The sequence below is a fragment of the Pyxidicoccus fallax genome (genome assembly GCF_012933655.1).
GTDB lineage: Bacteria > Myxococcota > Myxococcia > Myxococcales > Myxococcaceae > Myxococcus > Myxococcus fallax.
Genome location: NZ_JABBJJ010000039.1, coordinates 1 through 55,408, shown reverse-complemented (window position 1 = coordinate 55,408; position 55,408 = coordinate 1). Strand labels below are relative to the sequence as shown.

The 55,408-nt window shown below is 72.2% G+C and carries 45 protein-coding genes and 1 pseudogene; 19 read left to right on the top strand and 27 right to left on the bottom strand.

The window, feature by feature from the left end; translation table 11 throughout:
- Both HG543_RS11385 and HG543_RS11380 read right to left on the bottom strand, forming a co-directional pair.
- Positions 1-820 (bottom strand): FAD-dependent oxidoreductase (locus HG543_RS11385; RefSeq protein ID WP_169344743.1); only part of this gene is annotated, 820 nt, incomplete at its 3' end.
- A gap of 124 nt (positions 821-944) precedes the next feature.
- On the bottom strand, positions 945-3,731 hold the full coding sequence (locus HG543_RS11380; RefSeq protein WP_169344742.1) for a response regulator: 2,787 nt from the start codon (positions 3,729-3,731) through the stop codon (positions 945-947).
- 290 nt (positions 3,732-4,021) lie between these two features.
- Between HG543_RS11380 and HG543_RS11375 the strand changes: the two genes are divergently transcribed.
- The gene (locus tag HG543_RS11375; protein WP_169344741.1) at positions 4,022-5,392 is read left to right on the top strand and encodes a hypothetical protein; all 1,371 of its coding nucleotides are present in this window, start codon (positions 4,022-4,024) and stop codon (positions 5,390-5,392) included.
- Here the strand turns inward: HG543_RS11375 and HG543_RS55195 are convergent.
- The gene (locus HG543_RS55195) at positions 5,389-5,664 is read right to left on the bottom strand and encodes an EF-hand domain-containing protein (protein WP_343073325.1); all 276 of its coding nucleotides are present in this window, start codon (positions 5,662-5,664) and stop codon (positions 5,389-5,391) included. The genes HG543_RS11375 and HG543_RS55195 overlap by 4 nt on opposite strands.
- Between HG543_RS55195 and HG543_RS55190 the strand changes: the two genes are divergently transcribed.
- From HG543_RS55190 to HG543_RS11360, 3 genes are all read left to right on the top strand, one after another.
- Entirely contained in the window at positions 5,642-6,061 is a 420-nt protein-coding gene (locus tag HG543_RS55190; protein WP_246356924.1) for a hypothetical protein, read from the top strand. The two genes, HG543_RS55195 and HG543_RS55190, sit on opposite strands and share 23 nt — an antisense overlap.
- Positions 6,062-6,300: 239 nt before the next feature.
- Entirely contained in the window at positions 6,301-6,870 is a 570-nt protein-coding gene (locus HG543_RS11365; RefSeq protein WP_169344739.1) for a DUF4833 domain-containing protein, read from the top strand.
- A 271-nt stretch (positions 6,871-7,141) separates the two neighbouring features.
- Positions 7,142-9,055 carry an RIO1 family regulatory kinase/ATPase domain-containing protein gene (locus HG543_RS11360; RefSeq protein WP_169344738.1) on the top strand — a complete coding sequence of 638 codons (1,914 nt, stop codon included), beginning with the start codon at positions 7,142-7,144 and terminating at the stop codon, positions 9,053-9,055.
- 27 nt (positions 9,056-9,082) lie between these two features.
- Here the strand turns inward: HG543_RS11360 and HG543_RS11355 are convergent, their stop codons facing one another.
- Together HG543_RS11355 and HG543_RS11350 are read right to left on the bottom strand one after the other, a co-directional pair.
- On the bottom strand, positions 9,083-10,096 hold the full coding sequence (locus HG543_RS11355) for a zinc-dependent alcohol dehydrogenase family protein (RefSeq protein ID WP_169344737.1): 1,014 nt from the start codon (positions 10,094-10,096) through the stop codon (positions 9,083-9,085).
- Between the two features lie 41 nt (positions 10,097-10,137).
- A complete protein-coding gene (locus HG543_RS11350; protein ID WP_169344736.1) occupies positions 10,138-10,614 on the bottom strand; it encodes a PIN domain-containing protein in 477 nt (158 codons plus the stop codon).
- A gap of 44 nt (positions 10,615-10,658) precedes the next feature.
- On the opposite strand from HG543_RS11350, the gene HG543_RS11345 reads away from it, so the two are divergent.
- Positions 10,659-11,681, top strand: coding sequence for a protein kinase family protein (locus tag HG543_RS11345; protein ID WP_169344735.1), 1,023 nt, complete (start codon positions 10,659-10,661; stop codon positions 11,679-11,681).
- On the top strand, positions 11,681-12,658 hold the full coding sequence (locus tag HG543_RS55185) for a vWA domain-containing protein (RefSeq protein WP_246356923.1): 978 nt from the start codon (positions 11,681-11,683) through the stop codon (positions 12,656-12,658). Before HG543_RS11345 ends, HG543_RS55185 begins: the two co-directional genes overlap by 1 nt.
- A 15-nt stretch (positions 12,659-12,673) precedes the next feature.
- Here the strand turns inward: HG543_RS55185 and HG543_RS11335 are convergent, their stop codons facing one another.
- Entirely contained in the window at positions 12,674-13,945 is a 1,272-nt protein-coding gene (locus HG543_RS11335) for a tetratricopeptide repeat protein (protein WP_169344734.1), read from the bottom strand.
- Between the two features lie 140 nt (positions 13,946-14,085).
- Between HG543_RS11335 and HG543_RS55180 the strand changes: the two genes are divergently transcribed.
- The 4 genes from HG543_RS55180 to HG543_RS11315 all read left to right on the top strand — a co-directional run bounded on the left by HG543_RS55180 (position 14,086) and on the right by HG543_RS11315 (position 18,397).
- Positions 14,086-15,582, top strand: a complete 1,497-nt coding sequence (locus HG543_RS55180) for an adenylosuccinate synthetase (protein ID WP_246356922.1) — start codon at positions 14,086-14,088, stop codon at positions 15,580-15,582.
- A gap of 57 nt (positions 15,583-15,639) precedes the next feature.
- Complete coding sequence (locus HG543_RS11325) at positions 15,640-16,545, top strand: VWA domain-containing protein (protein ID WP_169344733.1); 906 nt, start codon at positions 15,640-15,642, stop codon at positions 16,543-16,545.
- A gap of 58 nt (positions 16,546-16,603) precedes the next feature.
- Entirely contained in the window at positions 16,604-17,860 is a 1,257-nt protein-coding gene (locus HG543_RS11320) for a DEAD/DEAH box helicase (RefSeq protein ID WP_169344732.1), read from the top strand.
- 129 nt (positions 17,861-17,989) lie between these two features.
- Entirely contained in the window at positions 17,990-18,397 is a 408-nt protein-coding gene (locus HG543_RS11315) for a hypothetical protein (RefSeq protein ID WP_169344731.1), read from the top strand.
- Positions 18,398-18,433: 36 nt separating this feature from the next.
- On the opposite strand, the gene HG543_RS11310 is transcribed toward HG543_RS11315, so the two are convergent.
- A complete protein-coding gene (locus tag HG543_RS11310) occupies positions 18,434-19,321 on the bottom strand; it encodes an alpha-ketoglutarate-dependent dioxygenase AlkB (protein WP_169344730.1) in 888 nt (295 codons plus the stop codon).
- Between the two features lie 103 nt (positions 19,322-19,424).
- Between HG543_RS11310 and HG543_RS11305 the strand changes: the two genes are divergently transcribed.
- From HG543_RS11305 to HG543_RS11295, 3 genes are read left to right on the top strand one after another with little or no spacing between them, the layout of a single operon-like run.
- Complete coding sequence (locus tag HG543_RS11305; protein WP_169344729.1) at positions 19,425-19,910, top strand: RNA polymerase sigma factor; 486 nt, start codon at positions 19,425-19,427, stop codon at positions 19,908-19,910.
- Complete coding sequence (locus HG543_RS11300) at positions 19,907-20,656, top strand: hypothetical protein (RefSeq protein ID WP_169344728.1); 750 nt, start codon at positions 19,907-19,909, stop codon at positions 20,654-20,656. The genes HG543_RS11305 and HG543_RS11300 overlap by 4 nt, the downstream gene beginning before the upstream one ends.
- Positions 20,653-22,539 carry a caspase family protein gene (locus HG543_RS11295; RefSeq protein WP_169344727.1) on the top strand — a complete coding sequence of 629 codons (1,887 nt, stop codon included), beginning with the start codon at positions 20,653-20,655 and terminating at the stop codon, positions 22,537-22,539. Before HG543_RS11300 ends, HG543_RS11295 begins: the two co-directional genes overlap by 4 nt.
- Positions 22,540-22,670: 131 nt before the next feature.
- On the opposite strand, the gene HG543_RS11290 is transcribed toward HG543_RS11295, so the two are convergent.
- The 3 genes from HG543_RS11290 to HG543_RS11280 all read right to left on the bottom strand — a co-directional run bounded on the left by HG543_RS11290 (position 22,671) and on the right by HG543_RS11280 (position 25,522).
- Positions 22,671-24,098 carry a LysM peptidoglycan-binding domain-containing protein gene (locus tag HG543_RS11290; protein ID WP_343073324.1) on the bottom strand — a complete coding sequence of 476 codons (1,428 nt, stop codon included), beginning with the start codon at positions 24,096-24,098 and terminating at the stop codon, positions 22,671-22,673.
- Between the two features lie 298 nt (positions 24,099-24,396).
- Complete coding sequence (gene deoD, locus HG543_RS11285; protein WP_169344726.1) at positions 24,397-25,128, bottom strand: purine-nucleoside phosphorylase; 732 nt, start codon at positions 25,126-25,128, stop codon at positions 24,397-24,399.
- A 16-nt stretch (positions 25,129-25,144) separates the two neighbouring features.
- Complete coding sequence (locus HG543_RS11280) at positions 25,145-25,522, bottom strand: energy transducer TonB (protein ID WP_343073323.1); 378 nt, start codon at positions 25,520-25,522, stop codon at positions 25,145-25,147.
- A gap of 142 nt (positions 25,523-25,664) precedes the next feature.
- On the opposite strand from HG543_RS11280, the gene HG543_RS11275 reads away from it, so the two are divergent.
- The gene (locus HG543_RS11275) at positions 25,665-27,047 is read left to right on the top strand and encodes a cytochrome P450 (protein WP_169344725.1); all 1,383 of its coding nucleotides are present in this window, start codon (positions 25,665-25,667) and stop codon (positions 27,045-27,047) included.
- Between the two features lie 22 nt (positions 27,048-27,069).
- Here HG543_RS11275 and HG543_RS11270 read toward each other — a convergent pair whose 3' ends face one another.
- Positions 27,070-30,354 carry a carboxypeptidase-like regulatory domain-containing protein gene (locus HG543_RS11270; RefSeq protein WP_169344724.1) on the bottom strand — a complete coding sequence of 1,095 codons (3,285 nt, stop codon included), beginning with the start codon at positions 30,352-30,354 and terminating at the stop codon, positions 27,070-27,072.
- 114 nt (positions 30,355-30,468) lie between these two features.
- Between HG543_RS11270 and HG543_RS11265 the strand changes: the two genes are divergently transcribed.
- The 4 genes from HG543_RS11265 to HG543_RS11250 are packed head-to-tail and all read left to right on the top strand — an operon-like array spanning position 30,469 to position 32,166.
- The gene (locus HG543_RS11265) at positions 30,469-30,792 is read left to right on the top strand and encodes an ArsR/SmtB family transcription factor (RefSeq protein WP_169344723.1); all 324 of its coding nucleotides are present in this window, start codon (positions 30,469-30,471) and stop codon (positions 30,790-30,792) included.
- Positions 30,789-31,259, top strand: a complete 471-nt coding sequence (locus HG543_RS11260) for an SRPBCC family protein (protein WP_169344722.1) — start codon at positions 30,789-30,791, stop codon at positions 31,257-31,259. Before HG543_RS11265 ends, HG543_RS11260 begins: the two co-directional genes overlap by 4 nt.
- A 17-nt stretch (positions 31,260-31,276) precedes the next feature.
- A complete protein-coding gene (locus tag HG543_RS11255; protein WP_169344721.1) occupies positions 31,277-31,663 on the top strand; it encodes a DoxX family protein in 387 nt (128 codons plus the stop codon).
- Between the two features lie 14 nt (positions 31,664-31,677).
- Entirely contained in the window at positions 31,678-32,166 is a 489-nt protein-coding gene (locus HG543_RS11250) for a DUF1801 domain-containing protein (protein WP_169344720.1), read from the top strand.
- A 13-nt stretch (positions 32,167-32,179) separates the two neighbouring features.
- Here the strand turns inward: HG543_RS11250 and HG543_RS11245 are convergent, their stop codons facing one another.
- A complete protein-coding gene (locus HG543_RS11245; RefSeq protein ID WP_169344719.1) occupies positions 32,180-33,253 on the bottom strand; it encodes an alkene reductase in 1,074 nt (357 codons plus the stop codon).
- Between the two features lie 95 nt (positions 33,254-33,348).
- Positions 33,349-33,645, bottom strand: coding sequence for a metalloregulator ArsR/SmtB family transcription factor (locus tag HG543_RS55175; RefSeq protein ID WP_169344718.1), 297 nt, complete (start codon positions 33,643-33,645; stop codon positions 33,349-33,351).
- A gap of 255 nt (positions 33,646-33,900) precedes the next feature.
- On the opposite strand from HG543_RS55175, the gene HG543_RS11235 reads away from it, so the two are divergent.
- Positions 33,901-34,572 (top strand): abortive infection system antitoxin AbiGi family protein, encoded by a 672-nt coding sequence (locus HG543_RS11235; RefSeq protein ID WP_246356920.1) that lies wholly within the window; start codon positions 33,901-33,903, stop codon positions 34,570-34,572.
- A gap of 10 nt (positions 34,573-34,582) precedes the next feature.
- On the opposite strand, the gene HG543_RS11230 is transcribed toward HG543_RS11235, so the two are convergent.
- From HG543_RS11230 to HG543_RS11165, 14 genes and pseudogenes are all read right to left on the bottom strand, one after another.
- On the bottom strand, positions 34,583-35,890 hold the full coding sequence (locus HG543_RS11230; protein ID WP_169344716.1) for a hypothetical protein: 1,308 nt from the start codon (positions 35,888-35,890) through the stop codon (positions 34,583-34,585).
- Between the two features lie 2 nt (positions 35,891-35,892).
- Positions 35,893-38,646: a TonB-dependent receptor domain-containing protein gene (locus HG543_RS11225; protein WP_169344715.1), complete on the bottom strand. Its 2,754-nt coding sequence runs from the start codon at positions 38,644-38,646 to the stop codon at positions 35,893-35,895.
- 192 nt (positions 38,647-38,838) lie between these two features.
- Positions 38,839-39,549: a hypothetical protein gene (locus tag HG543_RS11220; RefSeq protein ID WP_169344714.1), complete on the bottom strand. Its 711-nt coding sequence runs from the start codon at positions 39,547-39,549 to the stop codon at positions 38,839-38,841.
- A 15-nt stretch (positions 39,550-39,564) separates the two neighbouring features.
- Positions 39,565-40,467: a DUF6734 family protein gene (locus HG543_RS11215; RefSeq protein WP_169344713.1), complete on the bottom strand. Its 903-nt coding sequence runs from the start codon at positions 40,465-40,467 to the stop codon at positions 39,565-39,567.
- A complete protein-coding gene (locus HG543_RS11210; RefSeq protein WP_169344712.1) occupies positions 40,464-43,472 on the bottom strand; it encodes a DUF6519 domain-containing protein in 3,009 nt (1,002 codons plus the stop codon). The genes HG543_RS11215 and HG543_RS11210 overlap by 4 nt, the downstream gene beginning before the upstream one ends.
- 31 nt (positions 43,473-43,503) lie before the next feature.
- Positions 43,504-46,893, bottom strand: coding sequence for a hypothetical protein (locus HG543_RS11205; RefSeq protein WP_169344711.1), 3,390 nt, complete (start codon positions 46,891-46,893; stop codon positions 43,504-43,506).
- Positions 46,883-49,441, bottom strand: coding sequence for a baseplate J/gp47 family protein (locus HG543_RS11200; protein ID WP_169344710.1), 2,559 nt, complete (start codon positions 49,439-49,441; stop codon positions 46,883-46,885). Before HG543_RS11200 ends, HG543_RS11205 begins: the two co-directional genes overlap by 11 nt.
- A complete protein-coding gene (locus HG543_RS56765) occupies positions 49,438-51,888 on the bottom strand; it encodes a baseplate J/gp47 family protein (RefSeq protein WP_169344709.1) in 2,451 nt (816 codons plus the stop codon). Before HG543_RS56765 ends, HG543_RS11200 begins: the two co-directional genes overlap by 4 nt.
- Entirely contained in the window at positions 51,885-52,256 is a 372-nt protein-coding gene (locus tag HG543_RS11190; RefSeq protein WP_169344708.1) for a GPW/gp25 family protein, read from the bottom strand. Before HG543_RS11190 ends, HG543_RS56765 begins: the two co-directional genes overlap by 4 nt.
- Positions 52,257-52,272: 16 nt before the next feature.
- Positions 52,273-52,746, bottom strand: coding sequence for a hypothetical protein (locus tag HG543_RS11185; protein WP_169344707.1), 474 nt, complete (start codon positions 52,744-52,746; stop codon positions 52,273-52,275).
- A gap of 3 nt (positions 52,747-52,749) precedes the next feature.
- Positions 52,750-53,433: a phage baseplate assembly protein V gene (locus HG543_RS11180; protein WP_169344706.1), complete on the bottom strand. Its 684-nt coding sequence runs from the start codon at positions 53,431-53,433 to the stop codon at positions 52,750-52,752.
- Positions 53,430-54,578, bottom strand: coding sequence for a contractile injection system protein, VgrG/Pvc8 family (locus HG543_RS11175; protein WP_169344705.1), 1,149 nt, complete (start codon positions 54,576-54,578; stop codon positions 53,430-53,432). The genes HG543_RS11180 and HG543_RS11175 overlap by 4 nt, the downstream gene beginning before the upstream one ends.
- A 31-nt stretch (positions 54,579-54,609) precedes the next feature.
- Complete coding sequence (locus HG543_RS11170) at positions 54,610-54,885, bottom strand: LysM domain-containing protein (protein WP_169344704.1); 276 nt, start codon at positions 54,883-54,885, stop codon at positions 54,610-54,612.
- Positions 54,882-55,408: pseudogene (locus tag HG543_RS11165) on the bottom strand (hypothetical protein); the annotation flags it as partial. The gene HG543_RS11170 and the pseudogene HG543_RS11165, both read right to left, overlap by 4 nt.

Below are 55,408 nucleotides of genomic sequence, written 5' to 3'. Positions count from 1 at the left end.
CCTCCAGCCCCAGCCCGCCCGAGTTCGGCACCCGGCCCGTGGCGTACAGCACCGCGTCCGCCTCAATCGTGTCGCCCCCGCGCGTCAGCAGGCTCACCCCGTCCCCGCGCTTCTCGATGTCGCGGATGAAGGTGTCCGTCTGCAGCTCGATGCCCTTCTTGCGCATCTCCCCCGTGAGGAAGGCGCGCACGTCATCGTCGAAGCCGCCCAGCACCGTGGGGCCGCGGATGATGACCGTCACCTTGGAGCCGAACCCGTGGAAGATGCACGCCAGCTCCACGCCGATGTACCCGCCGCCGACAATCGCCAGCCGCTTGGGCACCTGGGGAAAGGCCAGCGCGTCATCCGAGGTGAGGGCGTGCTCGATGCCCGCCACGTCCGCGGGCAGGTACGGCCGCGAGCCGGTGGCCACCAGGATGCGCTCCGCCGTGTAGTGCTTGCCGTTCACCTCCACCGTGTGCGCGTCCACCAGCCGCCCGCGCCCCTCCACCGCCGTCACCCCCGAGTCGCGCAAGAGGCGCGCGTACACGCCGCGCAGCCGGTCCAGCTCCTGGTCCTTCGCCTCGCGCAGCCGCGCCCAGTCGAAGGTGGGCTCCTGCACCGTCCACCCGTAGCCGGCCGCGTCCTGGAACTCCTCGTGGAAGTGCGAGCCGTACACCAGCAGCTTCTTGGGCACGCAGCCCCGGTGCACGCAGGTGCCGCCCAAATCGCGGTCCTCGCACAGCCCCACCCGCGCCCCGTAGGAGCCCGCCCGGCGGCTCGCCGCCACGCCCCCGGAGCCACCGCCAATCGTGAACAGGTCGAAGTCGTAACGGGCCATGGTCCTCTCTCCTCCCGGGGCGCGAAGCGCGCGTCGTCCCGGCAGAGATAGTCCCTGGCGGGCCCGCGCCGCACCGGAAGTGTCCAGCCCCGGAGCCCGGATTCGCTCCAGCGGACAGTCCGGCTCAGCTCCGTGCCAGGGAGAGGATGCTGTCGCGCAGGCGCCCCAGCAGGCTCCGCGCTCCGTCCAGCTCCGCCCGGCAGCGCTCCAGCCGCTCCGCCATGCCGTCCAGGTTGCCCGTGTCGGCGCGCAGCTCGATATCGCGGCACTGCATTTCCAGCGCCGTGGCCCCGAACCAGGCCGCGTTGGACTTGAGCGTGTGGGCGGCCCGGCCCAGGTCGTCCACCTTCCCCCGGGCCAGCGCGGAGAAGGCATCGTCGAGCAGCGCCGGCATGCTGTGCATGGCGGTCTCGATGAGCTCCGGGAGAATCTGCCCCGACTGCGCCCCCAGCTCCCTCCACAGGCGGGAGAGCGCGGCCGGCTCCAGGCCGGGGATGCGCGCCACCTCCGGCAGGTCGTCCGAGTCCAGGGGGGACGGCGGCGGCACCGGCGCGGGGCCCGGAGGCGGGGCCTTCACGACGTCGGCGCGGCGGGGCTGACAGCGCAGCAGCGAGGAGGACAGCGCCTCCACGCGGATGGGCTTGCCCAGGAAGTCGTCCATGCCCACCGCGAAGCACTGCTCGCGGTCCGAGTCCATGGCGTTGGCCGTCATGGCGATGATCCACGGCTGCGCGTGGGGCGGCAGCTCCGCGCGGATGCGGCGGGTGGCCTCCAGCCCGTCCATCTCCGGCATCTGCAGGTCCATCAGCACGACGTCGAAGCGCTGCTGGGACGCCAGGCGCACCGCCTCGCGCCCGTTGCTGGCCACCTGCGGGCGGTAGCCGAGCCGCTCCAGCACCAGCAGCGCCAGCTTCTGGTTGGTGGGGTTGTCCTCCACCAGGAGGATGTCCAGGGGCAGCCGGTCTCCGGGCCGCTCGCCGGGGAAGGGCCCCGGGCGCGGCGGGAGGCGCTCCACGCGGGCGGCATGCGCCTGCCTCGCCACGTCGTGCGAGAAGCACGACATCAGGGCGTCATGGAGCTGCGAGGCCTTCACCGGGCGGGACAGCACCGCGGAGAACAGTCCCTCCGGGGTGACGCCGCGGCGGCCGGGCGAGGTGAGCAGCAGCAGCGGCAGCGTGCGCATGTCGCCCCACTGGCGGATGCGCGCCGCCAGCGCCGGCCCGTCCAGCCCCGGCATCTGGTGGTCGATGAGGGCCACGTCGAAGCGCGCCCCGGCCTGCAGCCGCGCCAGCGCATCCGGCCCCGACGCCGTCTCCACCGACTCGATGCCCCACTGCTGGAGCTGCCGCCCCAGCAGGCGCCGGTTGATGGCGTTGTCGTCCACGATGAGCACGCGCCGGCCCTGCAACAGGGGCTGCTCCGGGGGCACGTGGATGGCGGGCTGCTGCGCGGCGGCCTGCACGCTGAGCGAGAAACGGAAGGTGGTGCCGATGCCGCCCACGCTCTCGCGCTCCACCCAGATGCGGCCGCCCATGGCCTCCACGAGCCGCTTGCTGATGGCCAGCCCCAACCCCGTGCCTCCGAAGCGCCGGGACACGGACGCGTCGAGCTGGTTGAAGGGCTGGAACAGCCCCGCGCGCATGTCCTCCGGGATGCCCGGCCCGGTGTCCTGCACCGTGAAGGTCAGCTCCCAGGGCGCGCTCTCCGCGCCGCCCCGCATGCCGTCCACCGACACCACGGCGCCGCCGCGCTCGGTGAACTTGAGGGCGTTGCCCACCAGGTTGAGGAGCACCTGGCGCAGGCGCGACGCGTCGCCCACGAGAATCTGCGGCAGGTGCGGCGCGATGTCACACGCCAGGTCCAGCCCCTTCTCGCTGGCGCGCACAGCGAGCAGGTCCAGCACCGACTCCACGCACTGGCGCAGGTCGAAGGGGTGCCGCTCCGTCTCGAAGCGGCCGGCTTCGATCTTGGAGAAGTCCAGCACGTCGTTGAGCAGGGTGAGCAGCGCCTCGCTGCTCTGGCGGATGGTGGAGACGAAGTCGCGCTGCTCCTCCGTCAGGCCGGTGTCCAGCAGGAGCCCCGTCATGCCGATGATGGCGTTCATCGGCGTGCGGATTTCGTGGCTCATCGTGGCCAGGAAGAGGCTCTTGGCCTGGTTGGCGGCCTCGGCCGCCTGGCGGGCCCGCTGCAGGTCGGTGATGTCGTGGTAGATGGCGATGAAGCCGAGCTGCCGCCCGCCCACGGAGACCGGCAGCGCCAGCAGCTCCACGTCCACCACGCTGCCATTCTTGCGCACGCGCCGGGTGACGGAGTGGACGCGGCCCCGCGAGAGGACCTCCTTGCTGGCCTTCTCCGCCTCGGGGAGCACGGTGGGCTCGGTGGCCACGAGCTCGAAGATGTGCCGCCCGAGCGCCTCCTGCGGCGTGTACCCGAAGAGCCGCTCCGCCTCCGGGTTCCACGACAGCACGCGGAACTGGCGGGTGATGGTGACGATGGCCACGGGGCTGTTGCGCACCACCGCCTCGAAGAACTCCTTCTGCTGGCGGATGGAGGCTTCCACCTCCAGCGAGCCCGTCATGTCCTGGAGCTGCAGCACCCAGCCCCCGCTCGCCCCTTCCGTGCCGGGCAGGGTCAGCGTCAGCACGCGCAGGTAGTAGACCTGCCCGCCACCGGGCCGCTGGCCGGCGAGCTCCGTCTCGTGGGGCGTGTCGGAGGAGGCGCGCGGCTCGGGAGGACGCCAGCCGGCGAGCACGTGCGTCACGGGGTGGCCCCGCAGCTCCGCGCGCGGGCCGAAGAACCGCTCCGCGGCGCGGTTGACCTCCTGAATCCGCTGCGCGGGGTCGAGCACGAGCACGGCGTCACGCGCATGCTCGAACACGGCGGAATGTGCGCTGGACGCCAGGTCGGACACCCTTCCCCCTACAACCAGTGTAGGTCAGCTCGGCCCGGCGTCACCTCATGCGACGGACGGCGGGCAACGTGACTGCATCATGCCAGACACCTGCCCGGCGCAGGAGTGCGCGGCCCGGAGGAATGCCGAGGCCGCCCGCCGGAGGGTGATGCTCGGTTCAGGAGGGAGCAGGCTCGGAAGACCCGGGGCCGTCATCCCGCGTCCCGGGCGGGGTCCCCGGAACCCCGGTGGCCCATGCTTCCCCCAGAGGGTCCGACTCCATGAAGATGGGCCCGTCCAGGAGCCACCCCATGCGTTCCATCGCCCTCCTGTTGGGGCTCGCCGCCACGCTCGCGAGCGCCCAGCAGCCGGCCGCCGTTTCCTCTCCGCAGGAGTCGCTCCCGCCGCCGCCCCTGACGTCCTCGCCCTCGGCCCCGGACGAGCCCGAATGGGCCACGCCCTCCTCGTTCAACGCCCCCGCCGGGAACGCGTCGGAGCCGCGGGAGGCGCCGGCGCCCACGGCCCGCCCCGCCGAGCCCGGACTCCAGGAGGTGACGGCGCCCACGGCCCGCCCCGCCGAGCCCGGACTCCAGGAGGTCCCCACCCGCACGGCGGAGCCGGGGTTCCAGGAGCTGCCGGCGCCCACGCCCCGCCCGACGGAGCCGGGGCTCCAGGAGGTCCCTCCCCGCACGGCCGAGCCGAGCTTCCAGGTGCCGCCCCCCACGGCCCGCCCGACGGAGCCGGGGTTCCACGAGGCGCCCACGGTCCAAGGCTCCGAGCCGCGACAGTCACCACCACCCCTGAAGGTGGCCCCGGCGCCGAAGCGCCCGCGGCGCTACAGCCGCCTGTCCGCCGACTCCGGGGGCCCCACGCTCGTGCTCACCCAGGCGGTGGGCGGCATGGTGCTGGGAGGCATGCTCGGCGACACGTACGACGACCCGAACGGCCGGAGCGACAACGCCTACGCGGGCGCGATGCTGGGCGCGCTCACACTCGGCACGGCGAGCACCCTGTACCAGTACTTCGTCCCCGTGAAGCGCAACGAGTCGCTGCTCGCCGCGAGCGCCTCCACGCTGGGCCTCATGGCGGGGGTGAGCGCCGCCAACGGCTGGGATTTGGACAGCCGGCAGCGGGCCCTGCTGGCCCTCACCACCTCACAGGTGGGCGTCGCCAGTGTGCTGTTCCTCACCGCCGGCGGCGAGGACGTCAGCGCCGGAGACACCGGGCTGGTGGGCATGACGACCTTCTACGCCTTCGTCACCACCGGCCTCGTCGAGTACATCGGCTCACGCCAGTCCGGGGAGCGCTTCCGCTACACGCCGCTGCTCATCGCGCCCGCGGCGGGGATGCTCCTGGGTGGGGTGCTGGCCATTCCACTGGAGATTCCGCCCTCCTCCGTCCGGGACGCCACCCTGTTCCCCGCGGGCATGGGCCTGGCGGCGCTGCTCATCGGCTCGCGGCTGGACGTCAGCAACGTCACGGTGGCCAAGACGGTGCTGGGCACCGTGGCCGGCACCTTCGCCATCACCATCCTGCTCACCGCCCTGGCGCCCGAGGGCCCCACCCAGCAGGACGCGCGGGCGGACAGCGCCTTCCAGCCCGTTCCCGTGCCAGTGGTGATGCCCGCCGGCCGGCGCAACGACGCGCTCGCCGCCGGCCCCGGACTGCTCATGCGCTTCTAGCGGCTGGTCCACCACGCCTTGAACTCGCGCCAGGAAATCTTCCCGGTGCGGTCGGTATCCACCGTGTCGAGGGCAATCTCCAGCTCCTCGTCGGTGACGTTCTGCCCGAGCGCCTCCAGCAGCCGGGCGAACTCGGCGCGCTCGATGGAGCCGGTGCGGTTGCGGTCATAGCGCTGGAAGATGTCGAGCAGCTCGTTGCCGGAGCTGGTCAGCTCGTCCACCGCCGCGTGCTCGGGGGCGAGCGGCTGGATGCCGGCGGACGAGGTCTCCACCTGCTCCACGAACGGAGAGCCCGTGGCCGGCCGCGGGCCCACCTCCGGAGCCGCGGGCGCGGTCGGGGTCGGCGCCTCGGTCCGCGGGCGCGCCCCGGTGGGACGCCGGACGGCCCTCTTCGCGGGCTTCCGGGCACCGGCCTTCTTCGCGGGACCTGCCCGCTTCACCGCGGACTTCTTCGTGGCCGCCTTCCTCGCGGACGTCGGCCGGGCACCGGCCTTCTTCACCGCCGCCTTCTTCGCGGGGGCCTTCCTCGTGGCCGTCTTCTTCGCGGCGGGCTTCCGGGTGGCCGCCTTCTTCGTGGCGGGGGTGCGTCGGGATGACTTCTTCACAGCACTGCTCTTGCGTGACTTCGTCGCCATGATGAGCCCCTTCCCTGGGAAGCACGCATCGTAGCGCTGTCGTGGTGCGGGACAGCAGCCCCCTGTCACCCGAGGCCCTCGCGCGGCCCGCGGGCCTCTGGGTGACAGTCCGGTGCCGCCGCGGTGTTCGGGGGAACACGGGTCGTGGACGGAAGGACATCCGCGCCCCCGTGACAGGAGTGGAACTCGCGGGCTGACGCGTTTCAGGCACTCTGCGCCGCGCGCCCCTGGCACCTGGCCCGGTGCCGCTCCACATAACGGGAGGGAGGACGCGTGCGACACGACGAATGGAAGTGGCGGTCCCTCGGGCTGGCCCTGCTGCTGGGCCCGGGGCTGTCGCTCGCCGAGCCGGCGGGGAAGGCCGACACGGTGGGGAAGATTGCGCCGGCCCGGAGCGCGGACTCGGCCTTCTTCATCGCTCGCAGCACCAACCAGAACCAGGTCCACTACGGCGTCCGGGTGGACGAGCACTGCCAACCCCGGGGGCCTCAGCCCGTCCATGCGTACTGGCGGATGTTGGAGAAGGGGGACAAGGCCGTCGAACCGCTGCTCGGCCGGGAGGGCCCGGCCTACGGCCTGGTCGACAGCCAGCAGGTGGAGGCCACGGCGTCCGGCTGGACGGTGCACGTGCGGCTGCGGGCCTGGCCGGACCGGACCATCGACGTGGAGGTCTTCCGGGAGAACGGCCGGTGCGCGGCCCGGGCGTGGACGCGGATGGAGGGCCGAGCGGCGCAAATCGAGCGCATCTTCGTGAAGACGGCCTGGCCCACCGGCGTGGACTACGTGCTCCTCAACGGCACGGGCACCGACGGCCGGTCCGCCCGTGAGGTCATCCGCCGCTGAGCGCCCCGTTCCCGGGCCACCCGCCCGGGGGGAGCCTGCCTGGTCGCCCGGTCAGCAATGACCCAGGCATATAAAGGAAGCCCTGGCTGGCCTGGAACCCCTTCCTGCAAACTGCTAGCAGGCGGCTTGCAGGTCCTCCCGACGGCTTGCCACGGTATGGCGGTAGCAACAGGGGGTTGTGAGATGTTCACATGCCATCCGCGCGGCGAACAGGGCCGCTCGCGCATCACCGAGACTCCTTGCCCGGACCTCACTGGACTTCCGCGTCTGAATGAATGACTCACTAGAGACTCTCCTCGCCGACGGCATCATCGAGGCCGTCATCGGCCAGTTGAAGACCGGCAAGGAGGCGGAGGTGTGGCTGGTCCAGCACGCGGGCGAGGTGGTGGCGGCCAAGCTGTACAAGGAGCGCCACGAGCGCAACTTCCGCAACAACGCGGGCTACCGCGAGGGGCGCGAGGTGCGCAACTCCCGCACCCGTCGCGCCATCGAGAAGGGCAGCCGCTTCGGGCAGAACGCGGCCGAGGACGCGTGGAAGAGCGCGGAGTCGGACTCGCTCTACAAGCTGCACGCCCAGGGTGTGCGCGTGCCCACACCGGTGATGTTCTACGAGGGCATCCTGCTGATGGAGCTGGTGCTGGACCCGGAAGGCCACCCCGCCCCGCGGCTGGTGGAGGCCCCGCCCGCCACGCCCGATGAAGCGCACGCGCTCTACCTGGACCTGCGCGCCCAGGTGGTGAACATGCTCTGCGCCGACCTCATCCACGGCGACCTGTCGCCGTACAACATCCTGATGAGCTGGCAGGGCGCCACCATCATCGACTTCCCGCAGACGGTGGCGGCGGCGCGCAACAACCGCGCGGAGTTCTACTTCCGGCGCGACCTGGACAACGTCCGCAACTTCCTGGCGGGCATCGACCCGCGGCTGTTCGACCTGGAGGGGGACACGGGCGAAATCTGGAATGCCTATGTGCGCCGGGAGCTGACGCCGGACTTCACGCCCCGGGGCAACTTCCGCGAGGCGCCCCGCCGCGGCGGGAATGCGGGCCGTGGCTCCAAGGGTCCGCGCGCGGGTGGAAACGAGTTCCGCCGGGACTTCCGCGCGGAGCCGGCTCCGGTGGCGGAGCCCGTCGTGCCGGCGCCCCAGACGTCGATGACGCCCGAGGAGGCCGCCGAGGCCGAGCTGCGGGAGCTGGAGGCCCTGGTGCTGAAGCAGGGTGGCGGCGAGCGCGGCAAGCCCGCGGCGACGCCTCCCCCGCGTGGGGGCCGCAACCGCTTCGGTGGGAAGCCCGGTGGCAACCGTCCTCCTTCGGGTGGCGGTGGCGGGCCGCGTCCGCCCGGTGGCGAGCAGCGCGGCGCCAATGGCACCCGTCCGGCGCAGAACGGGCAGCAGCCCGGGGCGCGCCCTTCCAATGGCGGCCCTCGCCGCCCCTTCGAGCCGCGCGCCGGAGGCAACGGGCGCGGAGGGAACGCGGGTGCGCCGCCTCCGGGTGCGCAGGTCGCGGGCGGTGGGCGTCCGGGGCGGAGCGAGCAGCGCGGTGGGAACTCCGGCGCTCCTGGCCAGCACGAGCCGCGGGGTGGGAACCCTGACGCCTCCGCGCAGGGCGCGGGCGGTGGGCGTCCCGGCGGGAACGAGCAGCGCCCTGGAGGCAACGGCCGTCCTCCGCGGAACGAGCGGTTCGGCGGCAACGGGCGTCCGCCCCGGGGTGAGCCGCGAGGTGGAGCCCCGGGGCTCACCTCCGCGAGCGAGCCGCGCGATGGCAACGGGCGTCCGCCCCGAGGTGAGCAGCGAGGCGGTGGCCCGAGGTTCGACTCCGCGAGTGAGCCGCGCGATGGCAGCGGGGCGCCTCCCCGGGGTGAGCCGCGCGGCAACGGACATCCTCCGAGGAATGACGGGCGCGGTGGCCCCCCTCCTCGCGGCGAGCGGCGGGGAGGCCCCGGGCGCTCCCAGCCCGTGGTGGAGATGCGTCCCGCGACGGGGGGTGCTCCGTCCGGTCCGCCGGGGCCGAACAACCTCCGGGAGCCCCGTCAGGGAGGCCCTGGCGGCGGCCCTGGAAACCGGCAGCCCCGGCAGGGGCCGAACCGGGGTGGCCCCCGGCCTCCGCGTCAGGCGGGTCCGCAGGTCTCCTACGTCGCCCGTCCGGCCTCGTCGTCCGACCCGGGCCCGCACGAAACGGGCTCCTGAGCGGGTGGAGCCCCTCGCGGGAGGGGCTCACCCCACCCGGATGACCACCTTGCCGAAGTGCGCCCCGCTCTTGAGGTACTCGAAGGCGGCGCGCGCCTCGGCGAAGGGGAACACGCGGTCCACCACGGGGTGCACCCCGTGCAGCGTCAGCGCGCGGTTGAGCGCCTCGAAGCCCTGGCGGTGGCCCACGAGGATGCCCTGCACCCGCAGGTTCTGCATCAGCACGGGCGTGAGCGGCACCGTCCCCGCCCCACCGCTGAGCACCCCGATGACGGACACCGTGCCGCCGATGCGCACCGCGCGCAGCGACTTCTCGAACGTCCCCGCCCCGCCCACCTCCACCACGTGGTCCACGCCCACGCCGCCCGTCAGCGCGCGCGCCGCCTTGTCCCAGTCCGGCGTCGTCACGTAGTTGATGAGCTCGTGCGCGCCCAGCGCCCGCGCCTTCTCCAGCTTGTCGTCCCTGCTCGACGTCAGGATGACGCGCGCTCCCAGCATCCTCGCAATCTGCAGGCCGAAGATGGAGACCCCACCCGTGCCCTGCACCAGCACGGTGTCCCCCGCCTTCACCCCGCCATACGTCACCAGCGCGCTCCACGCGGTGAGCGCCGCGCACGGCAGCGTCGCGGCCTCCTCGTCGGACAGGTACGCGGGCGTCGCGATGACGCCGTCCTCGTGGAGCACCATCGTGTCCGCGAGCGCCCCATCCAGCGGCCCCCCCAGCGTGCTCGTCTGCGCCGCGCGCGAAGGCTCTCCGCCCATCCACGCCTGGGAGAACAACCCCATCACCCGGTCGCCCGGCTTCACGCGCGTGACGCCCGGCCCCACCGCGTCCACCACGCCCGCCCCGTCCGAGTTCGGAATCAACGGCAGCTTCTGCCGCGGGTTGTAGCGCCCCTCCACCATCATCAGGTCGCGCTGGTTGAGGCTCGTGGCCTTCACCCGCACCCGCACCTGGAAGGGGCCGGGCGTGGGGTCCGGCCGCTCACACGACACCAGCTTGTCCAACCCGAATCCGTCGCGAATCTCGTAGGCCTTCATGGCCGCCGTTCTACCGCGCCCTCCTGTCCGGGTGCGCCCTTTCACCCCACTGTGTCGCCCACTGGTCGCGGTGCGCGCAGCCACTCCACCGCCTGCCGGACGGTGAGGATGAGGAAGGGCAGCCCGCCGCGCCCCGCCATGGACAACACCCGCTTGTCCTTGCTCACCAGCCACGCGGCGCCGGCCCGCGCGGCCAGGAGGAGGAACTTCTGGTCGTCCCTGTCTCGGCACCGGGGCAATTCCGGCACGGACGTCCCCTCCCCTTCCGGCACCACCCGCACCAGCGCCCGGTAGCGCTCCAGCGCCACCTGCCGCGCCGCCGCGTCCCACCCGGGCCGGAAGTTCCGGGACGCGAGCACGTACCCCAATTCCGCCAGCGTGTCCGCGTCCGCCCAGGCCACGAGCGTACCCGCGTCGAGCGCCTCCGCCAGCGGGCGCGCGTGCGGGTCGTCGAAGGCGAAGAGGTCCAGCACCACGTTGGTGTCGAGCACCACCGGCAGGGGGAGCGAGGGTGTCATGGGGACAGGTGGGCTATGTTGGCCCGGAGGAACGTGAGGGCGGGATGGAATTGAAGCTCCTGAAGTGTCCTGGCTGCGGCGCGAACTTTCCACTCCCCGCGCCCAACGGCATCGTCGTGTGCGAGTACTGCCGCGCCGTGGTGTCCGCCTCGGGGGCCCCGGTATGGCCCATGCCCGAGAGCCCCGAGGACGACCCGCCCTTCGCGCCGGACCGTCCCCGCGTCACCGTGGCGGGCACGCGCTACGTGCTGCTCGGCCGCCTGGGCCGGGGAGACGGCAGCGATGTGTTCCTCGCGCGGCGCGACGGGCGCATCACCGAGATGGTGGTGCTCAAGGTCGTCCGCGCGCTCTCGGACGCGGACCTCGTCGCGCGCGAGTACGACGTCCTCGAGGCGCTGCACCGCCTGGACACGCAGGGCGCCGAGCACTTCACGCGGCTGCTGCCCCAGCCCGTGGCGCGGGGCGAGGTGAAGGACCCGGTGGGCGTCTCGCGAGCGGCGGCGGTGTACCGCTGGCAGAGCGGCTTCCAGCACTCGCTCACCGATGTACGGGAGGCCTACCCGGACGGAGTGGACCCGCGCGCGGCGGTGTGGATGTGGAAGCGCCTGCTGGAGGTGCTCGGCTTCGTGCACCGCAGCGGCTACATCCACGGCGCCGTGCTGCCGCCGCACGTGCTCGTCCACCCGAGGGACCACGGCGTCATGCTGGTGGGCTGGAGCAGCGCCGTGACTTTCGACGGGGACCGCGGCCGCCTGCCCTCCACCAGCGCATCGCACCGGGCCTTCTATCCCGCCGCGGAGTGGAGGGGCGTCGCGCCCGGTCCCACGACGGACCTCATCATGGCCGCTCGCACCATCGCCTGGGTGCTGGGAGGAGACCCGGCGACGGGCTCCACGCCGACGAGCGTGCCTCCGCCACTGGCGGACCTGCTGCGGCGCCTCTGCGACGAGGACCCGCACCCGTTCACGGGTGACGCGTGGCGAAGCAAGGAGCTCGTGGACGCCGCGGCGCGCGAGTCCTTCGGTCCGCCGAAGTTCATCCCCTTCACCCTGCCGGGGTGGCGCTGATGGGATACGGGAGCTACAGCTACGAGGCCCACGAGTCACTGACGCGAGCGCGGGCGGAGCTGCCGCGCCAGGAGGTCTTCGCGCAGCGGCGCTGCCACCCGCTCATGGAGCCGCACGGGGTGAAGTGGCGCGAGAGCCGCGACAGCGAGGCGCATCCCCAGGCGCTGGGCATCGTCTTCGCACTCGACGTCACCGGCTCCATGGGCCACATCCCGGACCTGCTCGCGCGCCAGCGGCTGCCGGCCTTCATGAAGGCGCTGCTGGACTCGGGCATCCGGGACCCGCAGGTGCTCTTCATGGCCGTGGGCGACGCCGACAGCGACCACGCGCCGCTCCAGGTGGGCCAGTTCGAGTCCGCCGAGCGGCAGATGGACCAGTGGCTCACGTGGAGCTACCTGGAGGGCGGCGGCGGCACGCCCGGCACGGAGTCCTACGAGCTGGCGATGTACTTCGCCGCGCGCCACACGGACCTGGACTGCTGGCGCAAGCGCAAGCACCGCGGCTACTTCTTCATGACGGGCGACGAGCGGCCGTACAGCTACGTGTCCCGCGCGCAGGTGTCGCTGCTCATCGGCGACACGCTGGAGCAGGACCTGCGCGTGCAGCAGGTGGTGGACGCGCTGCAGCACACCTACGAGCCCTTCTTCCTCATCCCCGACCTCGCGCGGCGGCGCGGCTGCGAGCGCGACTGGCGCGAGCTGCTTGGCGACCGCGTCATCTGCATGGAGGACCCGACGGACACGGTGGACGTGGCGGCGGGGCTGGTGGGGCTGTGCGAGGGCGCCGTGCCGGATTTGGACGCGCTCGCGCGACACCTGGACCGGCAGGGCGTGGACCGGCAGGGCCGGGGCCGCGTCATCCGCGCGCTGACGCCCTTCGCGGCGACGCTGGGGCGCGACGGCGTGCCCCCTCCCCGTCTGGAGGACGAGCACCTGCCCACGAATGACGCCAACTCCGGGCACCGGCGCCCGCGCTGACCCCGGAGCACGTCTTCAGCGTCCCCGTTCGAGGTCCTCGATGGTGCGCGGCGCCGGGCGCCGGCCGGACCGCGCCTCGCGGATGCGGCCGAGCAGCGTCTTCGTCACCGGGTCCTCCGGGCTCATGTCGAGCGCCCGTGAGGCCGTGGCCTCCGCTTCGGCCACGCGGCCCCCGAGGAGCTGGGCCAGCGCGACATTGGCCACGAGCCCGGCGTCGGAAGGGTCTGCCTCACACGCGGACCGCGCGACGTCCTCCGCCTCCGCGAAGCGCTGGAGCCGCAGGAGCTGCAGCGCGTACTCGCGCGCGACGTCCGGCTGGTCCCGCTTGAAGGCGTAGGCCCTGCCGAAGATTTCCGCGGCGCCCGCCGGATCCCCGAGCGCCTGCCGTCCCTTGCCGGCAATCCAGAGGGCCTGCCAGCTCTCGGGATTCAGCCGCTGGTACTTCAGGAGGTCCTCCACGGCGACCTCCAGCTGCCGGCGTGCCTTCGCATCCACGGGCCGGGGCGTCTCCGCGTGGATGTGCATGTACGGCTGGATGGCCTCCGTGCCGCGCTCATAGAGGTCCCCGCGATGCCGGACCCACTCGCGCAGTGACCCGAGCGCCTCACGGTCCTCGTCGGTCGCCTTCGGGTAGCTGAGCCCCAGGTCGATGGCCGCCTCGGCCGCGGCGGTGCCATCCAGCGCGAGGTGCGCGGTGACCAGGCGCTTGATGGCCGCGGGCAGGGAGGGAAGCGAGTCGCCGCGCAAAGCATCCCGGATGTGCCGCTCCACGATGTCCGCGTACTGCTTCAGGACGTGCGCACGTCCCGCTCCGAAGACCTCCTCGTTGATGCGCAGCGTATACAGCGTGGCCAGGTCCAGGCGTGCCGGCCCATACCCCGGCCAGCTGCTGCAGATACGCCGGAAGTTCAGCTCCGCCTCGTCGAGCCGCCCCTCCCGCGCGAGACGCGCTCCCTCGCCCCCGAGCGCCGTCACCTCCTCGGGCTCGAGGAAGCGGGGCAGCGTGGACATGCCACACGTCTTGCAGATCCACCCGTCCACCGCGAGCGGGTGCTCTCGCCAGAGCTCGGGGTCTCCCATGGGCCCTCCCGTGGTGAAGAGCACCTCCACGAGCGGCGTGCCGCAGTCCTTGCACGTGGGCGCGCTCCCCCGCCGGGGGCCCTGCGCCTCCAAGGGTGTCTGAGTGGGTATGCGGAGCGCCACCTCGCGCTCACGCAGGGTGATGACTTGGGGCGTCTTCGCCTCCTCACGGGAGCCGAAGATGCGTTTCAACCAACCGAAGGCCATGGGCGGAGCGTAGCCCAGGGCCGTGCCCGGCTCCGCCTGGGAGCTTTTTGGACCCGTCCCGAGACACCTCCGGCGACTCCTGGGAGAATACGGAGTCAGGAATTCACCGGGCCCCGTATGGGCAGCCACGTTTTCTCGCCATGAGCCCTCCCCACGCGGCCCACATCGTCGTCGACCTCGGCTTCGGTGACGCCGGCAAGGGCACGCTCACGGACTGGCTGGTGCGCCGTCATGGCGCGGGGCTCGTGGTGCGCTTCAACGGGGGTGCACAGGCCGGCCACAACGTCGTCACCGATGACGGGCGGCACCACACCTTCTCGCAGTTCGGCGCCGGCACCTTCGTCCCCGGCGTGCGCACGCACCTGGCGCGGACCACCATCGTCCACCCGCTGGCCATGCTGGTGGAGGCCCGCTACCTCGCCGAGCGCGGCGCACCGGACGCGCTGTCACGCACCACGGTGAGCGAGGGCGCGCGCATCATCACTCCGTTCCACCAGGCCGCCGGAAGACTGCGAGAGCTGGCCCGAGGCACGGGACGCCACGGCACCTGCGGCGTCGGCGTGGGCGAGACGGTGCGAGACGCCCTCGCGCACCCGGAGGACGCATTGCACGCTTGCGACCTCACCCGGCCCGCGATGCTGGTGCGCAAGGCCGCCGCCGCGCAGGAGCGGTTGCGCGCGGAGCTGTCGGAGGTACGCCGCGCCGCGAGCGCGCATCCCCAGGCCACCTCCGAGCTGGTGCTGCTGGAGGACCCGGAGGTCCCCTCGCGCTGGGCGGACGCGGTGCGGGCCCTCCGTCCGCGAGAGCGCGTCGTCGGTGACGACTGGCTGGCCCCGCGCCTTCGCGAGGGCACCACCCTCTTCGAGGGCGCGCAGGGCGTGCTGCTCGACGAGTGGCGCGGCTTCCACCCGCACACCACCTGGAGCACGTGCACCTTCGACCTCGCCCTGGAGCTGCTGCGCGACGCGGACTTCGACGGCGCCCTCCACCGGCTCGGTGTGTTGCGCGCGTACGCCACGCGCCACGGCGAGGGCCCCTTCCCCACCGAGGAGCCCGCGCTCGCTCCCGCCGTGCCCGAGCCCCACAACGACGCCGCCGGCTGGCAGGGGGGCTTCCGCGTGGGCGCCTTCGACGCCGTGCTCGCACGTTACGCCCTGGCTGCCTGCGGCGGCGTGGATGCCCTGGCGCTCACCCACCTGGACCGGCTCGCCACCCGGTGGCCCGTGTGCACGGCGTACCGTGCGCCGCCACAGGATGCGGACACCGGCACGCTCCCCCGGATGCACCCGGCCTCCCGCGCGCCGATGGAGGAGGCGGACACCGACACACGCCTCCGGATGCACACGGCATCCCATGCGCCGGCGGAGTACGGAGGCATGTTCACCCGCGACACGGCGGACACGTCACGCGTGACGGCGCTGCGCCTGGGTCCCCACCGCGACCTCGCGTACCAGGAACACCTCACCCGAGCGCTGGCCACGTGCCACCCCCTCCGCGAGGAGCTGGACCTGGGAGGACCACCGGCCGAGCGGACGGAGCGCTTCGTCGCGTGGGTGGAATCCATCCTCGGCGTCAAGGTAGCGGTGACGTCCCACGGCCCGGCGGCCCGGGACAAGCGGGAGCGGGGGCTGACGTGACGCCATCGGCACCTCCGGGCTAGCCTCCCATCCTGATACCAGAGGGGGTTTCGAGACATGGGGTACGGCAGCTACAGCTACGAAGCGCACGAGGCGATGACGAAGGCCCGCAGCGACCTCCCGCAGCAGGAGGTCTTCCGGCAGCGGTCCTGTCACCCGAAGATGGACCCTCGCAACGTGAAGTGCCGCGAGAGCCGTGACAGCGCGGCGCATCCCCACTCGCTCTCCGTGGTCATGGCGCTCGACGTGACGGGCTCCATGGGCAACATCCCCGAAATCCTCGCGCGGCAGACGTTCCCCTCCTTCATGAAGGACCTGATGGACGCCGGCATCGCGGACCCGCAGGTGCTCTTCATGGCCGTGGGCGACGCGTACATGGACGACGCGCCCCTCCAGGTGGGCCAGTTCGAGTCCTCCGAGCAGCAGCTGGACCAGTGGCTCACGTGGATGTTCCTGGAGCGCGGCGGCGGCTCGAACCCGGCGGAGACCTACGAGCTGGGCATGTACTTCGCCGCCGAGCACACCGCGATGGACTGCTTCGAGAAGCGCGGGAAGAAGGGCTACTTCTTCATGACCGGCGACGAGCCCGCCTTCCACTACGTGGCGAAGGAGCACGTCGAGCGACTCCTCGGCACGCGGATGACCCGGGACATCCCCATGGAGGAGGTGGTCAGCCGGCTGGACAAGACCTTCCACCCCTTCTTCCTCATCCCCGACCAGCGCCGCCGGGGCCGCTGCGAGCAGTTCTGGGTCAGCTACCTGGGCGACCGGGTCATCTTCATGGACGACCCGGCGGACACGTGCGACGTGGCCGCGGCCCTCGTGGCCCTCACCGAGCGCGCCGTCCCCGGGGTCGACGCCGTGGCCGAGCGCCTGAGCGCCAGCGGCAAGCCGAAGGAGCGCGTGAAGGCCATCGTCCGGGCCATCGAGCCCTGGGCCAAGGCCTTGCGGCGCGCGGCGTAGGACAAATGCCCGCGAGGCCCTCCCCCACGGGGCCTCGCGCCGTGGTAGTCCGGGGGACGTGAGCGACGCCTTCGACCAGCTCGGCCTCTCGCGGGAGACGCTCGGTGCCTTGCGCCGGGCGCGCTTCACCCGCCCCACCCCCATCCAGGCGCAGGCCATTCCCCCGGCCCTCGCCGGGAAGGACGTCATCGGCTGCGCCGCCACCGGCACCGGCAAGACGGCCGCGTACGTGCTGCCCCTCGTCGAGCGCTTCGCCGGGAAGAAGGGCACGCTCGGGCTGGTGCTCGCCCCCACCCGCGAACTGGTGCAGCAGATCGCCGAGCCCGTGCGCTTCTTCGGTGAGCCGCGCGGCCTCACGCACGCGGTCGTCATCGGCGGCGAGGACATGGGGGCGCAGGTGAAGGAGCTGAAGGAGCGCCCCACCTTCGTGCTCGCCACGCCCGGGCGGCTGGTGGACCTGCTGGAGCACGGCGGCGCCGCCTTCCCGCACCTGGAGGCGCTCGTCCTGGACGAGGCGGACCGGATGCTGGACATGGGCTTCCTGCCGCAGTTGGAGCGCATCTTCGCCGCGCTCCCCCGCCGCCGGCAGACGCTGCTGTTCTCCGCGACGCTGGGTCCGGAGGTGAGCCGCTTCGCGCGCTCGCGCCTCTACAAGCCGGTGCGCGTGGAGGTGACCCGCAGCGGCACTCCCGCCGAGCGCGCGGAGCAGCGGCTCTACTTCGTCCGGCCGGAGGAGAAGACGCCGCTGCTGCTCACGCTGCTGGCGCGCGACGAGGCGACGGCGCTCATCTTCACCCGCGCCCGCGAGCGCGCGGACAAGGTGCACAAGGCGCTCCAGAAGGCGGGCCACAAGTGCGCGGTGCTGCACGCGGACCGCACGCAGAACCAGCGGCGGCAGGCGATGGAGGGCTTCCGCGACGGCACCTACCGCTGCCTCGTGGCCACGGACATCGCCGCGCGCGGGCTGGACGTGGAGGACGTGGGGCACGTCATCAACTACGACCTGCCGCACGCGCCCGAGGACTACGTGCACCGCATCGGCCGCACCGCCCGCGCGGCGGCCAGCGGCGTGGCGTCCACCTTCGCCCTGACGCGCGAGGGGCAGGTCATCACCCGCATCGAGAGCATCATGCGCGCGGAGATTCCCCGCGTCCCGGTGCCGCGCGAGGACCCCGTCTTCAAGGAGCATTGGGAGCGCTTCCTCGCGGCGCAGAAAGACCCGGGTCCGCCGCAGACGGGCGCGAGCGCCCCGAAGCTCGAGCCGGGACAGGCACCCGGCCGCCACGCACGGACGCACAAGAAGCGGAGCCCGTAGACGCGCCTCTGGCTTCTCTCAGCCGGCCCAATCGCTCCCCTGCAGTCCATCACCAGCAACCAGAATTTACAATTCCAGACAGGCACGCCTATGGTGTCGCTCGCATCAATCACTTCTCGGAGAGACTCCATGAAGATGCCGGCTGCATTTCTTTTGGGTGCCAGTGTCATGCTGATGGGTGTTGGCTGTGGCGCCGACAACTCCACGGAGCAGGACAAAGACATCGCGACGCAGGAACAGTCCGCTGTCGCGGGTTGCGTGACCACCGTCACCGAGCCGTATGTGGCTTACTCGAGCAATGGCACTCCCTACGCGGCAGCGAAAGCCGCCGTCACGTGCGCGCTCGTCCAGCCATACATCAATGTCGCGGCGGACATCACCTTGCCGGGTGTCAGGGGCAGCAGGCGCGGCCATGGTTGTGCCAATGCGGTCTACTGCGAGGTCGAAGCCATAGAGGGCTATGTGCCGGGCGTATGGCAGGCGCAGGGCCTGTCGCCCGTGGGTGGGGACACGGCCATCGTCGCCAAGCCCCTCTAGAGAGCGTCGCGATTCAGGCGGGCGGTTCCCATCGGCTCATCCCTGGGGCCGCCCCATCGCCTGTTCCTTCTCCAGCTCCGCCTTGAAGAACGCACTGCCCCGCGCGAGCGTCTCCATGTAGGGCCGCACGTCCTCGCGGGCCTCGGGTGACAGCTTCGCGAAGGGAATCACGTGCTCATCGGGCACGTAGCGGAACGTGAGGTTGATGCGCCGGGTGCGGAAGTCCGGCAGCTCCGGCGGCATGACGTGGCCCGCGCGCGTGTCCACCCGCTGCACGCGGTGGAACGTCTGGTCCTTCCACCGCGCGCCGCCGAAGAGCTGGAGCGAGCCGTCGTCCAGCCACTGCTCCAGCACCACCTCGTCCCGCTCGCCCGGCCGCGTGGAGGTGACGAACTGGATGAGGGCCCGCTCGCCGAAGGACAGCGACGCCACCGGACCCGGCTCGAAGTCCTTGTGCTCCCCCACCCGCGCGGTGTCCGCCCAGCGCCCGTCCTCCAGCCGGCTGCCGTAGAAGTTCACCAGGCACGTGTTGAGGTGCCAGCCCTTCGGCATGTCCGGCCCGCGGAACATCCGCCGCGCCAGCTCTTCAATCTTCGCCACCTGCCGCTGGAGCACCGCGGGGAAGGGCTCGGCCTTCACGCACCGGTTCAGCACGCCCTTCGGCGGCCGGTAGTAGTCGAGGCACGCGAACTGCCAGTTCCCCAACCAGTACACCGGCCGCAACAGCCGCCGCTGCGACTGCCCCGGCGGGGGCGGGAAGTGCTTCGAGTAGCGCTCCTCCCACAGCGGGTGGAGCGTGCCAAGCCACGCCAGGATTTCCGTCCGGTCCGCGGCGGACAGGAAGCTCGCGTTGTAGTGGTGGCCCGGGGTGCGCTGACGGACCTTGTGGGCAAGCGGGCGGCCCCGGTGGGGGGGAAAGGCCATGGGCGCCGTGCTACCACATCCCCCCCGGTGTCCGGGCCTCCGCGCCGCATTTGCGCAATCCGGACGCCTGGGGTGTTGGTAGGGGGCCGGACCCCCGGACACCATGGCCGAAGACCGCATCCACGCGCTGTATCGCACCTACGGGCCCACCCTGTACGCCCGGTGCAGGCAGATTCTGGGCGACGACGCCGCGGCGGCGGACGCGGCCCAGGAGACCTTCCTCCGGCTCCATCGCCACCTGGAGCGGGCACCGGACGCCAGCCAGGCGCTCGCCTACATCTACCGCATCGCCACCAACTACTGCCTCAACCAGATCCGGGACGGCCGCCGCCGCGCCCTGCCCGTGGCCGAGCTCCCCGAGCACCCCGGCACCGACACCGAGCGCCTCTTGGAGGACCGGGACCTCGCCCGCCGCCTCATCGCCTCCGCCCCACCCCAGATGGCCGAGGTCGCCTGGCTCCACCTCGCCGACGGGCTGACCCAGGACGAGGTCGCCCAGGTGCTCGGCATCTCTCGTCGCACGGTCGTCAACCGGCTCGCCGACTTCCACCGGCACGCGCGCACGCTCACCGGGAGCAGCCCCTCATGACTCCTTCCTCCCTCCACCTCTCCAGCCTCCAGCTCGACGCGCTCGCCCTGGACGCGCTCCCCGCCGACGCGCGCTCCGCCGCCCGGGCGCACCTCGACGCCTGCGCCACCTGCCGCGCCCGCGCCGAGGAGCTGGCCTCGCTGCGAAGCCACTTCACCGTCCACGTGCTGCCCCGCACCGCGCCCGCCCTGCGGCGGCCTCCGGCGTGGCACTCCGCCTGGCGCTGGCTCGTCCCCCTGGTGGCGGTGACGGCCGGGGTGCTCGTCATGGCGCGGCCTCCGAAGACCGACACCGAGCCCGAGTACGGCGTGAAGGGCGGCGCCACGCTCCAGCTCTTCGCCCACCGGGGCGAGCGCACCTGGAAGGTGCAGGAGGGCGAGTCGCTGGCCCCCGGTGACCAGGTGCGCTTCCGGCTGGACGGGGGCGGGCTGCCGTACGTCCTGCTCGTCTCCGTGGATGGCGCGGGTCAGGTGAACACCTACCACCCCTTCGGCGGCGCCCGGAGCGCGCCCCTCTCCGAAGGGGCACAGGCCGAGGTCCCCGGCAGTGTGGTCCTCGACACGGCCCCCGGCCCCGAGCGACTCTTCGCCCTCTTCTCCCGCGAGCCCCTGACCTTCGACTCGGTGGCCCCGGCGCTGCGCGAGCTCGCCGCGGGGGGCGCGAACGCCATCCGCCACCAGACGCGCCTGCCCGTCCCGGACGGCGCGCAACAGGCCACCTTCCTCTTCGAGAAGCCCCAGCCGTGACGACCTCCGCCCGCTGCCTCCTGCTCGTCGCCGCGCTCGTCGCGGCCCTGCCCGCCCAGGCGGAAATCCGGCGCCTCGCCATCCTCGTGGGCCACAACGTCGGCGGAGGTGCGCGCCCGCCGCTGCGCTACGCCGAGGCGGACGCCGCCAAGCTCGCGAGCGTGCTCTCGGAGCTGGGCGACGTGGCGTCCAGGGACATCGTCATGCTCCAGGGCCAGGACCTGCCCACGGTGCGCGCCGCGCTGGCGGACGTGGCCAGGAGGGTTGCCGCCCTGCGCGCCACGCCGAACACGCGCGTGGTGCTGCTCTTCTATTTCTCCGGGCACTCGGACGGCGTGGCGCTGGAGCTGGGCACCGAGCGGCTGCCGTACGCGGCCCTGCGCGAGTGGCTGGACTCGACGAAGGCGGACGTGCGGCTGGCCATCGTGGACTCGTGCCGCAGCGGCGCCCTGCTGCGCATCAAGGGCGGACGCCCGGGCCCCTCCTTCGAGCTGCGGCTGACGGACGAGTTGCACAGCAGCGGCCATGCGCTGCTCACCTCCAGCGCGGAGGACGAGCTGGCGCTGGAGTCGCGCGAGGTGGGTGGCTCCCTCTTCACGCACCACCTGGTGTCCGGCCTGCGCGGGGCCGCGGACTCCTCCGGGGACGGGCTGGTGACGCTCGGAGAGGCGTACCAGTACGCGTACGCGCATACGGTGTCGGCCACCGCGGACGTGCTGCTGGGCGGGCAGCACCCGGCCTATGACTACCGGCTGAGCGGCAAGGGCGAGCTGGTGCTCACCCAGCTTCCGAGTCCCGGCACCGCGCTGGAGCTGCCGTCCGACTTCGAGCGGGCGCTGCTGCTGCGCCCCGAGCGCGGGCAGGTGATGGCGGAGCTGGGCCCGGGCGCCGTGCCCCGGCTGGCGGTGCCTCCTGGCGAGTACGAGCTGCGCGCCTGGCGCGCGGGCCGTCAGCACCGTGGATTCCTCCGCGCGCCCGCGGGACAGGTGAAGCGCGTGCGCTGGGAGGACCTCGCGCCCGTCGCCGCGTCGGCTTCCGCCGCCAGCACCAAGGGGTTGGTGGAGGAGACGTCCGCATCGCAGCCCGCGCGCTCCGTCGGGCCGGGCTTCGCCGAGAGCGGCGACGCGCGGCCGCCCACGGCGCCGTCCGTCCCCGCGAGCTCCACATCAGCGTCCCTCGCCGGCTTCTCGCCGTCCGGATCGCCGGGCGACACTGTGCATGGTGAGGCGGAAGCCCCCGCTTCAAAGTCCCCGTCCATGCGCACGGGCCTCGCCGTGCTCGACGAGGTGGAAGCCCTCACGTCAGCACCTCGTTCCTCCTCCTCGCCCACGGGACTCTCCTCCGTGCTCGGTGAGGAGCAGCCCCCCGCGCCAGTGCCTCACTCCTCCTCCGCACCCATGGGCATCTCCATGCACAGCGAGGCGCGGCCCCCCGCCCGCCCGACCCTGGCCGTGCGCGGTGGCGTCCGCCAGTCGGTGGCGAAGGGAATGGGCGCCCTGCAGGCGCTGCGGCTGGAGCTGAGCGGGCTGCCCCTGGAGCGGCTGGTGCTGTCGGTGGAGCTGGGGCGCGGTGCCCGTCCCGTGGGACGCGAGGCCGCGGGCGCCATGGCGCTGGGCTATCGCTGGGCGCTGCGGCGCGGGCCCCTGGAAGCCTCGGCGAGCGCGGAGGCGGGCGTGCAGTTCATCCGTCAGTCCACGAATCGCGGCGTGGCCTGGGCGCTCGCGCCCGGGCTGGGGCCGGCCGCCACGCTGTCCTGGGACGTGACGCCCCGGGTGGCGGTGCAGCTCGGCGCCCATGCGCCCTGCGCCTTCCTGAAGCAGGACGGCCAGCTCTCGCTGCGGCTGCTGCCCGGCGCGGGCCTGGGCATGCGGCTGGGCCTGTAGAAGCGATTTTCCGGTGCGCGGCTTTCCGTGCTCCGGGATTTCCTGCCATGCAAAAGCAAGGGGCTCGCCGTGCCTCGACGCACGTGCGAGCCCCGAAGAAGCTCCGTCAGCGGGAAACGGCTCGCCGCGCTTCAGCGCGCGTGCGAGATGCCCACGGAGGAGCCGCCGCCGATGGACTCCTGAACCCCAGCGGGCGCGGCGGGGACGACGACCGACGCGGCCTCCTTCGCCACGACCTGACCGGCGGCAGCGGCGGCCGACACGGCCTCCTTCGCCACGACCTGCTCGACGGCCGGGGCAGCCTCCTTCGCGGCGACCTGCTCGGCCGCGGCCGGAGCCGGCGCGGGCTTCGCGCAGCCCTCGGCCGTCGGAGCCTCGCTCTTCGCGGCGACCAGCGCGGGAGCCGCCGCCTCGGGCGGGAGCCGGCGCGGGGGCATCACGAAGGGCGGCGGCACCGGGCAGTGCGTGCAGGGCCCGCGCAGCGGCACGGCCAGCCGCTGCCCGGCGCGCAGGAAGTTGTTACGCATCCGGTTGGCCTTCTTGATCATCGACACCGTCGTCCCGTACCGCAGCGCGATGCCGCCCAGCGTGTCGCCGTTGCGGATGCGGTGGGTGACGACGTTGTGCTCCGGCTGGAGCGCCAGCAGCGGCTGCACCCGGCGGCCCAGCTCCTGGGCGCGCGGGTTGTGGAAGCGGACGTGGAAGTGGTCCCGGTGCCGGCGCGCGTGGCGGACGATGCCGTTCGGGCCGTCATTGAAGAAGGAGTCCAGCCACGCCTTGTCCTCGCCGGACGCCAGGGCATGGTCGTAGATGACCTTGCGCACGCGGCGGTCCACGAGAATCAGCTGCACGTCCGTCTTCGTCACCAGCGCGCGGATGAGCGCCCAGTTGAGCGGCACGTTGATGACCTTCTCGCGCTCGCGCTCCCGGATGGGGTCCACCGTCGGGTAGTAGAAGCCGAGGTCCACGTCGCGGCCGTTCTGGTGGCTCTTGTGGGGGCGCAGGTAGCCACCCTCCTTGTTGCTCATGCCGTTGACCCGCAGCGGCGGCGCGTTGGGGAACTTCGCGCGCACCTCGCGGATGGCCTCGGCCAGGTAGCTCACCGTCTCCTCGGTGGCCCACGCCACCTCGGGGGAGACGACAATCCAGTCCTGGCTCTCCGGGAAGCGCTTCGCGTTCACCAGCCGGCCGCTGTGCACGAAGCCCACCGCCATGGACCCGAGCGAGGCAATCTCCGCCTTCCACCGCCGGGTCAGCTCCTCCTCGGTGATGTCCGCCGTGTACACCGGCCCCGTCGGCACCTCGCCGGAGGCCATGGCCTCCGGCGTCTCGCCCACGTCGCCGCCCTCACCCTCGGCCACCTCCGTCGACTCGTCGTCCTCGCCCTCCAGGTCCTCCTCGGAGGCCGCGCAGTCCCCGCTGGCGGCGGAGACCGGACTCACCGCGTCCGCGGAGGCAGCCGCCACCGGGGCGGCGCTCTCGGCGGCGGGGGCCGGAGTCGGGGCCGGAGCTGCCGGCGGCGTCTCGGCGCGAGCCGCGTCCGAGACCTCCGGACGCACGGCGGCGAGAGCCGGCGCAGTGCCAGCGGTGGGAGCCACGCGCGCGGCACAGCCGGCGCAAACGAGCAGGAGCCAGATTGGGTAACGCACTGGGGCGAAGGATGACCCGGAAACCGTCCGACCTCCAAGTACCCGGCTCCAGATTCTGGACGCCCCCCTGCCCTCGGGGGCCCTCCGGACCGGCCCGTCCCGCACTTCCAGCGAGGACGGGCCGCTCCAATGTTCCGCCCGGCTGCTGTCCGGCGAGGCGCGGCGGGGCCGGTTGACGTCCGGCCTCCGCGCCTCGCACCCCTGCGCTTCAGCCCGCCGGAGTGGGAACCGGCTCCGCGAGGGCGACGTCCAGCGCCAGTTCGATCATCTCGTCGAAGGACGTCTGGCGCTCCTGCGGGGTGAGCTTCTCGCCCGTGATGATGTGGTCCGACACGGTGAGCAGCGCCAGCGCGCGGGCGCCCGTCTCCGCGGCGATGCCATAGAGGCCGGCGACCTCCATCTCCACCGCGAGGATGCCCATGCGCGCCAGCGTCTCGTTGAGCGCCGCCTGCGGATGGTAGAAGAGGTCCGACGAGAACACCGGCCCGGCGCGCACCGCCCGGCCCCGCTTCTCCGCCGCTTCCATCGCGCGCCGCGCGAGCGTGAAGTCCGGCACCGCCGGGAAGTCATGGTCCAACAGCCGCATCCGGTTCACCTTGGAGTCGGTGCCGGCGCCCGTGGCCACGATGACGTCGCGCAGCTTCACGTTCCGGTGCAGGGCGCCGCAGCTGCCCACGCGGATGAGCACGCGCGCGCCGTACGTCTGGATGAGCTCGGTGGCGTAGATGGAGAGCGAGGGGATGCCCATGCCATGCCCCATCACCGACACGCGACGGCCCCGGTACGTCCCGGTGAAGCCATACATGTTGCGCACGGAGGTGACCCCGCGGGCCTCCTCGAGGAAGCGCTCGGAGATATGACGGGCCCGCAAGGGGTCACCGGGCATCAGCACCACGTCGGCGAAGTCGCCGGGTGCGGCGGAGATATGAGGGGTAGCCATGGGGGCGCACCATACCCTACGGGCCGGCCACCCAGGACACGTGGAAGTGGGCGTCCAGCGTGGGCAGCGGGTAGCTCTTCGGGAGCGGCGGGAAGGGCGCGGCCTTCTTCACCGCCTCCAGCGCGGCGGCGTCCCACGCCTTGGAGCCGGACTCCGTCGTCACGGAGGCGGACACCAGCTTCCCGTCGCGGCCAATCAGCGCCTGGACCACCGTCTTCTTCCCCAGGGCCGGGGTGCCCTTCGCCCCGGGCTGCCGCCACTTGCCGGCGACGCGGGTGTAGACCTTCTGCTGGTAGTCGGCGCTCTGCAGCGCGGACTGGAAGAACGCCTCCAGCCGGGGGCTGCCGGAAGCGGCCAGGGCGACGGGCGTCACGGCCAGTGCGAGCAGGGCCACGAGGCCCAGGCGGCGGATGCGGAACAGGGAGTCCAGGGGGTGTGCCCTCCATCAGGGAGAAGTGGCGCGAGGGTAACGCCTCCGCCGGAAGGGAGCACGGCCCCCTATCGTCCGTCCGGGCGCGGGTCGAGAATGGGACACCATGTCCACCGCCTCCGCCCCCGCCTCCCGTGCCGCCGACGCCCCGCTTCCGCCCGGACCGCGCGGTGAGCCGCTGCTGGGCTGCGTGCGGGAGCTGCGAAGGAATCCGCTCGACTTCTTCACGAAGCAGGTGCGCGAGTACGGCGACGTGGTGCGCATCCGCGTGGGCCCGGTGTACGTGACGGCGGTGGCCCACCCGGACCCGGTGCGGCACGTGCTCCAGGACAACGCGCGCAACTACAACAAGCAGACGCGCGGCTTCGCGGTCATCCGCGAGCTGCTCGGGCAGGGGCTGCTCACCAGCGAGGGAGACTTCTGGCTGCGGCAGCGCCGGCTGGCCCAGCCCGCCTTCCACCGCCAGCGGCTGGCCGGCTTCGCGCGCACCATGGTGGACACGTCGGTGGACCTCGCCAACGCGCTGGAGTCGCGCATCGCCACCGGCCAGCCCTTCGACGTGGCCGAGGACTTCAACCACCTGACGCTGCGCATCGCCGGCCTCACCCTCTTCGGCACCGACGTGGGCGACGAGTCGCGCGCCATCGGCGAGGCGCTCGGTCGCGCGCAGACCTTCGCCAACGAGCGCCTCACGCAGCTCATCCCCATTCCCCGCGCCCTGCCCCTGCCCTCGCATCGCCAGTTCAACCGGGACGTGGCCACGCTGGACCGCGTGGTGCGCACCATCATCGAGCGCCGGCACCAGCAGGGCGGCGAGCACCACGACCTGTTGCAGATGCTGATGGAGGCGCGCGACGAGGACACCGGCGAGCGGATGAGCGACACCCAGCTCCGCGACGAGGTGCTGACGCTGCTGCTCGCCGGCCACGAGACGACGGCCAGCGCGCTGGCGTGGACGGTGGTGCTGCTGTCGCGAAACCCCGACGCGCGGCGGCGCCTGGAGGAGGAGCTGTCGCGGGAGCTCGGGGGCCGCGCGCCCACGGTGGAGGACCTCCCGAAGCTCGCCTACACCCGCCGCGTGGTGGACGAGTCGCTGCGCCTCTACCCACCCGCCTGGATTTTCTCCCGCGCGGCCATCCAGGACGACGTGGTGGGCGGCTTCCGCGTCCCCCGGGGCACCTTCGTGCTGCTGCTGCCGTGGGTGACGCACCGTCACCCGAAGCTCTGGAACAATCCCGAGGCCTTCGACCCGGACCGCTTCCTCCCGGAGCACGAGCGCGAGCGGCCCCGCTTCGCGTGGTTCCCCTTCGGCGGCGGGCCGCGCCAGTGCATCGGCAACCAGTTCGCGCTGATGGAGCTGGTGCTCGTGCTGGCCACGCTGTGCCAGCGCGTGCGGCTGGAGCTGGCGCCGGGACACCCCTTCGCCCCGGCGCCCGCCATCACCCTGCGCCCGCGCCCCGGCGTCTGGGTGACGGCGGCGCGCCCCTGAAGGCGCTGTCCCCGAAGCAGGCTCAGGGGGCCTCCTCCTCCAGCTGGGAGGCGCCCATCTCGTGCCAGCGAGGCACCAGCTCACGCGTGACCTCCCCCCGCGCGGGGACCACCAGCTCCTCCCGGTGCACGGCGACGCCCCGCTTCGTGCGGTGCGCGACGAACACGGTGTAGGTCCCGGCGGGCATGGCGCGGAACGTCCAGCGCCCCGGGCTCTCCGGGTGCGCGCGGAAGTGCTGGGCGGTGGCGCGCTCCAGCTCACGCGCGGAGGTCACCATGGCCACCTGCCCCGGTACCAGGACCGCGGTGACCTTGTCTTCCGGGGGCTTGGCCATCGTCACGTGCACCGTCGCGCCCCCCGTCCGCGGCTCGAAGTCCACCGTCACGGTGGCGTTGGCGGGAACCTGGATGCGCCTGGGGGCGTACACCGGGATCTCCTCCTTGGACCGCCCCGTATGCACCCGCAGCACGTAGGTGCCCGGGTGCAGGCGGCGCTGCTCGAACGTGCCGTTACGGACGGGGGTGTACTCCCTGAAGGACAGGTCCACCGCTTCGATGGCGACGGACTGGTCGAGCATCCGCCCGCCATTGCGCACCGTCCCCCGGAGGATGGCTCCGGCGTCGAGCGCCACCTCCACCGCGTCCCGACGCGCGTCGAGCGGGATGCGCTTCGGGAGGAAGTCGGGGTGCACCACCACGAGCGAATGCGGCCGCTCCTCCACGTGGGGAAGGGTGAAGGTGCCGTCCATCGCGGTCTTCACAGCGCGCGAGCGCTCGGGAAGGCGGACCGACCCCTCCGCGTCGGCCGGCACGTCCTCCACGTCCACCCGCGCGCCCGCCACGGGAGCGCCCGTCGCCGCGTCCGTCACCCTGCCGCGCACCTCGCGCCCCTGCTTCAGCACCACCATCCCCAGGTCCACATGGACGTCCTCCTCCACCCGCACCGTGCGCGCGGTGCCAGCCAGGCCGTTCGCCGTGAAGGTGAGCGCGACGTCCACCGCCTTGGCGACGGGTTCGAAGAAGGCGCCGTCGGTGTCGGTGATGGAGCGCCCGTTCACCTCGAAGCGCATGACGGGACTGCCGTCCTCACGCACCACGCGGCCCCGGACGGCGGCCGTGCGCCGCATCACCAGGTGCACGTCCGCCGTGCCCGCCGGGACTTCCAGTGACTGCCTGCCCTCATCCGGCGCCCCACCCCGTGACGCGCTCGTATCGAGACGGTAGCCCTCCAGGCTCGCGGACACGGTCCAGGTGCCGGGGTCCAGGTGGAGCACCGCGAAGCGGCCCTCCGCGTCCGACTTCACCCGCGACGGGGAGCGACCGAAGCGCTCACCGGGCTCCCCCGGCTTCCGCGACAGCTGCCGGCGGGCGTCCCTTCCCACCTGGACGGTGACACCGGGAAGGGGCCGTCCCTCGGGGTCCACCACCCCGCCGGACACGCGCTCGCCCTCGGGGTACTGGAGCCGGACGTGAACCGGAGCCGTCCCGCGCACCTCAAGTTCGCGAGAGACCAGGCGATGGTCATGCTGGCTCAGCGAGGAGGCCAGGATGAAGTACGCGCCCTCGTGGATTCCGCGCAGGGTGAAGCGGCCCATCGCGTCGGTGCGCGTCGACTTCTCGTGTGCACGGTCTCGCTTCGCGCTCCGGACCGTCAGGCTCACGCTCGCCCGTCGCATGGGAGCGCCCTGCTCGTCCACGACCTCACCCGAGACCTCGGCCCCCGCTCGCAGCACCAGCCGGATGTCCGACCGGGGCGCGGTCACCATGAGGCCCGTCGCCACATGGTCATCGTGGAAGCCCTTCAGGAACCAGGAGCCCTCGTCGGGGGCCTTCATGACGAAGGTCCCGTCCTCCTTCGACTCCGTCTGACTCCGATACGAACCGTCCGAGCCCATGAAGAACCTGTCGGGGAGGCCCTGGAGGTCGTCCTGTTCCTTCAGGAGCAGCAGGGCCTGCTTCACGGGCCTGCCCTCGGCATCCACCACCTGCCCCTCCAACACCACGGCGGCCTTCAGCACGAAGTCCACGGGCGCGAGGCCATCCACGGCTCGCTCCTGCGCTCCGTCGTCGATGAAGCGCTCCGCGCCGACCTCGAAGGAGTAGCGCCGCGGCGCGACGGGTCCCAGCGTGTACGCGCCCTTCGCGTCCGTCTCCGTGGACTTCCAGTCATGCTCGTACCGCCCGGAGCCGCTGCGCAGGCGCACCTGGGCGCCCGCGATGGGCCGCCCCCGCTCGTCCCGCACCGTGCCGCGCACCCGCACGCCCGTGCCCAGGGACAGCTCCACCTCCGGCGGCGTCACGCCCCGCGCCAGCCGGACCTGCGCCACCGCGTCCTGTCCCCCGTGGCTCGCGGTGAGCGTGAAGGCTCCCAGCGGCAGCCTGTCGAAGGTGAACCGCCCCGTGTCGTCCGTGACGGCGCTCAGCATCCGGCGCTCACCCAGGAGCTGGACGCTCACGCCACCGGACACGGGCTCGCGCGCGCGCACCACGCGCCCGGTGAGCCGCCGGGGCCGGTACATCGTCACGTCCAGGTCCTGCTCGACGTCGCCTCTGGGGACCCAATGGACGGGCAACAGCTCCGAGCGGGAGAAGAGGAGCACGTACTGCCCGGGGGGCAACGGCGCGAGACGGAAGCGGCCGTTCCCCTCCGTCATGCCCTCGAAGTAGCGGCTGTGCTCCAGGTGGAGCGCGGTGACGCGCGCTCCCACCACGGGCGCACCGTCCTCGTCGCGCACGGTGCCCTGGTAGTGGAGGGCCTTCTCCAGCCGCACCTCCACGCCCTCGCGGCCCGCGGCGACCTCCTCCATCCGCCCCGTGCCCGAGACGGCTTCCGCCCACACCGCGTACTCGCCGGGCTCCAGGCCCTCCAGCGCGAAGCGGCCCCGCGCGTCCGTGGTGGTGCGCGCCAGGGGAGGCGCCTCGCCTCGCCGCCGTGCCGCCGCCTCCACGAGCTGCGCTGCCGTCGTTCCGCACTGGATGTGGAGCAGCTTCGTCTCGCGGCCCTCGCCGGAGTCACACGGCAGCTCGGACAGCGACACTTCCGGCCGAGGCGCGGTGGCCACCACCACCGCTCCGGCCACGGGCCCGGACGGCCCCACCACCGTGCCGCGAATGGCTTTGTCGCCACGCGCGGGCGCCACCGGCGCGGTGAGCAGCGCGCTCGCCCGCACGGGCTCGGCGGAGGACTGCTCCGTGCGCGGGCTGTCCGGCATGGGCGTGAGGTCACTCGCGTGTCCGAAGCAGCGCAGGAACCAGACGCTCGCGAGCAGGACCAGCAGTCCCGCGCCCCCTCCCAGTCTTCGCCTCATACGGTGCTCCCTCGGGCCCGCGCTTCATCCAGCGCGACACCCACGACGGGAGGCTACCGGCTTTCTTCAACATCCCTTGACATGTAAGCATCTCCTTACGCATTATCCGCGGCGATGATGCACACGGAGCCAGGGGTATTCGGAGCCATCAGCCATCCGGCGCGGCGCCGCATGCTCGACCTGCTGGTCGACGGCGACCGCCCGGTGAATGCGATTGCCGAGAACTTCGAGATGAGCCGCCCGGCGGTGTCCCAGCACCTGCGCGTGCTGCTCGATGCGGGCCTCGTCACCGAGCAACGGCACGGCAGGGAACGGCGGTACCGCCTCGTGCCGGAGCGACTGGAGCCGGTGCGCGACTGGATCGCTCACTACGAGCGGTTCTGGGACGACAACTTCGCCCGCCTACGGCGGCACCTCGAAAAGAGCACCGAGCAATGACGACGAAGACCATCCGACGGGAGCTGAAGTTTCCCCAGTCACCCGCCGCCGTGTGGCGCGCGCTCGCGACCAGTGAAGCGCTCGCCGACTGGATGTACCCGAACGACTTCGAGCCGCGCGTCGGGCATCGCTTCACGTTCCGCGTGCCTCCGGACCCTCGGGCCAAATTCGATGGACTCACCGTGCACTGTGAGGTGCTCCGGTGCGCTCCTCCGTCCGAGCTCGAGTTCACGTGGGTCGTTGGCGATGGCTGGCTGGACACGCGCGTCCGCTATCGCATCGAGGCCGATGGCGATGGGACGCGCGTGCTCTTCGAGCACTCCGGCTTCAAGGAGGACCAGGCGTTCCACGGCGCCGAGTTCGGCTGGAAGATGATGCACGGAAAGCTCGCCAAGACGCTCGAGAAGGCGTCGGGCGGCGCCGCACTTCCCTCCCCCGTCAGCGACAACCCGGCCCTCAAGGCCTAGTCACCGAGCCACCACATATGAACATCGTCTTCTGGGGTTTTCAGGCCGTCCTCGCGCTGCTGTTCCTCTCGGGCGGGGCGTACAAGGCGTTCTCCTTCCAGCAGCTCGCGAGCCAGTTCAGCGAGGTCCCCCACGGAGCATGGCGGGCGCTCGGCATCCTCGAGATGGCCGGTGGCGTGCTGCTGATTGTTCCGGCGGCGCTGAAGTGGATGCCCCATCTCACCGCGCACGCGGCCGCGGTGCTCGCGTTCGAGACCTTCGCGCTCGCCGCGCTGTACGCGCGTCATTCAACGAAGATGACGCCCGAGAACCCGATGCTCTGGGCGCTCGTGATGGGGGTCATGGTCACCTTCGTGGCGTACGGCCGCTACGTACTCAAGCCGGTGGTGTCCGCCGCCGCGTGACGGAGTGAAGGACGATGCCCGCGAAGTCGCCCTCGAAGCCACGGAAGACCGCCACGAAGTCGGGACGGTCTCGAACCGCCAGCAGCGGCGCTCCGCGCGCCGCGAAGCCGAAGCTCCTGTCCGGAGGCAACCCCCAGATTCCGAAGGGCGAGGGCGACGCGCCGGTGCAGGCCTTCATCGAAGCGATGCCCGAGTGGAAGCGCGACATCGGCCGCCGAATCGACGCCATCATCGTCCGCACCGTCCCGGGCGTGCGGAAGGCGGTGAAGTGGAACACGCCGTTCTTCGGCGTCGGCGAGGAGGGCTACTTCACCGCGTTCCACTGCTTCGACAAGTACGTCAAGGTGACCTTCTTCCGGGGCGCGTCGCTCGAGCCGCGTCCCCCCGGCGCGTCCAGGATGAAGGACGTCCGCTACTACGACATCCACGAGGGGAAGTTCGACGAGGCGCAATTCACCTCGTGGATCCGTCAGGCCGCCGCGCTCCCGGGCGTGGTCTCGTGACCAACAGCACGCCTCACGCCGTCAGCGCCGGGTAGTCCGTGTAGCCACGCGCGTCGCCGCCGTAGAACGTGGCCTTGTCCGGCGTGTTGAGCGGAGCGCCCTGACGCAGCCGCTCGGGCAGGTCCGGGTTGGCCAGGAAGGGCACGCCGAAGGCCACCAGGTCCGCCAGCCCGTCCGAGATGACGGCGTTGGCGCTCTGGAGCGTGTGGCCACCATTGGTCATCAGCGGCCCGCGGAAGCGCTCGCGAATCAGGGGCAGCAGCGTGGGCGTCCGCGGGTCCGCCACCGGCGCCATGACGTGGAGGAAGGCCAGACCCAGCCTGCTCAGCTCGCCGGCCGCGTAGCCGAACGTCTTCTCCGGGTCCGAGTCCGACATGCTGTTGAACGGGTTCGTCGGCGACAGCCGCACGCCCACCCGGTCCGCGCCCAGCACTCCGGCCACGGCCTCCGTCACCTCCAGCAGCAGCCGCGCGCGCTTCTCCACGGTGCCGCCGTACGCGTCCGTGCGGTGGTTGGAGCCGTCGCGCAGGAACTGGTCCAGCAGGTAGCCGTTGGCGCCGTGCACCTCCACGCCGTCGAAGCCCGCCTCCTTCGCCCGCCGCGCCCCTTCCGCGAACTCCCGCACGATGCCTGGAATCTCCGCCAGCTCCAGCGCGCGCGGCGTCACGAAGGCCTTCGGCCCCTCCGTGGTGAACAACGTCCCTTCCGCGGCGATGGCCGACGGCGCCACCGGCAGCGCCCCACCCGGCTGCATCACCGGATGCGAGATACGCCCCACGTGCCACATCTGCACGTAGATGCGCCCGCCGCGCGCGTGCACGGCGTCGGTGACGCGGCGCCAGCCCTCCACCTGCGCGTCCGTGTGGATGCCCGGCGTGTTGGGATAGCCGTAGCCCTGGAGCGACGCCTGCGTCGCCTCGGTGATGATGAGGCCCGCGGAGGCCCGCTGCGCGTAGTACTCCGCCATCAGCGGCGTGGGCACCTGCTCCGGCCCCGCGCGGTTGCGCGTCATGGGCGCCATGACGATGCGCTGCGGGAGCTTCAGGGAGCCAATCGTGAACGGCGTGAACAGGGGCTGCTGCGACATGAAACGCCTCCGCGTGGAAATCGCGTCGATGGCGCATCCAGGTAATGACCCGCGTTCAAACAATCAAATGAATGTTTGAACGTCGTCCCGGGGCCTCAGTCCACGAGGCCGCTGAAGGCCTCGGAGAGCAGGTCGCGGTTGAGGACGCAGTAGGCGTGCTGGCCCTCCTTGCGCTTGGAGATGATGCCGGCCGCTTCCAGCACCTTGCCGTGGTGGGACAGGAGGGCATCACTCACGCCCAGGGTGTCCGCCAGCTCCTTGCCGCACAAATCCCCCTGCTTCGCCAGCAGCTCCACGATGCGGATGCGGCACGGGTCCGCGAGCGCCTTGAAGACCTTGGCCCGGTGCTCGGCGCAGGCCAGGTCGCGGAGGGGGGGAGCAGGAGTCGCCACGAACCAACCCTAACCAGGGGGCCCCAGCAGCCGCAACGCGACGGCGGCCCGCGCGAAGTCGCTGTTTTCAGGCGCCTCTTCGTCCCACGTGCCTGCCCGGCCGCCCCGCATGGGAGCGCCCGCCCTCCTGGAACCGCACCGGCCGGGCGCCGGAGGTCACCGGCAGGTCGGGTTGCAACCCACCCGCACGTCCGGGACATTACCGGCGGGGTAGGGACGATGCTGGGTTACCAAACGAATCCACAGTGGCGCGACATGTCCGACTTCGTGGTGCACTTCACGAAGCCGGGACCGCCCTACCACGACTCCTACCAGAACATGATGAGCATCCTCGGCTCGCGAACGCTCATCCCCGGGGCGGAGGGCTTCGGCATCTCCCGGAAGGAGCCGGCCGTCGCGGAGCGCCACCGCTCGGTGTGCTTCAGCGAGATTCCGCTGGACCAGCTCGGCCGGCTCGTCCAGCGCCGCAGCCTGTACGGCATCGCCTTCAGCAAGAGCTACATCCTGTCCCAGGGCGGCGGGCCCGTCTGGTACGTCCAGTACGGCTCGCCCGCGCACGTCGCGCTGAAGCACCAGGTGCAGCAGGCGCTCGCGGCGAAGGACCCGCAGCGCGAGCCCATCTGGTCCATGACGCCCTTCGTGGACATCCAGGGTGACACCCACAACGCGCCCTACAGCTACCGCTTCGACTGGGAGCGCGAGTGGCGCGTGCCGGGCCTGTTGCGCTTCACGGAGTACGACGTCGCCGCCCTCTTCCTCCCCGAGGAGCTGCACCCCACCGCGCGCGGCTTCTTCGAGTGGGCCGTGAAGGAGAAGGCTGGCCCGGGCTACTTCTGCCCCTGCCTGGACCCGCTGTGGACGGCGGACCAGATTGCCCGCGCGCTGGCGAAGCACGCCGAGGACTCGGCGCGCCTGCGCACCGCGTAGGCATCCCGCGCTACTCGAACAGCGACACCTCGGCCAGCCGGGCGAAGCCCCGGAAGGCCCCATTGTTGTTGTTGGCGAAGTCCACCCCGGTGATGCGCACGTAGCGCACCGGGCCCACGTCCGTCAGGGCCGCCTCACCGAAGTGGGCCTCGTCCCGCTTGTAGAGCGAACCATCGAAGGGGCTGTCCCACCGGGTCGCCTCCTCGAAGCCGAGGTCGCCTCCCACCTGGTTGCCGAGGTTCGAGTCGGACAGCAGGAAGCGCGAGCTGGCCAGCACCGACCACTGCTCGCCATCCAGACTCCCCTCCAGGCGGAAGCCCCCGCCCAAACCGCCGCTCATGCCACGCACCACGGCGTGGCGGAGCACCCGGGCTTCCGGCAGCGTGAGGGTCAGCCATCGACTCTCGCGGGCGGACCACGAGACGGCCACCTGCTCCAGGCGCCCGTCCGTCCACGGGCAGGTGCCCTCCTTGGGCGTGGGGCTGCACGCCACGCCCCGGCTGACTGGACGGAGGTCGCCGGCCGGCAGCGAAAGGGGCGGCGTGCGCCACTCCTGGCGGAACACGAGGTTCGAGTGCTTGGCCCCCAGCGGGTAGAAGTACCAGACGCCCAGTGACATCGCCCGCAGCCGCAATTCGGGGCTGGCGAAGTCCTCCAGCACGTAGGGGCTCGCCGTCCATGGGGAGGTAGCGCCCCACCAGCGGAACGCCATCTGGTCGCCGCTGAAGACCTGGAGCACCACCTCGGGCGTCGTCGGCTTCTGGGGGACCTCCTCGCCCTCCGGCGTGGTGATGGTCAATTCCTCGCCGGTGACGGGGACCTGGGGCACGGGCGGCGCGGGCTCGAAGGACACGACGTGCCCCGCGAGGCCCGGCTCCAGACGCAGCCGCGAGTCCCACGGGCGCAGCGTCGGCAGTTCCACGTCATCCCTGAAGGTGAAGGAGGCGAAGACGCCCGCGCCATCCTCCCGCAGCAGCGACACGCGGAAGCGGTAATCCTGCGTCACCCCGGGGATGGGCGCGTTGGGGTCCGGCGCGTGCACGTCGCCGTAGCGCATCTCCAGGAAGAAATCCCCGGTGGCCTCCGTCGTGGCCGTCCCGTAGGGAGTGAACTGCGGCGGCGCCCAGGGCACGGGCGGCCCGCCGTTGGTGGGCGGCTCCACGATTCTCGCGCGGTCGTAGTGCAGCGTGACGCCCGCCATCGGCGCGCCATCGGGATGCTCGGCACGGCCGTAGGCGAAGATGGGGTCGTCCTGCAGCCGGTCGCACCCGGTGGCGAGCACGGCGAAGAGTCCCAGGGCGTGCAGTGGATGGCGCATCTTCAGTAGCTCCCCTTCAGGCCGAGCAGCGGGACGATGACGGGAATACCCACCGGCTCGCGCCGCAGCTTGCCGGCGCGCCGCGTGTACTCGTAGGCGTACACCTCCTGCTGGAGCGACAGGTTGAGGATGTCGAGGGACGCCTCCAGGGTGAAGTCGTCGGTGGACCAGGACTTCGCGACGCGGGCGTCCACGCGGAAGAAGGGGCGCAGCCGGCCCACCCGGTCCGCGTCCTCGCGCACCCACACGAACTGGTTGCCCTGCATCGATTCCCGCTGCGTCACCGAGGAGATTTCACCGGACTCCGGGCGGCCGGTGTTGAAGTGCAGCACCGTGCCCAGCGTCCAGTTGTTGCGCAGCTTGTAGCTGAGGGCGGCGTTGAAGACGTGCGCCTGCTCGAAGGCGAAGGGCAGGTCCGCCTCGGCCATCTCCCGCACGGACGTGTCGTCGTTGTAGCGGGCGAACTGCTTGCGCCGCTTGCTCTGCAGGAAGCTGTAGGTGACCCAGCCGAACCAGTTGTCGCCCAGCGGGTGACGCGCCATCAGGTCCACGCCGTACGCGTAGCCGCTCGCCGTCGGGTCCCCTCGGAGGATTCCCCGGCGCTGCCGGTTCTCCAGCACCTGCTTCACGTCGAACTCCACCGTGCGCGCCAGCGGGTTGTAGAAGGCGTCCGCGCTCAGCTCCAGCCCCTCTGCGGCCTTCCACTCGGCGCCCACGTCGAACTGCATGCCCTCCTGCAGGCCGTAGCGAAGTCCGGAGACGTCCAGGGCCGGCAGGTGCAGCAGCACCGTGGGCGGCTGGTGGAAGAGGCCGGCGCCCCCCTTGAGGGTGAGCGCCTTCGTGAGGGTGTGGCGCACGCTGAGCCGCGGCTCCACCACGACGTGCTGGATGCCGGGCACCAGGTGGTACGAGTCCACGCGCGCCCCGGGCAGCACCACCCACTTCTCCGACGGCCGCCACGTCACCGCGGCGAACGCGCCGGCGAAGGTGCCCAGCGCGGAGGGCTGCTTCAGCGGGTGTGCCTCGTCCGAGGGCCGCCAGCCCGGGGGCCGCGCGGAGCCGTTGATGGCGGTGGCCACGCGCCGGTGCTCCACGTCGCCGCCCACCTGCACCTCCAGCGCGTCCGACAGGCGCCGCTTCCAGCCCGCGCGGGCGGAGAAGGTGAGCTGGTCCGTCGCGTACTCGCCCGAGTTGACCTGCTCCAGCCCCTGCCCCGGCCGCGGCTCCAGCGTCCGCTGTCCCTGGAGGCCAATCTCGTCCAGGCCCACGGTGAGGCCCAGCTCGCCCTCGCCGCCCGCCAAGGGGTGCGTGCCGCGCAGGTCCACGCGGTGGAAGCGCGAGATGAGGGTGCCGCCCAGGCCACCCTCGTAGTTGCCGGAGTCCTCGCCCGCGGAGTCCGAGCTGCCCAGCGCGAACAGGCGCAGCCGGCCCTCGCCGAGCTTCTGCTCCACGCGGAGCTGGTAGTCCCAGAAGCCGGCGTGGAGGGGGTTCTCCTCCTCGTCGTTGAGGATGGCGTACGCCAGCGGGATGAGCAGCCCGGTGTAGCTGTAGCGGCCGGCCACGGTGACGGAGGTGCCCGTGCTCTCGAACGGGTATTCGATGAAGCCACCGGCGTTGATGAGGTCCGCGTAGACGGTGGCGTGGAGCCGGTCATCGCGGGGCCGCGACAGCCGTCCCTCCACCGCGCCGCCCAGCACGCGCCCGTACTGCACCGGCGGCGAGCCCGGATAGAAGTCGATGGTGTCGATGAAGTCCGGGTGGATGACCGCGGGCCCGAGCAGCAGGTGGTACAGCATGGGGACGCGCACGCCGTCGAGGAAGTACCCGGTGGCCGCGGGCTGGCCGCCGCGCACCACGGGGTAGCCCAGGCCAGAGGCCACGCTGGCCACGCCGGGCATCAGCATGACGACGCGGAACGGGTCGCCCTGCGTGCCGGGCACCTCGCGCAGCTCCTGCTCGTGCAGGGTGATGCGCGTCACCTCGGTGCGCGGCCGGTCGTCGCGCACCACCGTCTCGTAGGGATTCACCACGCCGGGCTGGAGCCGGTAGACGACCTCCAGCGTCTGCCCGGGCACCACCGTCTCCTCGAAGGTGAAGGGCGCGTGGCCCGGGGCGCGCACGAGGATGCGGTGGGTGCCGGCGGGGACCTCCAGGTCGAAGCGGCCCCTGTCGTCCACCAGGGAGGACGGCTCCTGGCTGCCGTCGACGAAGAGGGCGGCGTCCTGCAGGGCGCGGCGCGTGCCCCGGGCGCGCACCTCGCCGCGGATGTGGGCGAGCGAGGTCTGCTGCGCGGCGGGAGGCTCGAAACGGTAGACGTAGTGGATGCGCACTCCCACCGGCTTGCCCTTCAGCAGCGCGGGGGAGAAGCGCAGGCCCGGCGCGGCCTTCAGCGCGGCCTCATCGAGGGGCGCGTAGACGGAAGGCTCCACCACCTTCACCTCGGCGACGGCGCCGTGCTCGTCCACGAGCAGCTCGAGCTTCACCTCGGACGCGGTGCCCAGCAGGCCCTCGGGCCACGCGGCGGGGGCGTCCGCCACCAGCGAGGGGGGCCGCAGCCACACCGCGCCGCCATCCGCGTCCATGCCCAGGCGCGAGGCGTCATCGGACGAGACGGCGGTGCCACCGTCGGAGGCCTGCACGTCCACCTCCACCGCGCGGGGCTCGCTGGTGGCGGTGGGGGGAACCTGGGCCCCTGCGCTCCCCGGCAGGACGGAGAGTGCGAGCACCAGGACTGCGAGGAGGGGGGAAGGCTTCATACGGGTTTCTTGGAGATACGAAGTCACCCGGTTCGGAGGGTTGTGAAACGAGAAACTCTGCCACCACGCCAGGGCGGGCCCTCCGAAGGCCCGGACCTGCATGCGCGAGCGCAACTGTCCAGCCCCCATGGTGGGTGGGGTGCGAGGTGCGCGACATGGCGCGGAGGGCGCAACCCTCCGGGAGCCGGACGCTCAGGGCGCGGCGTGCGCGGGAATCTCCGCCCCGATGTCCGTCGCGGGGTTGGCCGCCACCATGGCCGTGGCCGCCTGGTCCAGGGCCGTCACCAGCGCCTCGAAGCGCGCCGCATGCTCGGCCTGCGCGACCTCCAGGGCGGCCTGCGCGGCCTTCAGCTTCTCCTCCAGCACCCGCCGCTCGGCGTACCAGGTCTCCAGGCTCTTGCCGAGCGCGGCCAGGTCCTCGTTCTGCTTGGCGGTGATGTCCGCCTGGATTTTCGACACCGCGGACTGCTCGGCCGTGAGGTTGATGAAGTGCTTGGCGGCCCCGGCCAGGTTCTGCGCCGCGGGCCCCATGGCCTTGGCCTGGGTGAGCAGCTCCTTGGTGCCCTTGTGCTGGTCGTTGTAGCGCAGCCGCGTGCGCGCCAGGGCCTCCCGGGCGCTCTTCATGGCCTGGTACCGGCTCAGCACCGGGCCGCCAATCTGGTTCAACAGCCAGATGGACACCGACTCGCCCAGCGCCTGCTGCTGCGCGGTGAGGTTGGCGAGCGGCGTCTTCACCAGCGACACCTTCCCCGCGAGCATCAAGTCCCGGAAGCTGTCCGTGCGCAGGAACTTCTCGTCGACGTCGGCCTCGGCGCCCGCGGTGAGCGTCACCTTCTCCGAGTCGTCGGGGAGCTTGATGTCCACCACCGCGTTGCTCTCGTTCTTGACCTTCAGGTTCGCCATGGCGACTCCTCCGTCTCAGCTCGGTCCCGCCGTGCCCTCGCTCCGCGACTGCTCGTACGCGAGGCACCGCTGGTACAGCTCGGGGTAATCCCTCCGAACGACCTCCTCCAGCCGCTCGATGGTCTGCCGGTGCTTCTTCGCGCCCGCGACCAGGTGCGTGTAGCCGACCTCCTCCGCGTTGTCGGGCGCCCCCGTCGGGAAGAGGTACTGGATGTACACGTCGCGGTGGGGCGCGTGCGCCCAGGCGCGCTGGTACTCCGCGCACGCGCACAGCAGGTACTGCTCGACGAGCACGTTGTGGTTCGACAGGTCCTCCACCCGCGCCCATCCCCGCTGGTTGCGCGGGTGGCTCACCACGTCGATGGCCAGGTTCGCGTAGTCCTGGAGGAACGCGACGTCGTTGCCGCCCAGGATGCCGCAGCACGCCGCCATCTGGGACAGCTGCGACTGGTACCAGAGCCACTCCCCCGGCACCTGCCCGCCGTGGGACTCCAGCACCCGGCGGATGCGCTCGGCTTGATACACGCTGTTGCCGGAGACGGGCTCCGGGCTCTGCGCGAAGACGGGCGCGTACTCCACGATGTCCGGCAGCCGCTTCCAGAGGAACACGTCCGCGTCCACGTGGACGAAGGGCTTTTGCTGCGCGCGGTAGGCGTGCAGCTTGCCCAGCGCCCACCAGCGGGAGTCCGCGGCCTCCAGCGCGTCCAGCTCCGTGGAGACCTCGGAGAACTCCAGCCCGAGCTGCTCCACCAGCACGCGGCGGCCCGGCGAGTCCGTGACGAGCGCCACCTCCGGGTAGTGCCTGCGCGCCGTCTGGACGGACAGAATCCACGACAGCCAGTGGGCCCGGTCATACAGCCAGGGAATCCCGCGCCCGCCCCAGTAGGGCTTCGACCAGAAGGACCAGACCGCCCTCATTTGATGAGCCCCGCGCCGATGCCGCTGAAGCCACTGCCGAAGCCGCCGCCGTAGCCGTAGGGGCTGGCCGGGCTGGGCAGCACCCAGAACCACGTCTCGTAGTCCTTGTGGAACGGCAGGCCCTCGGAGGAGGTGCGGCCCAGCCATCTCACGCCGTCACGCTTGAGCGACAGGCGCGCGCGGACGCCCCGCCGCTGCACGGCCGGGAGCAGCGGCTGCGTGCCCTGGAGCCCCGTGCTCTCCAGCCGCCAGAACTCGGCGGGCACCGAGGTGTAGAGCCCCACGCGCTGGCCCTTTAGGTTCGCCTTGACGTCAACAGACCCGCTCTTGAGGGCCGGCTCCTCGGCGCCCGTGTTCTCGAACGAGATGCCGTCCGGGCCGAAGCTCAGCGTGAGCGGATGGGGAGCCGAGGGAGGCATCCCATATCTGCTGACGATGGTGTGACTGTGGCGCGGCTGCACGTATCCGTTCCGGACGTCATGCACGTGGAGCCGGGCGGTGAAGTTCGGGTTGTAGGACCCCGTCCCCGACGGGACGTACATGAGCGCGTGCTCGTAGACCACCAGCGAGAAGTTGGAGCTGTTGCGCCAGTCGAACACGAGCCCCGATGCGATGGTCGAGGGAGAGGTCATCGCGTTGAGCCACTTGGAGCGCAGCACCACCGTCTCATGGGCGGCGAACTGCCGGTTGATGGCCCAGAAGCCCCTCACGAAATTGGCGGTGAAGAGCGGTTGGGAGGTCCCCCGCTGGATGAGCTGCTCCTGGGGACCCTTCTCCCAGCCCCAGCTCGGCCCGGAGCCCTGGCTTCCATAGAGTTCCCACGCATCATCCCGCCGCTGCACCTCGGAGAACTTCGTCAACAGCCAGTTCTGGGAGGACGCCGTGGGCCTCCAGCGCGCGAGGTTCCCTTCCGCGCTGACGGTTCCATGAAGCGTGATGGGCTGATAGCCGACGAGGTCGGTTCCCCACAGCGCCTGGTCCGCCGACGTGAAGGGCAGCGGCAGCTCCAGGGTGAGGGTGCAGTTCGCGTCGGTCGCGTGCCGCAGCCCGAAGCCCTGCGCGGCCGTGAGGATGAGGCCGTCGGCGAGCTGATCCGCCGTGATTTCGGCCCCCTGCGGAATCGGGATGTCCACCCCGCCTCCCGGCCGGTCCAGGAGCACGGTCTGGACGGGCTCCCGCGTGAGCAGCGCCTCGAGCGCCTCCTGGACGGTGGCCTCCCCGATGAAGGAGCGCTCGTCCCCGAAGCGGATGTCATCCGCGTCCAGCTCGCCCAGCCGGGGGTAGCGCTCGTCCAGCCAGGCCTCCAGCACCACCGGCTGCGCCGCCGTCGCGGGCTTGCGCAGCACGGCCAGCGGGACGCAGAACCGCTCGGGCCCGTGCGGCGCGGACTGCCAGGCGCCGTTCGCGTTCTGCGCGCCGCGGCGGGCCTCGTATTGCCAGTACGTCCCCACCTCGAACGTGCCCCGCAGGATGACCGCGAGGCCGTCCTCCAGGCCCACGCGGTTGTGGGGGTCGGCTCCGCCCGCCGCCTGGGTCTGGATGAGGCCGTGCCAGCGCCGCACCTTCTTCACGCGCGAGCCGTCGGCGCCATAGCGCAGGGGGTCGTTCGGCACGACGTCCTGCGTGGGGTTGTTCACCGACACCAGCCGGAAGCGGGCCTGTCCCTGCTCGTCCGAGGACTGGGCCACCAGCTTCGCGAGGACGCCCACCATCCGCCTCGACAAGGTGAGCTTCCCGGCGCCGAGGGAGGCGGGCGCGGCATCCCCCAGGTCGATGACCTCGCTCAGCACCTCCACGAGGTCGCCGTCCCGCAGGTCCGAGCCCAGCGCCATGGTGACGGTGCTGCCGGAAATCTGCGTCACCCCGTAGAGCTCGGCGGCGTTGTCGCGGGACCACTTGAGGACGGCGGTGCCCAGCCCTCCGCCCTCGTGAACCTCCATCCAGTAGAGCCGGTTGTCGCGGCCCGTGTAGCCGCCCGTCATCGGCAGGGCGCAGGGGTCCGCCTCGGGCTCCACCTCCTGCACGTCCACGTCGAGGGTGGCGGTCGCCTGGGGGCCCCCCAGGAAGGCGAAGCGCACGTCCTCCGGCGTCAGGCTTCCGATGGGAGCGAGCTTGACCTGGCCCACCGCCTGGGTCCGCACGGTGGTGTCCTGCCCGCCGCCCAGCGCCTCCTCGCGCACGCCGCGGTCCTCGATATGGGTGATGCCCCGCTCCCAGGCCTCCAGATAAGCCACGAGGCGCGTGTTGGGCGCGAGGCTCTCGAACCACGCGTCGCTGGCCGGGAAGCCGGCGGACGCGGGGAACGACACCCCGGGCCAGGCCTGGTACGCGGGGTTCTCCACCGTCAGCCCGCGCACGTGGTACTGCCCATACGCCGCCCACAGGTAGGGGGCGGGGCCGGAGTTCTCGTTCCCCTCGATGAGGCCCACGCGGAACGCGGGGGTTCCCGCTGGCAGGCGGAGCAGCAGCTCGCCGGACTGGGCACTGCTCGCCGTCAGGTTCACCACGACGCGCGCGAAGCCCTCCGAGGCCGGGATGGAGACGGAGACGAAGCTGGCGTTGCCTCCGGAGACCTCGATGTTCAGCGTCGTCTCGGACCAGGTCCAGAGGACCAGCGAGTACGCTCCGGAGGACAGCTTGCCCTTGAGGGGAACATTCAGCTGCCCGGCCGACGTGGCCGTGTTGCGCACGCACAGCGACGGGAAGCGCCCCAGGTACCGCCGGTCATGGTCCCGGTAGTAGTCGACGCCCTCCTGGGCATGGACGCCGGCCAGGCTGTCGAAGAGGGCGTGGAGCTTTCCCGGCGTGAGGAGGAAGCCCAGGTCCGGGCTGCCCGACTCGCCGCTCAGCCCGGTGACGGTGTCGCGCGCGAGCTGGTCCCCGGCGTCCACCATCGCCGCCAGGTCGCTGTCGAGCAGCAGCCGCCGCTGTTGCAGGAGGACGCGGCGGTAGGACCTGCCTCGCTGGCGGTCCGGGTGGATTCCTCTGGAAAAGTCGCCCTTCATCTCGTCTCCATGACAGTCGTGGCGATGGCGCTCAATCCACGCGAATGACCCCGGTCACCAGACCGGCGGGGGTGAACTCGTCCAGCCGGCGCAGCAGCGCTTCCCGGCGCCGCGCCGTCTGCACCCCCTGGAACACACCGATTTCCGAGCCGTCCGCCGCGCCGGACAGGATGGCCCCGTCGCAGTGCTCGGCCAGCCGCACGTGCGCCGGGTCGTCCCGGCTCACGCTGACGAAGCGCGCCGCCCTCCCCTGCACCACCTGATGGCGCCGGGGCAGGACACAGCCCTCGGGGACGCTGCTGAAGCGGATGCAGCCGCGGAACTGGTCGGTGACCTCGACGACGTCCGTGAACAGCACCTCGCTCGCCTCCAGCTCGCGCACCCGAACGGTGCCCGTCACCGTGGCGCGGTCCGCGAAGAGGCGGCCGTCCGCCGCGTGAATCGCCACCGGGCGCGGGAGCACGCCGGCTCCGGCGTCCACCACGGAGTCCACGAGGATGAGGTCCACCACGCCCACCAGGTGCACGCCCGCGAGGATGGAGCGAATCACCGTCACCCGGGCGAACTGCTCCCCGGGCGCGGAGAAGCGCAGTGTCGCGCCCGCGTCCGCCACCGAGCAGTACTGCACGTCCACCCGGTACGCGCGCGGCAGCTTCACGTCCGGCCCCGAGAAGACGAGGCCCCGCAGGGTGAGCACGTCATAGGGAGGGCCGCCGACAATCGTCCCGGAGGCGTCGGTGGGCGCCGGTCCGCCCCCCGTCCCGCTCTGCGCGGACCACCCGCTCACGCGCAGGACGGGCCGGTAGCGCTCCGCGGCCTGCAACGTCAGTTGCTTCACGCCGGCGGGCCACACGGGCGCCTCGTCCGGGTAGGTGGCGCTGTCCTGGAACTCGATGACCTCCTTCTCGGCCGGGGCGATGGCGATGGCGGCCAGCGCCTCGGTCAGGCTCCGGTAGCAGGGCACGAGCCCCAGCGAGGTGGGCGCGCCCCGGCGCAGCGTCCCACCGCGGGACACGATGCGGGTGGGCGTCTCCTGCAGGAGGTTGAGCTCGGGCTCGCGCGTGGTCGCCCGCGCGCCCACGTGGGCGGTGTAGCCCTCCTGGTAGTCCACGGTGACGTTGGGAGGCCGGGGCGCGCCGCGAGGCCCGAGCGGCATCAACTGCGGCGCGTCGCTGTTCGCGAAGGCGAAGAGGCCGTGTCCCACGTCCACGTCGAGGAAGCCCGTCCGCGTCCCCGCGTGCTTGAGGCCCGCCGCGGCCTCGCGGCTCCACTGGCACAGCGAGCGCCAGCGCACCCGCCGCCGCAGGTGCATGACGGGCCGGGAGAGCGGCGCCACGCCGCGGTAGCAGGGCTGGCCAGGAGGGCCGGACGTCGCCATGCGCGCGTTGCCTCCCGCCTCCCACCAGGTCGACCCATCCACCGCCACGGCCACCGCGTCGCTCATCGCGGTGTACGGGGCCTGCGTCTTCCAGGTGACCGGGCCCCCGCCGGAGACCGTCGTCAGCTCGGGCAGGTGGATGAGCAGCGCCTCCCCTTCCCGGTTCGTCCACGCCACCTCGCAGGGCGGCAGGATGACGCCGGCGGCGCTGGCCTCCAGCCGCACCGCGAGACGGAGACGGGGAGGACGGTCGCCATCGCGCCACGCGGCCAGCGCGGCCAGGCGCGCGTCCGACGCGGTGCCCACGTCCGCGCCGTCGTCATCGAGCGCGCGCCAGCTCGCGCTCGCCGCCTCCGGCCCCGTCCACCGCAGCCGCACCATGGGCCGGTAGCGCACCACCCCGGCGTCGACGAAGCCCGCCGAGAACACCATGGAGACCTCGGTGGTGTTGGCCACCCCCTGGGTGACGCCAGCGGCCTCACGCAGCGCGCGGCCCCCGTGCAGGATGACGGGGCCGCTGCCCTGCGACGGCGGCAACCAGTCCGTCAGGTCCACCTCCGCGGTCAGCGGCAGCGGCGGCCACACGGGCCCGGGGCCCACGTGCGTCACCGCGTTCGAGTCCAGCCGCGGCCCGTCGCTGGTGGAGACGAGCGGCACATTCACGGGGCCCTGCGGCTGCGTCTGCGCCTGCACGACGCTGCCATCCGCGCCCACGTACAGCCACCGCTCCCCCATCACCCAGCCCGCGGGCAGCTTCACCACCAGCGCGCCGCGCAGGAAGCCGGACCGCTGCATCCCGAGCACGGGGTGGGCCCGCCGCGCCTCCTCGGTGCCGCCCGTGAGGAGGACGGTGGCCCCCGGGAAGTAGGCGCCCGGCGAGCCCACGGGCTTGAGCCGCAGCATGACGACGGCCCCCGGCACGAGCGCCGGAGGCGACCCGCCCGGAATGGGGTGGGCGGGCCCGCTCGCGTGAAGCTGGACCACCGCGCGCACGCTCGCGCCCGCCGTGTCGGGGAGCAGCGCGCCGGTGAGTGGCACCGAGCACAGCGCCAGCTCCACGGGCGTCGTCAGGCGCTGCGTCTCGTGCTCGAGCACCTGGAGGGTGGCCGCGCCGTCCGCCACCGCGGGGTGCGCCAGGAGCGTCTGGGGCTCACGGACGTCCGTCGAGGGCTCGGCGACTCCGGCCAGCAGCCCGGCGACGCGGATGGCGAAGCGCCCCTCCTTGCCGAACCAGTCACCGGGCGCGGCGTCGAAGTGCATGGGGGGCACGCGGTCGGTGGGGATGTCGTCCCGCGTGCTCGCGCGCCGCACGCGCAGCGCCTGCGAGCGCCCCAGCGGATGGACGGCATAGCGCCAGTCCGGGTCCATCCCGCCGGGGTTGTTGGAGGCGGTGGGGTCGCCATGGTCGCCGACATAGGCGGCGGTGCCCCGCTCCACGGGGAACATGCGCGTCGGGTGGAGCCAGTGGGTGACGTGGCGCGGGTGGTAGCGGCCCGTCGTCCACGACACGGCGCGCACGTCCACCGCGTGGTGCGTGGCGTCCAGCGGGCCCGTGGACGTCTCCGACAGGAGCGGCGAGCGGACGTCCGGGAGGACGCGCTCCGGGCGCAGCAGGTCCAGGTCCTGTGTCACCGCCACGTGCTTCCACCCCTCCATGAGGACGACGAGCTGCTCGGCGAGTTCCTCGGCCATCTCCTGGAGCATGGCCGGCGTGCCCTTGCGCCGGCGCCACGCCACGGTGCCGCGCACGTCCCGGCGGTTGGCGTCCGCGTTGGGGAACAGGAGCCTCGTCCCCACCATGTCCGCCAGCAGCGACAGCGCCTCGTCGCTCGCCGTGTCGATGAAGAGGTCGACGTGCAGCTCCTCGATGTTCTGCCGGACGACGGCCAGGGGCCCGGCCAGCACCTCCAGGAAGCGGCGCAGCTCCTCGCGCCCGCGCGGGGGCTCGTCCTGCACGCGGTACAGCGCGGGCAGCAGCGCGTAGAGGCGCTGGGCAATCAGCGCGCGCGTGCTCTCGTCATAGGGCCAGCGCTCAGACGCCATGGCTGCCTCCCGAGGGCGGCGTGAAGTAGAGGTGGTTGGCCGTCATGCGCAGCCACTGGTGCGAGTTGACACGCAGCACGTCGTGCACGGCGAGCAGGCCCGGCGCGCCGAAGGCGAAGTGGGTGATTTGACAGAACTGCACCCCGGGCACCGCCTGGAGGCGCGCATAGACCTCGCTCAGCGACGCCGCCTGTCCCAGCCAGCGCACCTCCGGCGTGAAGAACCCCGGCGTCGCGCCGGCCTCCCGCCCCATGAGCGCGGCGCGAATCGCCTCCTCGACGTTGCGGCGCAGGAAGGCCGGGTCCGTCTCCAGGTACAGGCCCAGGTGCACGTCCAGCGGCATGGGGTCGATGATGCGCAGGGGCACCGTGGTGTCCCGCCGCGCCGCCAGGAACGACGCCAGCCCCGTCTTGTCGGCGATGCCCTCCCCGTCCGCGGTGGCCACCACCAGCTCCACCACCGCGTCGCGCTGGCGCGCGGACGCGCGGGCCACGCCGGGATAGAGCATGGCCAGGTCCGCATGGTCCTGCACGGACACCGCCCGGTCGAAGGTGCGGATGTGGCGCGTGGCCTGCTCGCGGATGGACTCCGGGCTGGACGGAGGGGTACCGCCGGCCACGGGCACCGGGTTGACGGCGCGAGCGACGAGCGGATGCGCCTTCACCACCCGCGTGACGCGCCCGGCGGGCACGTTGCCGTCGCGGCCGAGCCCCACGCGGTAGGTGGCGTGGATGTGCTTCTTGTCCGCGGGAGGAATGGCGCCTCGGACACCGTCGCCGAAGAGCACGGACGTCACCTGGTCCTGGTCGCGCTCCAGGCGGTAGTGCCGGTCCTCGGGGCCGCTCGCGCCGAAGTCATCCACGCGCGTCCAGGCCACGCCGTGCACGCGCACCTCCAGGTCCGGCTCCCCGCCACCGGGCCCCGGTCGGTGCCCCAGCGGCCCGTCCTTGAGCGTGAAGCGCAGGAACGGGGTGATGCCGTCCGAGCCGCCCAGCACCTGCTCCACCGTCTTGCCGTGCACGATGGGCACGATGTTGCCCAGCACCTTGAGGTCGCCTTGCCGCCAGCGGTGGCCGCGGACGGTGGGCGACGTCCTCGCCTGCCAGGTGACGGTGGTGACGGGGTTGGAGGCGTCCTCGGCCGGCAGGTTGACGGAGACCAGCTCCACCACCTGCACCACCGAGCCATCCAGCGTGCTCAGCGCCACGAGCATGCCCGGCGCCAGCCCCGCCAGCCGTCCCACCAGGGACAGCTCCGCGCCCTCCAGCACCTCGACCTCGCTGGGGACCCGGTCCACGAGCGGGACGCGGGTGCGCCAGCCCGTGAGCCACCGTCCCTGGATGCGCTGCTCCGAGCGAGGCCGGTGCGTCCCGTCCGCGCCCTGGACGCGCAGCCGCGTCACGCTGCCCGACAGCCATACCTCGCGGACCACCGTCTCGGTGACGGGCGTCACCGTCTGGACGCCCCCGGCGCCCGGCGTGGTCTTCACGCCATTGACCTGCGTGTCGGCGTAGGCCTTGAAGAAGGTGACCGTGACGTCCTTCTGGGAGCCGGGCTCGAAGCGCGCGACGTAGGGAGCGTCGTTCCCCCCCGGGAACAGCAGGAAGTCACCGGCGACGGACTCCTCGAGGGGGCGCGACAGGTACCAGTCCGCGGGCTGGTGCGTCGTCCCCGCCACCACGTAGCCGTACTGCGGCTCGCTGGGAGGACTCTGCGGCTTCGTGTAGGCGCCGGCCGGAAGGATGCTGTCGGGCGGGAAGGTCACCGGGGACGCGTCCCAGCCGAAGAGGCGCAGCTCCCGCGCGGGCCCGGCCAGCACTTGATACCCGCTGAGCGGGTGAGCCGGGTCGAACGCGGGCAGCGCGGGCTCGCTCGTGCCAATGCCTCCGGCCAGCGTGACGGTGGTCTGGTCCGCGTCGCGGTCCTCCTCGACGGCCACCACATCCAGCGCCCTCCAGCCCTTGGGGCCGACGAAGGCCATGGGCTCGCCGCGCCGGAGCCCGTGCCCGGTGCCGCGCAGGGTGAGCACCGTGTCGTTGGCCTGGAGCGAGGCGGGAGCATTGGCACCGGAGACCTGGATTTCGTTCCACGCCGCGTCCACGACGCGGCTCTCGGTGGTCTCGAAGTCCTGGGCCTTCGTCTCGCCCACCGGGGTGCTGGCGAGCCGCAGGTCCTTCTGCACCGTGCCGGACAAGCCGGGGCCGAGGGTGAGGTGCACGAAGCCCGTGGCGGACAGGCCCGGGTCGGGCTCGTAGGACAGCCGCCGCGCGTGCTTGACGAGGCTGCGCGGCGTGCGGGCCGTGCGCAGGAACACCTCGCCCGCGTAGAAGTTCTGGTAGGCCGCGAGCACGTGGCCCACCAGCGCGCTCAAGTCGTAGGAGGTGGCGGTGAAGTCGCCCTCTCCTCCCGGGGGCACCTGCTCGGCCAGGGCGCGCTGGAGCTCCAGCAGGTCCGCGTACGCCAGCGGCAGGTACGTGAGCTGGCCGCCGGGCGAGAAGAGCTCGCGCTTCGTCGGGTCGGCCGGATAGGGGCGAGGTGGGCGGCTCATGCTCCCTCACTGGGTGGAACGTCGATGGCGTACTTGTAGGCGGGGCTCTCCAGCAGGCTGTCCAGCCCCTCCACCCGGACGACGAGGCGGCCGTTCTCCGGATAGGACGGGTCCGCGTCCAGCCGGGCCACCTCGGTGGTGTCCAGCCGGATGCGCGCCGCGACCTTGGGCGCATGCGCCGAGCGCAGCGGGCGGAAGGTGAAGGCCTTCACCGACCGGACTCCCGGAAGGCTCTGCACGTGGGCCAGCACCTCGCCCAGCTCCACGGCCTCGGCGAAGCTCAGGTGGTCGGGGTGGAAGTAGCCGGGGCGCTCGCGCGTACCGGGGCGCAGGGCGGCGTAGACGCGCTCCCTCACCTCGTGGCGTGGCCAGCCGGGCTCGGCGCAGATGGCCAGCTCGATGTCGAGCGGCACGTAGATGGGCGCGGCCACCCGCAGCTCGCGGCCCACCATGCGCAGGCCGTCCAGCCGCTCGAACACGGCCTGCTCCAGCGCCGGGTCCAGCTCCTCCTGCCCCTCGGGGTCGATGAGGAGCAGCAGCGTGTTGAAGCTGCCGCCGATGACGCGCACCGTGGCCCGCGCGACGCCCCGCACCTGCTCGGCCACGGCCGCGTAGTCGCGCAGCGTCACCGCGCGCTGAGGCTCGCCCCGGCGCAGCGAGGCGGGAATGGCCTGCCGGGCGGCGTCGAGCGACTCGGGCTCGCGCCCCCCGCTGCCGGGCACCACGTTGGTGGCCCGCACCGAGCCCAGCGAGCCGAAGTCGATGCCCTCGTCGCTGGTCGGGTCCTCGGGCGGGACGACGCGCGTCAGCGTCCCCGGCGCGCAGTTGCCCGCGATGGGCTCGCCAATCCGGTAGCGCAGGACGATGCGGGGCGTGTTGTTGACGGGGTCCACGCGCACCTCGTGGCCCCGCACGCCGTCGCCGAAGTGGAGCCACACGCTCCCATCCTCGGAGGTGGTGGCCACGTAGTGCCGGTCATACGAGCGGGAGCCGTGGAGGTGCTCCTGCGCGTACCAGGGACGGTCGTCGATGGTGACGTCCATCGCAAGCGTGCGCTGGCCCTCCGCGTCCTCGTCGAAGAGGACCGGTCCCTCCGGCACGCGGAGCGCCCGCAGCAGCCGCACGGGGTCCTCTCCCCGCGTCACCGTCGTCACCGTGCTGCCCTGCTCGTCCAGGCGCATCACCACGTCGTGGCGGCGGGGCGTGCTGGTGGGGTTCAGCCAGGCGACGCGGTGCTCGCCGTGCACGGCCTCCGCCAGGTTCCCGTGGATGCGCAGGCGCCGGGCCTCGAACTCGGCGGCGTCGAGGGGCTGTTCGAACTCCCAGGGATACAGGTCGCGCTCCAGCCGGTCCGCGGCGCCCCAGGCAATCTCGGTGACCTGCTTCTCCGCGGGAAGGAGCGGGTCGTTCGGGTCGTCCACCCAGCCCGGCTGCGTCTTCTCGGTGACCTCGGTCAGCGTGACGAGCTGGTGGAACGGGCCCTGGACGAAGGCGATGCGCTGGCCCACGCGCAGCTTGTAGCCGTGGCCCCAGAGGAGCATGCGCGTCTCCCCGGCGGGGATTCGCGCGGTGAGCGCGCCGGGCCAGGCCGCGGGCACCAGCAGGTTGCACTCGGGCTCCACCCGGGTGCGCGCGCGCACGGAGAAGGCCACCGGCGCCTCGCCCGGCCGCTCCTCCATGCGCACCCGGAGCCGGGCGGGCACGTGGCCGGAGGACGAGACCTGGAAGGCCAGGACGGTGGTGGCGGCGACGCCGTCGAACAGCGCGTACCCGAGCAGCACGCCATGCTGCCAGACCGAGTAGCGCTGGGTGGCCGTCTCCAGGAACCCCTCGTTGGCCACGCGGTCCTGGTAGTAGCTCAGCATGTCGCCGTGGTGGGCGAGCAGGTCCACCAGCACGCGCTCGAACGAGGCCGGCGACAGGTCGGCCCAGTGCGGGTTGGTGACGCGGATGCGGTCGGCCAGCAGCGTGAGGAAGCCGGTGTAGTCCTTGGTGACGAGGTCGATGACCGGCGCTGGCGCGACGGGGAGGGCCACCTGGCCGCTCGGAGGCCGGCAGTCGCCCGTCTCGCACTCCATCAGGAACACGAAGTCCGCCGAGGCGAAGAACGGGTGCAGCGACCACGTGCCGCCGCTCAGCAGGCTGACGGTGTAGACGGAGTGGTCGCCAATCACCTCGAAGGTGATGGTGACTTGCGGCAGCCGGTTCCCCGAGCCGTCCACGGGGAACGTCACCGCGTAGCGCGGGTCACGGACGCGATGGCCGCCGGAGACCCGCACGTGGTGCGACGCGAGCCCCGTGGCCGGCTTCTCCAGGTGCACCGTCAGCGTCGCCCCCCGGGGCGAGCCGTCCCCGGGGAGCGGGTCCAACGCCAGGCTCAGGTGATGGATGCCCTGCCAGTCCGCCCCTTCGAGCCGGGCGCCGCGCCAGTCGAGATAGGGCTTCACAGGCGGATCTCCAGGTTGCGAGCCACCCGCTCGGTGCGGCGCCGGTAGGACAGGAACAGGTACAGCTCGCCGTGCGGCGCGGGGCCGGCCTCGATGTCCAGGTCCTCGATTTCGATTTCGTCGCCCAAATCCCTGCGCAGGCCCTGGATGATGCGGAAGCGCAGCGCGCCCAGCAGCAGCGCGTCCATGCCCTCGAAGAGCGTGCGGCTCAGGCCCACGCCGAAGTCGGGGTTGTTGACGCGCTCGCCCGGCGAGGTGAACAGCACGGCCAGCACCTTGTCGCGCAGGTGCTGCTCCGCATCGTCGGTGACCGCGACGCCGCCCTGACGGCCGAGGCGGAAGGGCTGATAGAAGAACCGGTCGGGCATTCTCGCTCCTCCTCGCTCAGCTCACGGGCGCCGGGGGCATCGGGGGTGGGAAGACGACCATCGTGGACACCGCCGCGGTCATGCAGGCCGCCGCCATCCGCTGGGCGCGCGCGCTGACCGGCAGGTCCAGGTCCGCGAACACCGCGCCGAACTCCATGCTCATGACCGAGGCCGCCACCGGAAAGGACGCGACGCCGGCGCCGAAGAGCTGACCGGCCATGTACGAAGCCACCGCGAGCCCGAGCTGCTGGCCCGCCACCTGCGCATTCCTCGCCTGCAGCGCCGCCGCCGCCGCGGACATGAGCTGGGAGCGCCGGACGGAGGCGGTGGAGCATGGGAAGCCCGCCGCCATCGCCATGCCGAACCACGAGGCGACGGCACCGGCGAAGCGGTCCCCGGACTGCATGGCCGAGTCCGGCAGCGAGCCGCCCTCGGTGGCGAGCCACTGCTGTTCCAGCGCGCTGGCGAGCGTCGACGGGGAGAGCGGCATGGTTCACTCGGTGGAGCTGAGCTCCGACAGGTGGTTGGAGCCCAGCGGCTGCGTCGGCGGGCCGGAGGGGCCCACGCCCGTCGGGTGCGTGTGCTGGTTGAAGAGCTGCTTGAAGGCGTTGCCCAGCACCAGCGGCTCCGAGGCGTCGGACCCCAGCTTGATGCGCTCCGCCTTGATGATGACCTCTCCGTTCTGGGTGAGGCGCACCTCGGTCTTGTCGTTGCCGTTGGCGAGGATGGCGAGCTCGCCGTCGTCATCCAGGAAGATGCGGTGCCCGGCGCGCGTGCGCAGCAGCAGCTTCCCCGGTCCGGCCGGTTCGCCCTCGTGCGTGGGCACCTCGGTGCCGGTCTCCTTGCCCAGGTCGTCCTGCCCGCCCGTGCTCGCCGGGGCCCCCCAGAACGTGCCCGTCCAGATGGGCCGGCTCGGGTCGCCTCCCGCGAACTCCATCCAGATGGTGTCACCCACCTCCGGAACCACGAACAGGCCGCGGTCCTTGCCGCCGCCGAACACGGCGCACGGCAGGGCCCAGCCGCTCTGCACCTGCTCGCCCAGCACCGCGGGGACCCGGGCGCGCACGCGGCCGAGCTGCCGGGGGTCGTTGTTGTCCGTCACCACGGCCTCGTACTTGCCGTAGAACCGGCTGAAGACCCGCTCCTCCATCACCCGGTGAAGCTCCTCGAGCGTCATTGCGCCTGCACCTCCTCCGCGACCTGACCGAAGTCCTCGCTGCCGCTCGGGTCCAGCGCGTTGCGCTCGGCGACGAACGTCTGCGTGAGCGCCCCCTCGTCCATGACGGTCCGCACGGAGCGCGCGTACCAGGAGCCCGCGAGCCTGCGGCCCACGCCCTTGATGAGCACCGGCCTGCGCGCGCGCAGCAGGCCCCGGTAGAGCGCCGGGTCCAGCTCTCCGCGCGCCTGCAGGATGAAGCCCGCCGCGTCGTTGGCGGACACGCCCTCCTGGGAGATGGCCGTGTCCGCGGGCACCGGGTCCCTCAACAGGGTGCGCAGCACGTCCGCGCCCGCGCCGCCCAGCCCGCTCTCCACGGCGGCGATGGCGGCCTCCGAGCCCATGGGGGACGCGGCGCCGCGGGTGCCCGTGCGGACCAGCCGCTTGGTGAGGGGGTCGATGGCCGCGCCCACCGCGCCCACCGGGCCCGTCATGGTGTGCTGGAAGTCGATCCACTTGAGATTCGCGCCCTCGCGCAGAATCGTGAGGTCCGCCTGGGGCGGGTCCGTGAGGGCGCGCGGGCGGAAGTAGGCGACGACCTCGCCCGCGTTGTTGGCGTCGGGCTCGAAGTAGCAGCAGAAGCCGTTGCGCCGCGCCAGCCTGCGCAGGAAGCGCCAGTCGGACTCGCGCTGGGTGAGGAGCTGGCCCTCCAGCTGGTGTCGCGCCGGGGTATCGGCCACCTCGCCGCGCAGGCCGTAGCGGTCGAACACGGCGGTGGCGGCCTCCGCGTCGGTGACGTCCTCGTAGGTGGCCACGCGCTCGCCCGCGTCGAGCAGGGCCACCGCGTCCATGGCCAGCACTTCCACGTAGCAGTTGGCCTCGATGCCCTCGAAGTGCGGGCGCAGGTGGGTGACGAAGCCCTCCAGCATCCGCGTCGTCAGGCCGCCGGGCGCGGCCAGGTCCACCGCCACGCGGGTGCCCGGCTGGAAGAAGTCGCCGTCGAGCGGGAAGATTTCGCCGCTCGCCTCCTGGGCGACGCGGAAGCGGAGGATGGCCACCGTCGGCCCGTCGTCGCTCTCGCGCACCTCCACCCGCGACAGGCGTGCGAGCACGCCGCCGTCCAGCGGGGAGCCATCGAGGGCGATGTTGACCTTGCTTTCCGGCACGCCGGGCGCCTCCTGGGGGACGGAGAGGGGTTCAGTCGTTCGGTGGAATCAGCACGGGCACGCCGGGCACCACCACGTCGAAGGGGTCCAGGTGCTCGGAGGCATCGCAGATGCGCCAGAACTTGAGCGGGTCGCGGTAGTAGCGGTGCGCCAGGTGGTCCAGCCGCTCGCCCTCCACGGGCGTGGCGTAGAAGAAGCCACCCGGGGACGGCGTCTCCCGCAGCTCCAGCAGGTGGCGCTCCTGCCCGTCCGGCCCCTCCAGCTCGAAGACGGGCACCTTCGCGTAGCGGGACTTCTTGTCAATCATCGCCCACCTCCCGTCAGGTCGGGGATGCGCGTGCCCTGGGACGCGGCCGTGTCATAGAAGCGCCGGGCCAGCCTGCGGCGCTGGCGGTGGCCGAAGTCGAGCGCGTCGCTGAAGGCCTGGCTGTCGCGCGCGTCCGCCTCCGAGGCGACCTCCAGGCTGACGTTGACCTCGGCGCGCACCGGGTTGAGCTGCGGGTTGTGCAGCGTCTCATTGATGGCCATGGCGGTGACCTTGACGGGGAACACCCGCTCCACGCCCCACACGAGCAGCACCGTCGGCCGCGGCCCGCGAGGCGCCACGGGCTCGCTGCCGTCCGAGTTGTCGTTGGTGTCCGACGGCGCCGGGTAGAGCAGCTCCTCCAGGGCGCACAGCTCCGGGAGGATGCCCAGCGCGTCCGCCTCCGCGTCGCTCTGCTGGCCCGCGCGCCCGCGCGCCTCCTCGCGGTCCGCGAAGTCCATGCGGAGGTTGAGCTGGAAGGACTCCTTCAGCCGGCCCCCCGCCGCGTCCCCCACCTGCTGCTGCC

Excerpts from the sequence above, each read along its gene's own strand:
- HG543_RS11375 (WP_169344741.1), top strand. The coding sequence starts at position 4,022 with ATGCGTTCCATCGCCCTCCTGTTGGGGCTCGCCGCCACGCTCGCGAGC.
- HG543_RS55190 (WP_246356924.1), top strand. The coding sequence starts at position 5,642 with ATGCCGGCGGACGAGGTCTCCACCTGCTCCACGAACGGAGAGCCCGTG.
- HG543_RS11360 (WP_169344738.1), top strand. The coding sequence starts at position 7,142 with ATGAATGACTCACTAGAGACTCTCCTCGCCGACGGCATCATCGAGGCC.
- HG543_RS11355 (WP_169344737.1), bottom strand. The coding sequence starts at position 10,096 with ATGAAGGCCTACGAGATTCGCGACGGATTCGGGTTGGACAAGCTGGTG.
- HG543_RS11350 (WP_169344736.1), bottom strand. The coding sequence starts at position 10,614 with ATGACACCCTCGCTCCCCCTGCCGGTGGTGCTCGACACCAACGTGGTG.
- HG543_RS11345 (WP_169344735.1), top strand. The coding sequence starts at position 10,659 with ATGGAATTGAAGCTCCTGAAGTGTCCTGGCTGCGGCGCGAACTTTCCA.
- HG543_RS55185 (WP_246356923.1), top strand. The coding sequence starts at position 11,681 with ATGGGATACGGGAGCTACAGCTACGAGGCCCACGAGTCACTGACGCGA.
- HG543_RS11335 (WP_169344734.1), bottom strand. The coding sequence starts at position 13,945 with ATGGCCTTCGGTTGGTTGAAACGCATCTTCGGCTCCCGTGAGGAGGCG.
- HG543_RS55180 (WP_246356922.1), top strand. The coding sequence starts at position 14,086 with ATGAGCCCTCCCCACGCGGCCCACATCGTCGTCGACCTCGGCTTCGGT.
- HG543_RS11325 (WP_169344733.1), top strand. The coding sequence starts at position 15,640 with ATGGGGTACGGCAGCTACAGCTACGAAGCGCACGAGGCGATGACGAAG.
- HG543_RS11315 (WP_169344731.1), top strand. The coding sequence starts at position 17,990 with ATGAAGATGCCGGCTGCATTTCTTTTGGGTGCCAGTGTCATGCTGATG.
- HG543_RS11310 (WP_169344730.1), bottom strand. The coding sequence starts at position 19,321 with ATGGCCTTTCCCCCCCACCGGGGCCGCCCGCTTGCCCACAAGGTCCGT.
- HG543_RS11305 (WP_169344729.1), top strand. The coding sequence starts at position 19,425 with ATGGCCGAAGACCGCATCCACGCGCTGTATCGCACCTACGGGCCCACC.
- HG543_RS11300 (WP_169344728.1), top strand. The coding sequence starts at position 19,907 with ATGACTCCTTCCTCCCTCCACCTCTCCAGCCTCCAGCTCGACGCGCTC.
- deoD (WP_169344726.1), bottom strand. The coding sequence starts at position 25,128 with ATGGCTACCCCTCATATCTCCGCCGCACCCGGCGACTTCGCCGACGTG.
- HG543_RS11275 (WP_169344725.1), top strand. The coding sequence starts at position 25,665 with ATGTCCACCGCCTCCGCCCCCGCCTCCCGTGCCGCCGACGCCCCGCTT.
- HG543_RS11270 (WP_169344724.1), bottom strand. The coding sequence starts at position 30,354 with ATGAGGCGAAGACTGGGAGGGGGCGCGGGACTGCTGGTCCTGCTCGCG.
- HG543_RS11265 (WP_169344723.1), top strand. The coding sequence starts at position 30,469 with ATGATGCACACGGAGCCAGGGGTATTCGGAGCCATCAGCCATCCGGCG.
- HG543_RS11260 (WP_169344722.1), top strand. The coding sequence starts at position 30,789 with ATGACGACGAAGACCATCCGACGGGAGCTGAAGTTTCCCCAGTCACCC.
- HG543_RS11255 (WP_169344721.1), top strand. The coding sequence starts at position 31,277 with ATGAACATCGTCTTCTGGGGTTTTCAGGCCGTCCTCGCGCTGCTGTTC.
- HG543_RS11250 (WP_169344720.1), top strand. The coding sequence starts at position 31,678 with ATGCCCGCGAAGTCGCCCTCGAAGCCACGGAAGACCGCCACGAAGTCG.
- HG543_RS11245 (WP_169344719.1), bottom strand. The coding sequence starts at position 33,253 with ATGTCGCAGCAGCCCCTGTTCACGCCGTTCACGATTGGCTCCCTGAAG.
- HG543_RS11235 (WP_246356920.1), top strand. The coding sequence starts at position 33,901 with ATGTCCGACTTCGTGGTGCACTTCACGAAGCCGGGACCGCCCTACCAC.
- HG543_RS11230 (WP_169344716.1), bottom strand. The coding sequence starts at position 35,890 with ATGCGCCATCCACTGCACGCCCTGGGACTCTTCGCCGTGCTCGCCACC.
- HG543_RS11225 (WP_169344715.1), bottom strand. The coding sequence starts at position 38,646 with ATGAAGCCTTCCCCCCTCCTCGCAGTCCTGGTGCTCGCACTCTCCGTC.
- HG543_RS11220 (WP_169344714.1), bottom strand. The coding sequence starts at position 39,549 with ATGGCGAACCTGAAGGTCAAGAACGAGAGCAACGCGGTGGTGGACATC.
- HG543_RS11215 (WP_169344713.1), bottom strand. The coding sequence starts at position 40,467 with ATGAGGGCGGTCTGGTCCTTCTGGTCGAAGCCCTACTGGGGCGGGCGC.
- HG543_RS11210 (WP_169344712.1), bottom strand. The coding sequence starts at position 43,472 with ATGAAGGGCGACTTTTCCAGAGGAATCCACCCGGACCGCCAGCGAGGC.
- HG543_RS11205 (WP_169344711.1), bottom strand. The coding sequence starts at position 46,893 with ATGGCGTCTGAGCGCTGGCCCTATGACGAGAGCACGCGCGCGCTGATT.
- HG543_RS11200 (WP_169344710.1), bottom strand. The coding sequence starts at position 49,441 with ATGAGCCGCCCACCTCGCCCCTATCCGGCCGACCCGACGAAGCGCGAG.
- HG543_RS11190 (WP_169344708.1), bottom strand. The coding sequence starts at position 52,256 with ATGCCCGACCGGTTCTTCTATCAGCCCTTCCGCCTCGGCCGTCAGGGC.
- HG543_RS11185 (WP_169344707.1), bottom strand. The coding sequence starts at position 52,746 with ATGCCGCTCTCCCCGTCGACGCTCGCCAGCGCGCTGGAACAGCAGTGG.
- HG543_RS11180 (WP_169344706.1), bottom strand. The coding sequence starts at position 53,433 with ATGACGCTCGAGGAGCTTCACCGGGTGATGGAGGAGCGGGTCTTCAGC.
- HG543_RS11170 (WP_169344704.1), bottom strand. The coding sequence starts at position 54,885 with ATGATTGACAAGAAGTCCCGCTACGCGAAGGTGCCCGTCTTCGAGCTG.